The sequence below is a fragment of the Bacillus sp. CH140a_4T genome, from assembly GCF_008923725.1.
Classification (GTDB): domain Bacteria; phylum Bacillota; class Bacilli; order Bacillales; family Bacillaceae_G; genus Bacillus_A.
The window spans coordinates 1-56,821 of the sequence record NZ_WBPF01000012.1; the positions used below are offsets into that span (position 1 = coordinate 1).

Sequence of the window (56,821 nt, forward strand, 5' to 3'; positions counted from 1 at the left end):
AAAGTTAGTTTGTCTAGCATCTAAAAATAAAAATTGACGTTTCACGTTGTTTGTTTCGTTCAGTTTTCAAAGAACTACTTGGTCGCTCATTTGCGACTCCCTTATGTTAACATCTTCATTTTTCAATGTCAACTAAGTTTTTCATTTTCTTTTTTGTCGTTTTCTGCGTTTCCGCATTAGCGACGGTTATTAATTTATCATATAATAACTATTAACGTCAACACTTTTTAATAAAAAGTTCTTTTTCTTACATAACGAATACATTCCTCTGCATTAGCGACTCTTCGAAACAAACAAAAAATGATTTTATATCTCTCTTCCATCGCTTTTTTTACAACGTTATGAATACGTTCATCTTCAAAATCAAATAAAAGTTCTTCTAACTCTCTCTTCAATATGTATTCCATTTCTTTTTTCTCTTCTTTCGTTAACATAAACCCAAGCAACTCATCACCTCAATCATTTCTTACAGAGCAATTAACGTTCCGCTCATTTTATTCTATCATCCATTATATCCACTACTTACGATATTAATCCCTTGTTCTCTTTTTTATATTTACAGCATATATGTAACTGAAAAGGATTGGACAAAGGGGCGTAATATTATGTTTTTCTTTTTTATTACGAGTAAAAGAAACTTTAAACACATTAGCTTAATAGTGATACTTTCCTTATTTACAGCATGGCTACTCTTTTTGAAAACATATTCACACGAGTCTGCTTTTTCAACTGCTACAGGACCTAAAGTCATTTACAAAGGCGACACCTCTAAAAAACAAGTTGCATTCACGTTTGATATTAGTTGGGGAGACAAAAAAGCAATTCCAATCCTTGATACACTTAAAGAAAGAGATATTAAGAATGCTACTTTCTTCCTTTCTGCTGCATGGGCAGAAAGACACCCTGATGTTGTTGAACGCATCATAAAAGATGGACATGAAATCGGTAGTATGGGGTACAATTACACGTCCTACACTTCTCTAGAGACAAATGAAATACGAAGAGATCTTTTGCGAGCACAAGATGTGTTTACAAAACTCGGTGTGAAACAAATCAAACTATTACGTCCACCTAGTGGAGACTTTAACAAAGCAACACTTAAAATAGCAGAATCACTCGGATACACTGTCGTTCATTGGAGTAATAACTCAAACGACTGGAAAAACCCTGGCGTAAACAATATCGTTTCCACCGTCTCTAATAATTTAAAAGGTGGAGATATCGTCTTATTACATGCATCCGATTCTGCCCTTCAAACAAATAAAGCTTTACCACTGCTTCTGCAAAAATTAAAGAGTGACGGCTATGAGCAAATATCCGTATCACAACTTATTTCCAACACAAGTACGAAAAGTGAAGATGTACAATAATTCTTCACACATAAAAAGCTCTACTACCTTTCATTCAGGTAATAGAGCTTTTCCATTCATACAACTACCCTGCGTAAAACCTCTCTTAATTAGGCCGACTTACTCGTCTTTCCAATTAAACGATGTAATATAAGTAACTGATATGCATTACATAATAAAAGTGGTATCACCATTAAATATAACCAATCTGTATCGTTAATCCGAAGAGCTGGTACCCACTCAAGAATTGTTACAACAACCATAAAGAACAAAGCGGGCACGAATGCCTTTTTGTTCGTTTCTTTACTTTTTATATAAGCAACAATGGCCCCAAATACAAATAATACACCAGCAACAAGTATGTTATTCCCTAGTGAAACTTCCCCGTTTGCAATCAATACAGATCTTAAATACACGAAATCAAATAAAACGAATGCAATAAAAAAGAGCTGAACTGCATTCCATAAAGAAGGTGACCGGAACATCCCTAGTCCAAAACGATGGATTGTTAAATAGGCAAAGAACCCCATTTGACTTATAACACTAAAAATAAATCCTACGCCCATCAACCAGAAGGAAACTGCTAAAATCTCCTTTGCGTCGAAATTTTGAAAAAATTTAGCGTACTTGTCCCACTCTAAAAAAAACCCAATAATGACCGTACTAATCCCACCAAGAAACAACGTCGTAAAAAATAGTCGTACCCACTTGCGGCTATTCACAACACATCCCCCATTATCCTTATATTTCTAATCAAATTGTATCAATGACAATTTCAAAAAGCTAGCCATGTTCATGTATAAATTCCTTAAAGATATTTATATTAAAAAGAGAGAACTGTGCTGAAAGGAGTTCCAACTTATGAAACGGATTCTGCTCGTTTTGACTTCTTCTTTTCTATTTTTTGTACTTGTAGCATGTGCACAAGAAAAAGAAGCAAAGTCTGAACTTGATTATGATCAAACGAAGAAAATGATTGTTGATATTTTAAAAACCGATCAAGGTAAGAAAGCCATTCAAGATGTGTTAACTGATGAAAAGATGAAACAAGCACTCATACTAGATGAAACAGTAGTAAAGAAAACGATTGAAGATGCATTGGTATCCGACAAAGGGCAACAATTCTGGGAGAAGCTCTTTAAAGACCCTGAGTTCTCATCGAAATTCGCTAAAAGTATGGGGAAAGAACAAACAACCTTAATGAAAACATTATTAAAAGACCCTGAATATCAAGCAGGCGTTATAGAAATTATGAAAAACCCTGAAGTAGAAAAAATGATGTTACAAACAATGAAGAGCAAAGAATACCGCCAATATTTACAACAAGTACTAACAGAAACTGCTGAAAGCCCACTCTTCCAAGCTAAGATGATTGATATTATTAGTAAAGGTGTACAAAAGGCCGAAAAAAGTGGATCTGATAAAAAAGAAGCAGGCGATGAAAGTGGTTCCCAAGACAGTAAAAAGGAGCAGCAGTAAAAAAAATAATTATAATAATGAGCGGACAATATATGTATCGTCCACTCATTATTATTTTATTTTTGCGCGACAGCTATTTTATCAATTACTGTCTCAGCTATCGTACGATAAATAAGACCCGTCGTATGTGTATCTTCATATACTGACGGTGCAAAGTCTTCCTTATTCCAATCAGGTTGTTGAAGCGGGATTCGGCCAAGTACTTCTGTTTGAAGTTCTGTAGCTAATTTATCTCCTCCACCTCTTCCAAAAACATATTCTTTTTCACCAGTTGTTTTACTTTCAAAATACGCCATATTTTCAACAACACCAAGAATACTATGTTCTGTACGTAAAGCCATAGCTCCAGCACGCGCTGCTACAAATGCCGCTGTTGGATGCGGCGTTGTGACAATAATCTCTTTACAAGCCGGCAACATCGAATGTAAGTCTAGCGCAACATCACCTGTACCCGGTGGTAAATCTAAAACTAAATAGTCTAAATCTCCCCATTCTACTTCTGTAAAGAAATGATTTAACATTTTCCCAAGCATAGGCCCTCTCCAAATAACCGGTGCATTATCTTCTACAAAGAACCCCATTGAGATTACCTTTACACCTAGACGCTCCACTGGAATTATCTTATCCCCTCTTACAACAGGTCGTTTTTCTATCCCCATCATATCCGGTACGCTAAAACCATAAATATCAGCATCAATGATACCAACCTTTTTTCCTAACCGAGCTAGCGCAATGGCAAGGTTAACAGAAACTGTTGATTTCCCTACTCCACCTTTTCCACTCGCCACTGCTAAAAATGTTGTTTTTGAATTTGGTGACAATAAAGATTCAATTTGCTCTTCTTCTTGTTCCGGTGCAAACTGAGCTAATTCCTCTTCTGTAAATTCTGCAAAGCGAAGCCCTACTGTTGCTGCTCCTAATTCTTTCACTAACTTTACAATTCCAGATTGCAATTGCATTTGTTCCGCTGTACCAGTTTTTACGATTGCAATTTTAACACTTACATGTTCCTTCTCAGGCTTAACTGTTACCTCTTTAATTGCCCTTGTTTCTTTTAACGTTTTATGTAAAAACGGATCTACAACCCCTTCTAACGCTTCCACTACTTGCTCTTTCGTTACCATGATTAGCCCAGCCCCCTGTATGAAAAATAACGTAATGTTAATTAAATGTATCTCTCTTTATTTTTAAATAAATGCGTTTACATTTCCAGTATAACATATTTTCGGAAAACTTCGTTAACGAGAGAAACTCAAAAAATCCTCCTTATTCTGGAGGATTTCCTTTTTCCGTGAAATAGCGTAATATACCACGATACACTGCAGCCGCTACCTTTTGCTGATATTTCTCCGAATTTAACATATACCTTTCGTTTACATTCGATAAAAACCCAGCTTCAATTAAAGCACCTGGTGTTTTCGCATACTTTAATAAATACACATGAGAAATTGTTTTAGCAGAACGATTCGTATTCTCTAAACTCGTTCTCAATTCAGCTTGTATAAATTTGGCAGCACGTTCATTTTCAATCGAAGAACGGTAGTAGAACGTTTGTGCTCCTTTTGATCCACTACTAGTTAAAGCATTTAAATGAATACTCGCAAAAAAGTCTACATCAGGTTTATTAATAATCTCTACGCGCTTTTTTAAATCCTCTGCTTTACGTCTACTATATGATTTTGTATCTTTCTTCGCTAAATCATAATCTCCCTCACGTGTTAAAATAACTAGTGCACCTTGTTCTTGTAAATAATCTTGTACCTTCTTTGTAATCTCAAGCGTAATATCTTTTTCTATAATATCTTTTCCACCAACAGCCCCTCCGTCTGGTCCACCATGCCCAGCATCTAATACAATCACCTTCCCTGATAAGGGTAAATTCCAAGCTCGCCACGATTTTGTAATTTGAAATTCTTGTTTGACTAAAAAAAACAAAACAACCGCAGCGAGTGCAAAAGAGATAATTCGAATTCTCTTCATACCTTTCCTCCTCCAGCTAGTCCCTCTAATTACTTATATGGGACAAGAGGAAAGTTTATGCTTGTCTTAATGAAGCTTTAATCGATATCTTCTTTCACCTTTTTCATATCCTTCCTGCCACCATAAGCCAATAAACTGCTGACAAGATTCAAAAAGTAATTCCTCATCTTGTAACTTAATTTCCCTCATAGTCATGCTCGTTAAAAATTGAAATAGTGTTTCCGTTAATTGTTGCTCTTCTTCTAAGGCTCTATATTTCACATCAAAGAATGATTCACCATAATAACCAAACTTACTGTATCTCGCTCCTAATAAATACGATTCTATCCCTAATTCAATACAGTAATCTTCATACTGACGATGAAGTTCCTGCATCTGAAAGGCATCTCTAATATTTGAACGTAATGTTTTTAATGATAATTCTCGCAGCATCTTCCGTTCATATTTCAGCTGCTTTTCTTTTTGTTTTTCTTGTAAGCTGACAATGACATTCATAGCACTTATAAACCTCCCTAATACGTATTAGTCTAAACTTCTAAAGAAGAAGCATACGCGAGAGGATAGCACTAAAATATTCCAAACTACAAAAATTCCAAAAGAGGAATGAAACATAAAAAAACCCCAACCAAAATGGTTGGGGTTTGTAGTTCGCAAAAATTAACGTTTTGAGAACTGAGGTGCACGACGTGCGCCTTTAAGACCGTATTTTTTACGCTCTTTCATACGTGCGTCACGAGTTAATAGACCTGCACGTTTTAGTGTTAGACGGTATTCTGGATCAGCTTTTAATAAAGCGCGAGAAATACCGTGACGAATAGCACCAGCTTGACCAGTGTATCCACCACCATTTACGTTTACAAGTACATCGTAGTTACCTAAAGTTTCTGTTGCAACTAGAGGTTGTTTCACTACTTCACGTAATGCAGCAAATGGGATATAGTTTTCAAAATCACGACCGTTAATGATAACGCGTCCTTCGCCTGGAACTAGGCGTACGCGCGCTACTGAACTCTTACGACGTCCAGTGCCATAGTATTGAACCTGTGCCAAAGTAAGCCCTCCTTTAATTAATTATCCGCGAAGTTCGTAAACTTCTGGTTTTTGTGCTTGGTGTGGATGCTCTGCTCCAGCATACACGTTTAGTTTCTTAGAAACTTGACGGCCTAAGCGTCCTTTTGGAAGCATGCCTTTAATTGCAAGCTCTAACATTTGTACAGGGTAGTTTGTACGCATTTCTAGAGCTGTTCTTTGTTTAAGTCCACCTGGGTGGTTAGTGTGACGGTAGTAAATTTTATCGTTTAATTTATTACCTGTTAAATGAATTTTCTCAGCGTTAATAATAATTACATGATCACCCGTGTCAACGTGTGGTGTAAATGTAGGTTTGTTTTTACCGCGTAAAATAGATGCTACTTCAGTAGATAGGCGACCTAAAGTTTGACCTTCAGCATCAACCACATACCATTTACGCTCAACTTCGTTAGCTTTTGCCATAAAAGTCGTACGCATGTGTTTCCCTCCTCGTTATCTTTTCCATAGAAAAAATCTATTGTTTATCTTAAACACGATTTCCTTCCGGGGCTAATCGTGGTTTTAGAAACAATACCATATGTTATGATATACTTTTGAGTTTCTAATGTCAAGCAAATGTTACACCAGGATTAGTTGTTATAGTTTACCTGCCATAAGTAAAGACCATGACCTGGAGCCATCTTTCCAGCAAACTGACGATTTTGCTTCGCTAAAATCTCTGGAATGCTATCCGGATCAAGCTTTCCTTGTCCTACGCTAAGTAACGTACCAACAATAATTCTGACCATATTATATAAAAATCCATTACCTACAAAACGAAAAATTAATTCATCATCTTGCTCAATTAGCTCAATTTCATAAATTGTTCTCACTTTATCTTTTTTGTCAGTTTTTGCCGAACAAAAAGAAGTGAAATCATGCGTTCCGATAAAATAAGGGATCGCTTTGCTTATAGAGTTTATTTCGAGTGGATATGGATATTGATATACGTAATTTCTACGGAATACATCCGCAGTCTTTGATAATAATACACGATAACGATATTCTTTTCTCTCGACACCGTAACGCGCATGAAATTCTTCTGTTTTTTTCTCTACCTGTCTGATAACAATATCATCTGGCAACATTGTGTTTAATGCGTTACTCCATTGCCACTCTTCAAGAGACAACGGTGTATCAAAGTGTATGACTTGTCCTTTGGCGTGAACGGTAGAATCCGTTCTGCCCGATGCCTGAACACGAACAAGTTCTCCTTTATGCAATTTCTGCAAAGCTTTCTCAATCTCTTGTTGAACAGTACGACGCTGCGGCTGAATTTGATAACCACAAAAATGCATGCCATCATATGCAACCGTACATTTTATTCTATCCATTTCTCTATTCTCCATTACAATCGCACCCATGCCAAAATACAAGCTAAACAAAGTAAGCTTATAATCGTTACTGTATCGCTTGTTTTCCAGCGTAGTTGCCTAAATTTAGTACGTCCTTCGCCATTTTGATACCCACGTGCTTCCATAGCAATCGCTAAGTCCTCAGCACGCTTAAAAGCACTGATAAATAGAGGAACGAGTAGTGAGATAATAGCTTTCATCCTATCTTTTATCGGTCCTCCTGCGAAATCAATACCACGTGACGATTGTGCCTTCATTATTTTACTCGTTTCATCCATTAATGTTGGAATAAAACGAAGAGAGATTGACATCATTAATGCGATTTCATGAACAGGAACTTTTATACGCTTCAACGGCTTTAATAACGTCTCCAAACCATCTGTAATCTCAATAGGTGTCGTCGTTAACGTTAATAATGTCGTCATTAAAATAATAACGAAGAATCGTATAGAAATGTATATCCCTTGCTCTAATCCTTTTTCATGTATCGAAAACCAACCAAGCTGGAATAGTACTTCCCCTTCTTTATTTGTAAAAATATGCAGGAAAAATGTAAAAAGAAAAATCCATAGAATTGGTTTTAAGCCCGAAAGTACATAACGAATCGGCACTTTTGCAAAAAATAAAGCAATGAGTGCATATAAAAATAAAAATCCATATGAAATCGCATTATTTGCTAAGAAAACAACAAATACATATAAAAAGACAATCAGCAGCTTCGTACGTGGGTCAAGTTGATGAATAAGAGACTTCCCTGGAATATATCTTCCAATAATCAACTGCTGCATGATTCATGACCACCTTTTCGTAACACCTGCACAACTTCATGAGTAAGATCCTCTAAAGATAAGGTAGCCTTTGGGATTGAAATGCCAAACTTCTCTTCAATTGCACGTTTATACTTTAAAGACATAGGAAGATCCACGCCAATTTTCTCTAGTTCATCAGCATGTGAAAATACTTCCTCTGCACTTCCTTGCAAAAAGACCGTTCCTTTATGCATGACTACAATCTGCTCCGCATACTTAGCAGCATCCTCCATATTATGTGTTACTAGGATAACTGTAAGACCTTTTTCCTTATGCAGCTTATAAAACATCTCCATAAGTTCATTCTGCCCTTTTGGATCTAGTCCTGCTGTAGGTTCATCTAATACAAGCACTTCGGGTTCCATCGCCAATACACCCGCTATCGCAACACGCCTCATTTGCCCACCACTTAACTCAAACGGTGAACGTGTTAACAGTTCTGGCTCTAACCCTACAAGTTCAATTGCCTCTCTTGCCTTTTGCTTCGCTTCTTCTACAGATACCCCAAAATTAGTAGGGCCGAAACAAATATCCTTCTCCACAGTCTCTTCAAACAACTGATGTTCTGGGAATTGAAAGACAACCCCTACCTTCTTACGTAGTGGCTTTAGCTTTTTTTCTTTCTTTCCTGCCGAAATGAAATGTTCACCAATTTGAACTGTGCCATTCGTCGGCTGCAATAAACCATTTAAATGTTGAATCATCGTCGACTTACCTGAACCAGTATGACCGATAATGGCATAATAGCCCCCACTTGGAAACGACACGTCTACATCATAAAGTGCGCGTCTTTCAAATGGAGTTTTATATTGATAACGATGTTCTACTTTTTGGAATGTAATCTCCAAAGTTCGTTCACCAAGCTTTCCATTGTAAGATGCGTATTTTGCAAGAGAATTTCATTTCTTTTTAATAATTCTGCTATTTTCACTGAAAAGGGTACATCTAATCCAATTTCTTGGAGCATATGAGAGGACTTGAAGATTTGCTTTGGAGTCCCTTCCTCTAATATTTCTCCCTTATTTAAAATAATTACACGGTCTGATTGTGCCGCTTCTTCTAAATCGTGCGTAATTGATAATACGGTAATACCTTTTTGATTAACAAGTTGTCTAACCGTTTCTACTACTTCACGTCTCCCTTGAGGATCTAGCATTGACGTTGCTTCATCTAATATCAAAATAGATGGCTGAAGTGCTAAAACGCCTGCTATTGCCACTCGCTGCTTTTGCCCACCAGATAACGAATGAGGTTCATCATTAAGAAAATCTTCCATACGGACAAGTTTGAGGGCCTGATCTAATCTTTCTACCATTTTCTCTCTTGGCATTCCGATATTCTCTAAGCCAAAGACAACGTCGTCTTGCACTGTCGTTCCAACAAATTGATTATCTGGATTTTGAAATACCATCCCAATTTGTTTTCGAACATCCCATACCGTTTCCTCAGATAAAACCATTGTATCATTTACTATAATAGTCCCTGCTTCCGGCAAAAACAAACCATTCAATAATTTTGCAAGTGTAGACTTCCCTGAACCGTTTTGTCCAATAACAGATACCCATTCTCCCTCATACAAGGAAAATGAAACATCTTTTAATGCATAAGTGGCTGCCCCAGGATATTGAAATGATATATTTTCTGTCCGAAGTTTCTCTTTTTTCAATACAAGGCACCCTTTCCTTCGCCAAGTTAGCCTATTTTTATATTTAAAAAAAAGGGCCATGACCAGTTTCTTGAAAAGAACTGTCCTGCCCTTTTAATTATCATTATACTAACTCGATAATTACCATTGGTGCTGCGTCTCCGCGACGTGGACCAATTTTTGCAATACGAGTGTATCCGCCTTGGCGCTCAGCATAGCGTGGAGCTACATCAGCGAATAATTTTTGAAGTGCATCTTGACCAGTCTCAGCGTTAGCTACTTCATTGCGAATGAAAGCTGCTGCTTGACGACGAGCGTGAAGATCTCCGCGTTTACCTAAAGTGATCATTTTTTCCACTACAGAACGAAGTTCTTTTGCACGAGTTTCTGTCGTTTGGATGCGCTCGTTGATAATTAAATCAGTAGCTAAATCACGTAACATAGCTTTACGTTGCGCACTTGTACGGCCTAATTTTCTGTATGCCATTCGTAGTTCCCTCCTTTGTTGATGGGTTTAAATCCTCAGTCGTCTTTACGTAAACCTAAACCTAATTCCTCAAGTTTATGTTTAACTTCTTCTAAGGATTTACGTCCTAAGTTACGAACTTTCATCATATCTTCTTCTGTTTTGTTCGCAAGCTCTTGTACAGTATTAATTCCTGCACGTTTTAGGCAATTATAAGAACGAACAGAAAGATCTAGTTCTTCGATAGTCATCTCAAGAACTTTCTCTTTTTGATCTTCTTCCTTCTCGACCATAATCTCAGCATTTTGTGCTTCATCAGTTAAACCAACAAAGATATTTAAATGCTCAGTTAAGATTTTGGCACCTAAAGAGATAGCTTCTTTTGGCCCGATGCTTCCATCCGTCCATACATCAAGCGTAAGCTTATCATAATTAGCCACTTGTCCGACACGTGTCTTTTCCACTTGGTAAGTCACACGTGATACTGGAGTATAAATAGAATCAATAGGAATTACTCCTATTGGTTGATCTTCGCTTTTATTTGCATCAGCTGGCGTATACCCACGGCCACGCTTTGCAGTTAAACGCATGCGGAAATGCGCATTTTTTGCTAACGTTGCAATGTGTAAATCTGGATTTAAGATTTCTACATCACTATCATGAGTAATATCAGCAGCTGTGACAATACCTTCGCCCTGCACATCAATTTCCAACGTCTTCTCTTCTTCAGAGTAGATTTTAAGAGCTAACTTTTTCAAGTTTAAGATGATCGTCGTAACGTCTTCTACTACGCCCTCAACTGTTGAAAATTCATGTAATACGCCATCGATTTGGATAGCAGTAACAGCGGCACCAGGGAGTGAGGATAAAAGAATACGACGTAAGGAGTTACCCAAAGTAGTACCATATCCACGCTCAAGCGGTTCAATTACGAATTTACCATATTTAGCATCTTCGTTAAGTTCAACCGTTTCGATTTTCGGCTTTTCGATTTCAATCATTAACTAAACCCTCCTTCAAAACGTCGAAACCCCGGTTAAACAAAGGGATACCCCCTGTCTAACCGAAAGTCCCCCTTAGGCAGTTCCCGATTGTGCACAACAAGCGATGTTTCTGTACGAAATTTCTCGATAATGCATCATATCCATTATAGACAAAAGGGAAAATTCTATACAGAAAAATTACACACGACGACGTTTTGGTGGACGACATCCATTATGAGGAACTGGAGTAACATCTCTAATTGCTGTTACTTCTAGACCTGCAGCTTGAAGAGCACGAATTGCAGCTTCACGACCAGCACCAGGACCTTTAACAGTAACCTCTAAAGTTTTTAAACCGTGCTCCATTGCAACTTTAGCAGCAGCTTCAGCAGCCATTTGCGCAGCGAATGGAGTAGACTTACGAGATCCACGGAAACCAAGTGCACCAGCACTAGACCAAGAAAGTGCGTTACCATGAGTATCTGTAAGTGTTACGATTGTGTTGTTGAAAGTAGAACGAATATGAGCTATACCAGCTTCAATATTCTTTTTCACACGTTTTTTACGAGTGTTTGTTTTACGTGCCATTGTTAGTTCAACCTCCTTTACTTATTATTTCTTTTTATTTGCTACTGTACGACGTGGACCTTTACGTGTACGAGCATTGTTTTTAGAGTTTTGACCACGAACTGGTAAACCACGACGGTGACGAAGACCACGGTAAGAACCGATCTCCATTAGACGTTTAATGTTAAGAGATACTTCACGACGAAGGTCTCCCTCAACTTTAATACGATCGATGATATCACGGATACGTCCTAGTTCGTCTTCCGTTAAATCACGAACTCGTGTTTCTGAAGAAATACCAGCTTCAGTTAGAATTTTTTCAGCAGTTGTGCGACCAATGCCGAATACGTAAGTTAAAGAAATAACAACGCGTTTGTCTCGAGGAATATCTACACCTGCGATACGTGCCATTCTGAATGCACCTCCTTCTGATTAACCTTGTTTTTGTTTATGTTTAGGGTTTTCACAAATAACCATTACTTTTCCACGTCTACGAATAACTTTACATTTTTCGCAGATTGGTTTAACTGACGGTCTTACTTTCATGTCTCGAACCTCCTTAAAGATTACGGAGTGCTATATTATTTAAAACGGTACGTAATACGACCACGATTTAAATCGTACGGAGATAATTCTACCGTAACTTTGTCTCCTGGTAAAATACGAATGAAGTTCATACGGATTTTACCAGAAACGTGAGCCAATACGACATGCCCATTCTCTAATTCTACTTTGAACATAGCATTTGGCAACGTTTCAAGAACGGTACCTTCGACTTCAATTACATCATCTTTAGCCATTCAATAGTTCTCCCTTCTTCAAATCAGTAACATTTTACACTGCTCTGAAATCCCGGAGAGCCAGCTACTTATAAAGTGGTAAGGATTTCGTATCCTGCTTCTGTAAGAGCAATCGTGTGCTCAAAGTGTGCACACCATTTACCATCTACCGTTACCACTGTCCAGTCATCAGATAGTGTTTTTACATATCGTCTTCCTTGATTCACCATCGGCTCAACACAGATGACCATTCCCGGCTTTAATCTAGGGCCTCTATTTGGTGGACCATAGTGCGGGATTTGAGGGTCCTCATGTAAGTCTTGCCCGATTCCGTGACCAACATACTCCCTAACGATCGAGAACCCATTCTCTTCAGCATGGGTTTGAACCGCATGTGAGATATTTGATAATCTTTCGCCTGGTTTTACTTGTTCTAGACCAAGATACAACGATTTTTCTGTGACATCAAGTAGCTTTTGAACAGATTCAGAAATGTTTCCAACTGGATACGTCCATGCAGAATCTCCATGGTACCCATTGTATTTCGCACCAATATCGATACTGATGATATCGCCCTCTTCGAGCTTGCGCTTCCCTGGAATTCCGTGTACAAGCTCTTCATTTACAGAAGCACATATGCTCCCCGGAAATCCGTTGTATCCTTTAAAAGATGGCGTAGCACCATATTTTCGAATCGTCTTTTCCGCTATTTGATCGAGCTCTTTCGTTGTAATTCCTGGAGTAATATGCTGTTTCAACTCTTGATGAGTTAAAGCAACGATCCTGCCAGCTTCTCGCATGATTTCTATCTCGCGAGGAGTTTTGCAGATGATCATTACGCTAAGCCTCCGATGAGAACATCGATATCAGCAAATACTTTATTGATATCTTGCTCACCATTAATGCTTTGTAAGTAACCAAGCTCCTCGTAGAAATCAAGCAAAGGTTTTGTTTGCTTAATATTTACATCTAAACGATTTGCCACAGTTTCTTCATTGTCATCAGAGCGTTGATATAATTCGCCACCACATTTATCGCACACATCAGCTTTTGCTGGTGGATTGAATTCTAAGTGGTAAGTCGCACCGCACTCTTTACAAATGCGACGGCCTGTAAGGCGTGTTAATAACAACCCTGAATCCACATTAATGTTTAAAACATAGTCGATTTTTTTACCAAGATCTTTCATAATCTCTTCAAGAGCTGATGCTTGTGCAACAGTTCGTGGGAAACCGTCTAGTAAGAAACCTCTTACGCAGTCTTCTTGACTTAAACGTTCACGAACGATTCCGATTGTAACTTCATCTGGAACAAGTGCACCTTTATCAATAAAAGATTTTGCTTGTAGACCCATTTCAGTTTCAGCCTTCATAGCTGCACGGAACATATCTCCTGTTGAAATGTGAGGGATGTTATACTTGGCAACAATCTGTTCGGCTTGTGTACCTTTACCAGCACCAGGAAGCCCCATTAAAATTAAGTTCATCCTTGTTCCCCCTCAGAGTACATGAGCATGTAGGGAAGACGATTCTTCCCACTTACTCATTGCTTGATAAACCCTTTGTAATGGCGTTTTACCAGTTGGCTTTCTAGCTGCTTCATTGTTTCTAAAGCAACGCCGACAACGATTAACATACTCGTTCCACCAATCTGTGCAGATGGAGGAAGATTTCCCAATTTCGTAAAGATAACTGGTAAGATTGCAATCGCTGCTAGGAAAATTGATCCTACAAAGGTCAAACGATACAAGATTTTTGTTAGATATTGTTCCGTATTCTTACCCGGACGAATACCTGGAACATATCCACCTTGTTTGTTTAGGTTCTCTGACATTTGCTCTGGATTAACCTGAACAAACGCATAGAAATATGTGAAGGCTACAATGAGCGCAACATATATGATCATTCCCACTGGGTGAGAATAGTTAAAGTTTGCAATGATCCACTGCGATACATCATGATTCGGGAAGAACTGTGCAATAGTTGGAGGCGTAATTAAGAATGAAACAGCAAAAATGACTGGAATAACACCCGCACTATTTACCTTAAGCGGTAAATGAGTGTTTTGTGCTCCAGCATGATTCCCATTCCCTCCTGTTACACGCTTCGCATATTGAATTGGAATCTTTCTAACAGCCTGTTGAATGAAAATAACACCAACAATAACCGCTAGCACAGCTAGTAAGATCAATGCAACTTTAACGATACTCATGAACAATTGATCTCCGATATTTTGAAACTGTTGTTGATACACTTGAGATATAACACTTGGGATCGCTGCGGCAATACCGCCAAAGATAAGGATGGAAATACCATTACCTACACCTTTAGCTGTAATCTGTTCACCTAACCACATTAAAAATGCAGTACCAGCAGTCAGTACCGTAGCAATGTATAAATAAGTGCTCCAACCAGGATTCAAAATTAATTGCCCACCTACCATACCGTTAAAACCAATTGACATACCAAACCCCTGAATAAACGCAAGAACAATTGTAAAGTAACGCGTGAATTGCGTTAGTTTACGACGGCCCATTTCGCCTTGCTTCGACCATTCCGAAAATTTAGGAACAACATCCATCTGCAATAATTGCACGATGATGGATGCTGTAATATACGGCATGATTCCCATCGCGAAGATGGAGAAGTTTTTCAAGGCGCCACCGCCAAATGTATTTAGGATACCTAAGGCATTTAATTGATCTTGTGCTTTCAGTACGTCTCCATTTGTAAATGGCACTGGGATAAACGTGCCAATCCTGAATACGATTAACATCGCTAAAGTGAATAATATTTTACGTCTTATCTCAGCAACGCGCATAAAGTTGGAGATTGTACGAAACATTAGATCACCTCAACTGATCCGCCAGCTGCTTCAATTGCTTCTTTAGCACTTGAAGAGAACTTGTGCGCTTTAACAGTTAATTTTTTCTCTACTGCGCCGCTTGCAAGAATTTTAACACCGTCATTTAACTTGCTGATAACGCCAGTTTCCAGCAATAATTCAGGTGTTACTTCTGTACCATCTTCAAAACGATTTAACGTTGATAAGTTTACAATAGTAAACTCTTTACGGTTAATGTTTGTGAAGCCGCGTTTTGGTAAACGACGGAATAATGGAGTTTGACCACCTTCGAAGCCAAGACGAACACCGCCACCAGAACGTGCGTTTTGTCCTTTATGACCTTTACCAGCAGTTTTACCGTTACCAGAACCGATACCACGACCGACACGGTTACGTACTTTACGAGAACCTTCTGCAGGTTTTAATTCATGAAGTTTCATTCCCAGGCACCTCCTTATATTAATGAGTTATCCTTAAGCTTCTTTTACAGTTATAAGGTGAGAAACTTTGTTGATCATACCAAGAATAGCAGGAGTTTCTTCCTTAACTACAGTTGAATTCAACTTTTTAAGACCTAAAGCTTCTACCGTCGCACGTTGATCTTGTGGACGACCAATTACACTACGAGTGAGGGTAATTTCTAACTTTTTCGCCATTTGTTTTCCCTCCTTAACCTAGTAGCTCTTCTACAGATTTACCGCGTAATTTTGCAACATCTTCAGCGCGCTTAAGTTCGCTTAATCCGTTCACAGTAGCGCGAATCATGTTGATTGGTGTGTTAGAACCAAGAGATTTCGAAAGAATATCTTGTACACCAGCTAATTCAAGTACCGCACGAACAGGTCCACCAGCAATAACACCAGTACCTTCAGCAGCAGGTTTTAAGAATACTTCACCAGCTCCAAAGTGACCGTTGATTGTGTGTGGAATTGTTGTACCAACTAATGGTACAGCGATTAAGTTTTTCTTAGCGTCTTCGATAGCTTTGCGGATTGCGTCTGGTACCTCTTGTGCTTTACCAGTACCGAATCCAACATGACCGTTTTTATCGCCAACTACAACTAGTGCAGCAAAGCGGAAACGACGACCACCCTTAACAACTTTCGCGACACGATTTATCGTAACTACACGTTCTTCAAGTTCTAATTTACTTGGGTCAATGCGATGCATCAATTTTCCCTCCTTTGACCATTAAAATTGTAATCCAGCCTCACGAGCAGCCTCAGCTAGAGCTTTAACACGGCCATGGTATAAGTAACCACCGCGATCGAATACTACTTCTTTAACGCCTTTCTCTACAGCACGCTTAGCAACTGATTCTCCTACTTTCGTAGCAGCTTCAGTATTGCTAGTACCGTTAAGAGCAAGGTCTTTATCAAGAGTAGATGCACTTACTAACGTTACACCATTTACATCATCAATAACTTGAGCGTAAATATGTTGGTTAGAACGGAACACGTTTAAACGTGGACGTTCTGCAGTACCAGTAAGTTTAGCACGTACACGTGCATGTCTTTTCTTACGAGTCGCATTTTTATCAGCTTTAGTGATCATTCTTGTCACTCCTTTCTCTCACCTAACGGGTTTACTTAGCAGTTTTACCTTCTTTACGACGAACAACTTCGCCTTCGTAACGAATACCTTTACCTTTATAAGGCTCAGGAGCACGTACAGCACGGATGTTAGCAGCAAATTCGCCAACACGTTGCTTGTCGATACCTTTGATTACGATTTTAGTTGGTACAGGTACTTCAACTTCAAGACCTGCTTCCGGAGTCATTTCTACTGGATGAGAATAACCTACGCTTAATACAAGTTTATCTCCTTGTTTTTGAGCACGGTAACCTACACCGACTAATTCAAGTCCGCGTGCGAAACCTGTAGTTACACCTTCAACCATGTTTCCGATTAAAGCACGAGTTGTACCGTGTAATGCACGGTGTTCCTTCTGTTCAGATGGACGCTCAACTGTTAGTGTATTTTCTTCAATTTTGATAGACATATCAGCATTGAATTTACGAGTTAATTCACCTTTAGGGCCTTTTACTGTTACAGTATTGTCTTCTGCAATTGTAATAGTAACACCTGCAGGGATTTCAAGAATCTTTTTACCAATACGAGACATGTGGTCACACCTCCGTTCGTTTTAAATATATATTACCAAACGTATGCTACTACTTCTCCACCAGTTTGTAATTGACGAGCGTCTTTGTCTGTCATTACTCCCTTAGATGTAGAAACAAGAGCGATACCTAATCCGTTAAGTACACGTGGTACTTCATCAGCTTTAGCGTAAACGCGTAAGCCAGGTTTACTGATACGTTTTAATCCAGTGATTACACGTTCATTGTTTGCACCATATTTCAGGAAAATACGAAGGATACCTTGTTTGTTATCCTCGATGTATTCTACATCACGAATGAAACCTTCACGTTTTAAAAGTTCAGCGATCTCTTTTTTGATTTTAGAAGCAGGAACCTCTAATTTCTCATGACGTACCATGTTCGCATTACGGATGCGAGTAAGCATGTCTGCAATTGGATCTGTCATCACCATGTGTTTTACCTCCTTCCCATTTGTGGGTTTTACCAACTAGCTTTTTTAACACCAGGAATTTGACCTTTATATGCAAGTTCACGGAAACAAATACGGCAAAGCTTAAATTTGCGGTATACAGAATGCGGACGACCGCAGCGTTCGCAACGTGTATACTCTTGTACTTTAAACTTAGGAGTACGCTTTTGTTTCGCTATCATAGATTTTTTAGCCACGTTTTCGCCTCCTCTACTTAGCGTTGGCTTCCATTATTTTTGGAATGGCATACCGAATTGTGTTAACAGTTCACGAGCTTCTTCATCAGTTTTCGCTGTAGTAACGATTACGATGTCCATACCGCGGACTTTGCTTACTTTATCATAATCGATCTCAGGGAAGATAAGTTGCTCTTTAACACCTAATGTGTAGTTCCCACGACCATCGAATGATTTCTTAGAAACACCACGGAAATCACGTACACGTGGTAAAGAAACTGATACTAATTTGTCGAAGAACTCATACATTTGCTCGCCGCGTAAAGTTACTTTCGCACCGATTGGCATACCTTCACGAAGACGGAAACCAGCGATTGATTTTTTAGCACGAGTTACAACAGGTTTTTGACCTGCGATTTGTGTTAATTCTTCTACTGCATTGTCTAAAGCTTTTGAGTTAGATACCGCGTCACCAACACCAGTGTTGATTACGATCTTTTCGATTTTCGGTACTTCCATCACAGATTTATAGTTAAACTTGCTCACTAGAGCAGGAGTAATTTCCTTTTGGAACTTCTCTTTAAGGCGATTCAATGAAGTGACCTCCTTTCTTAAGAAAATTATTTATCTAATAATTCACCAGATTTTTTTGCAATACGAACTTTTTTACCATCTTCTACTTTGAAGCCTACACGAGTAGGTTCACCTGTTTTCGGATCTAAAACCATAACGTTAGAAACGTGAATAGGTGCTTCTTTAGTAATAATTCCACCTTGTGGATTTAATTGAGATGGCTTAGAGTGTTTTTTAACGATGTTAACACCCTCAACGATAACACGGTTTTGCTTTGGGAAAGCCACAAGGATAACGCCTTGTTTTCCTTTGTCTTTTCCAGTGATTACCTGTACTTTATCACCTTTTTTTACATGCATCTTAATTCTGCACCTCCTTAGCAAGGCAATACCTTAAATTATAGAACTTCTGGAGCTAAAGAAACGATCTTCATGAAGTTGCTATCACGTAATTCACGAGCTACTGGTCCGAAGATACGAGTACCACGTGGGCTCTTATCGTCTTTGATGATAACCGCTGCGTTTTCATCAAATTTGATATAAGAACCGTCCGGACGACGAGCTCCGCTCTTCGTACGTACCACTACTGCTTTAACAACGTCACCTTTTTTAACAACGCCACCTGGTGTTGCTTGTTTTACCGTAGCAACGATAATGTCACCAATGTTAGCATATTTACGACCAGAGCCGCCTAATACTTTAATTGTTAAAAGTTCACGTGCACCAGAGTTGTCAGCAACTTTCAAACGAGATTCTTGTTGGATCATGTTATGAAACCTCCCTTCGGACTAAAAATTCCGATTCGTCTATTTAGATAATAACCGCTTCTTCAACGATTTCAACTAAACGGAAACGCTTAGTAGCAGAAAGCGGGCGAGTTTCCATGATTTTAACGATATCGCCAAGTTTCGCTTGGTTTTGCTCATCATGGGCTTTGTACTTCTTAGAATACTTAACACGTTTTCCGTACAAGGAATGAGTTTTGTAAGTTTCAACTAAAACTGTAATCGTTTTGTCCATTTTGTCAGACACAACACGACCAGTATAAACTTTGCGTTGGTTACGTTCGCTCACTATGCAAACCTCCCCTCAATTTATCGATTAATTCCGATCTCTCTTTCACGAACTACAGTTTTCATACGAGCAATTGCTTTACGCACTTCACGAATGCGAGTTGGATTCTCTAATTGTCCTGTAGCAAGTTGGAAGCGAAGATTGAACAATTCTTCCTTTAAAGCTTTAACTTTTGTTTCGATTTCGGCAGTGGTTAATTCACGAATATCATTAGTTTTCATTAGATTCACCACCATTTTCTTCACGTTTTACGAATTTACATTTCACAGGTAACTTGTGAGCTGCAAGACGTAATGCTTCGCGTGCTACCTCTTCAGATACACCCGCGATTTCGAACATAATTTTCCCAGGTTTTACTACTGCTACCCAGCCTTCTGGTGCCCCTTTACCGGAACCCATACGTACTTCTAGAGGTTTTGCAGTGTAAGGTTTAGAAGGGAAAATTTTAATCCATACTTTACCGCCACGTTTCATGTAACGAGTCATTGCACGACGAGCAGCTTCGATTTGACGGTTTGTAATCCATGAAGCAGCTTGTGCTTGTAAACCGAATTCACCGAAAGCAATTTCAGTTCCACCTTTTGCACGACCACGCATTTTACCACGATGCTCTCTACGATATTTTACGCGTTTTGGCATTAACATATTATTTTCCTCCTTCCTCAGAAGCTTTCTTTTTTGTAGGAAGGACTTCTCCACGGTAGATCCATACTTTTACGCCTAATTTACCGTATGTTGTATCAGCTTCAACTGCTGCATAGTCAATATCAGCGCGAAGTGTATGAAGTGGAACAGTTCCTTCACTGTAAGATTCTGCACGAGCGATATCAGCTCCGCCAAGACGACCAGAAACCTGTGTTTTAATACCTTTAGCACCTGCACGCATAGCACGTTGAATAACTTGCTTTTGTGCACGACGGAATGATACACGGTTTTCTAATTGACGAGCGATGTTTTCGCCTACTAATTTAGCGTTAAGATCAGCTCTCTTAACTTCTAAAATGTTGATGTGTACACGCTTGCCTGTTAATTGGTTAAGTGCTTTACGAAGTGCTTCAACTTCAGTACCACCTTTACCAATTACCATACCAGGTTTTGCAGTGTGAATTGTAACATTTACACGATTTGCTGCACGTTCGATTTCTACTTTAGCAACAGCAGAATCTTTTAAGCGTACAGTAATGTACTCACGGATTTTGATGTCTTCATGTAATAATGTAGCGTAATCTTTCTCTGCGAACCAACGAGATTCCCAATCACGGATAACGCCGACACGAAGACCAATTGGATTAACCTTTTGACCCATCGATTATCCCTCCTTCTTTTCTGATACCACAACTGTGATGTGGCTTGTGCGTTTGTTAATTTGGCTTGCACGACCCATTGCACGTGGACGGAAACGTTTCAACGTTGGACCTTCGTCAACGAAAACTTTTTCAACAACTAGGTTGTTAATATCCATCTCATAATTGTGCTCTGCATTTGCGATTGCAGATTTTAAAACTTTCTCTACAACTGGAGAAGCAGTTTTTGGTGTGTGGTTAAGGATAGCAATCGCTTCACCCACTTGCTTACCTCGGATTAAGTCTACTACTAAACGAACTTTACGAGGAGCAATACGAACTGTTCTCGCTACTGCTTTAGCTTGCATTGAAGTGCCTCCTCTCATTATCTTCTAGTTTTCTTATCGTCAGCAAGGTGACCTTTATACGTACGAGTTGGTGCGAATTCACCTAACTTATGGCCAACCATATCCTCAGTGATGTACACAGGTACGTGTTTACGACCATCATATACAGCGATTGTGTGTCCGATGAACTGAGGGAAGATTGTTGAACGGCGAGACCAAGTTTTAACAACTTGTTTTTGCTCAGATGCAACTAATTTTTCCATTTTGCTCATTAAGTGATCATCGACAAATGGTCCTTTTTTTAAGCTACGAGCCATTTTGGTGCCTCCCTTCGTGATTGGCGTACGGTTCTAGAAATGAACCGTACTACAATCCCATTATTTTTTACGACGACGAACGATGAATTTGTCAGACGCTTTGTTTTTCTTACGAGTCTTGAATCCAAGAGTTGGTTTACCCCATGGAGACATTGGAGACTTACGTCCGATTGGAGAACGTCCTTCACCACCACCGTGTGGGTGATCAACCGGGTTCATTACAGAACCACGAACTGTTGGGCGTTTACCTAACCAGCGAGAGCGACCTGCTTTACCGATCTTGATAAGTTCGTGTTGTTCGTTACCTACTTGACCGATTGAAGCGCGACAAGCAGATAATACAAGACGTACTTCACCAGAAGTTAAACGTACAAGTACGTATTTACCTTCTTTACCAAGTACTTGAGCAGATGTACCAGCAGAACGAACTAATTGTCCGCCACGACCAGGCTTAAGCTCGATGTTATGAACAACAGTACCTACTGGAATGTTGATTAATGGTAATGCGTTACCGATTTTGATGTCAGCTTCTGGGCCAGACATAACTTCCATACCTACTTCTAAAGATTTAGGAGCAAGAATGTAACGTTTTTCACCGTCAACGTAGTTAATTAATGCGATATTCGCAGAGCGGTTTGGATCGTATTCGATCGTAGCAACGCGTCCTGGAATTCCATCTTTGTTACGCTTAAAGTCGATGATACGGTATTGACGCTTATGTCCGCCACCTTGATGACGTACAGTGATTTTACCTTGGTTATTACGACCAGCCTTCTTGCTTAAAGGAGCAAGTAATGACTTTTCGGGTCTGTCAGTCGTGATTTCAGCGAAATCATTCGTAGTCATATTACGACGACCGTTAGTAGTTGGATTATACTTTTTAATTCCCATCTCAATTTCCCTCCTTCTTTAGTAAGAATTAAACGCCTTGGAAGATTTCGATTTCTTTGCTGTCAGCAGTTAGCTTAACGATTGCTTTACGACGACGGCTAGTAAAACCAGCGTGACGACCAACGCGTTTTGCTTTCGGCTTGTAGTTCATGATGTTCACTTTTTCTACTTTAACACCAAAGATCGCTTCAAGAGCATCTTTAACTTCTGTTTTATTAGATTTAACGTCCACATCGAACGTGTATTTTTTTTCAGCCATCATTTCCATAGAACGTTCAGTGATAACTGGGCGCTTAATGATATCACGAGGATCTCTCATTATGCAAGCACCTCCTCTACTTTTTCCACTGCCGCTTTTGTCATGATTAGCTTATCATGATGAAGCACGTCTAAAACGTTTACGCCATCAGCAGTGATTACTGTTACTCCAGGGATATTGCGAGCAGATAACTCTACAGATTCGTTTGCATCAGCAGTTACGATAAGAGCTTTCTTCTCAACAGTTAATCCTTTAAGTACTGCTAGCATGTCTTTTGTTTTTGGTGCATTTAACACTAGGTCTTCAAGAACTACAATGTTGTTCTCAACTACTTTAGTAGCTAATGCAGATTTGATTGCTAAACGACGAACTTTCTTAGGAAGTTTGTACGCATAGCTTCTTGGTGTAGGTCCGAATACCGTACCACCACCACGCCATTGAGGAGAGCGGATAGACCCTTGACGAGCACGTCCAGTTCCTTTTTGACGCCATGGTTTACGACCACCACCACGAACTTCAGAACGAGTTTTTACTTTGTGTGTACCTTGACGTAAAGATGCACGTTGCATCATTACAGCTTCGAAAAGTACAGCTTCATTTGGTTCGATACCGAAAATAGCTTCAGCTAATTCGATTTCACCAACCTGTGAACCAGTTTGGTTATATACAGTAACTTTTGGCATTGGAATTCCTCCTTCCTATTGTGAATTATTTGCTAACCTTCACAGCGCCTTGAACAACTACAAGAGATTTCTTAGCACCTGGAACGTTACCTTTTACTAGTAATAAGTTGCGCTCAGTGTCAACTTGAACGATTTCTAAGTTTTGGATAGTAACTTGGTCTCCACCCATACGTCCAGCAAGTTTTTTGCCTTTGAATACACGGTTCGGAGCAACTGGGCCCATTGAACCTGGACGACGGTGATAGCGAGAACCATGAGACATAGGTCCGCGAGATTGTCCGTGGCGTTTGATAACACCTTGGAAACCTTTACCTTTAGAAATTCCTGTTACGTCAACGATTTCACCTGCAGCGAAAACTTCAACTTTTACCTCTTGACCAACCTCTAATCCGTCCACGTCTGCATCGCGGATTTCGCGAATGAAGCGCTTAGGAGTTGTAGATGCTTTAGCAGTGTGGCCTTGTTCAGGTTTGTTAGTTAACTTTTCACGTTTATCTTCAAATCCTAACTGGATTGCATTGTAGCCATCAGTTTCAGTTGTTTTCTTTTGAAGAACAACGTTTGGATTAGCAGCGATAACTGTTACTGGGATTAACTCACCGTTCTCAGCAAATACTTGAGTCATACCGATCTTTCTTCCTAAGATTCCTTTGGTCATGAGTTACACCTCCTACATTTTTAAGTTATATGAATTATAGTTTGATTTCGATATCTACACCAGACGGTAAGTCTAAACGCATTAATGAATCTACTGTTTGTGGAGTAGGACTCACGATATCGATTAAACGTTTGTGTGTGCGCATTTCGAATTGCTCACGAGAATCTTTGTACTTATGAACAGCACGAAGAATTGTGTAAATAGTCTTCTCAGTCGGTAATGGGATCGGACCAGAAACTGTTGCCCCAGAACGCTTAGCTGTTTCTACAATTTTCTCAGCTGATTGATCAAGAATACGGTGATCATAAGCTTTTAAACGGATACGAATTTTTTCTTTTGCCATTATTTTCCCTCCTTCGTTCGCCTATTTCTAAAATAGACCTTCTCCATGGAAATTTCCCCACACCATGCCATGGCAAAGCGGCCGGGTGTGTCAGCAACCTTCCACTTCATCGCAGTCAAAGACCAACATTGTCTATTATACAATGTTATTCGTCTAGATGCAAGCATCTTTTTGTTTGCATCTGCTTTTCTCTACTTTTGCTATTATACATGGCACTTTAAAGAATTTCAAGTTTTCATCCCACAGAATTCTTTTTACAGTTTCTGGATTTTAGTTTTATTGATTTTGTATTACTATAGAAGAAACTCGTCAAAATAAAAAAAATCATTTCATTCATTATACAACTACAAACAAAAACCCCAAGGGAAAATCCCTTGGGGTTTTTTATATCAGTTAAGATTACTCAACGATAGTAGCAACTACACCGTAACCTACTGTACGTCCACCTTCACGAATAGAGAATTTAGTTCCCTCTTCGATAGCGATTGGAGCGATAAGTTCGATAGTCATTTCGATGTTGTCACCAGGCATTACCATTTCAGTACCTTCTGGTAATTGGATGATACCAGTTACGTCAGTTGTACGGAAGTAGAACTGAGGACGGTAGTTAGCGAAGAATGGAGTGTGACGTCCACCTTCTTCTTTAGATAATACGAAAACTTCAGCTTTGAATTTAGCGTGAGCTTTTACAGAGCCAGTTTTAGCAAGAACTTGTCCACGTTGGATGTCTTCACGAGCAACCCCACGAAGTAAAGCACCGATGTTGTCTCCAGCTTGAGCTTGGTCAAGAAGTTTACGGAACATCTCTACACCAGTTACAGTTGTAGAAGCATTTTCTTCAGCAAGACCGATGATTTCTACTACGTCACCAACTTTAACGATTCCGCGCTCTACACGACCAGTTGCAACTGTACCACGACCTGTGATAGAGAATACATCCTCGATAGGCATTAAGAATGGTTTGTCAGTTTCACGTTCTGGAGTTGGGATGTAAGCATCAACTTCAGTCATTAATTCAATGATTTTTGCTTCCCAATCAGCTTCTCCTTGAAGAGCTTTAAGAGCAGAACCTTTGATTACAGGAATGTCGTCGCCTGGGAATCCGTATTCAGATAATAGGTCGCGAACTTCCATTTCTACTAATTCTAATAATTCTTCGTCATCTACCATGTCGCATTTGTTTAAGAATACAACGATGTAAGGAACACCTACTTGACGAGAAAGAAGAATGTGCTCACGTGTTTGAGGCATTGGGCCATCAGCAGCAGATACTACTAAGATACCGCCGTCCATTTGAGCAGCACCAGTGATCATGTTTTTAACATAGTCAGCGTGACCTGGGCAGTCAACGTGTGCATAGTGACGAGTTTCAGTTTCGTACTCAACGTGTGCAGTTGAGATTGTGATTCCGCGCTCTCTTTCTTCTGGAGCAGCGTCGATTTGATCGTATCCGCGTGCTTCAGCACCACCAGCTTTTGCAAGAACTGTAGTGATCGCAGCAGTTAATGTAGTTTTACCATGGTCAACGTGGCCGATTGTACCGATGTTAACATGGGGTTTAGAACGTTCGAATTTAGCTTTAGCCATTCTAAATTCCTCCTTAGTTTATATAGGTTATTTTATATTTAGACTAGAAAGTGAAACTTACGTCCCACTTTCTAAGCTTACATAAGTAGTTATACTTGAACAATCGATAAAAATCAATTATTCACCTTTATTTTTTTTAATAATTTCTTCAGAAACAGACTTCGGTACTTCTTCATAATGATCAAATGTCATTGAGAATGTTCCGCGTCCTTGAGTGTTAGAACGTAATGCCGTTGCATAACCGAACATTTCAGAAAGTGGAACCATAGCGCGAACAACTTGTGCGTTACCGCGAGCTTCCATACCTTCTACACGTCCACGACGAGATGTAACGTCACCCATAATGTCACCCATGTACTCTTCAGGAATTACAACTTCAACTTTCATCATTGGCTCAAGAATTACTGGGCTACATTTAGAAACCGCAGCTTTAAGTGCCATAGATGCAGCGATTTTGAACGCCATCTCAGATGAATCGACATCATGGTAAGATCCGTCAACTAACGCAGCTTTGATGTCAACTAGTGGATAACCAGCTAGTACACCATTTTTAAGTGAGTCTTCAAGACCCGCTCCAACAGCTGGGATGTATTCACGTGGAACTACACCGCCGACGATTTTGTTTTGGAATTCAAAACCTTTACCTTCTTCATTAGGTTCAAACTCAATCCAAACGTGACCGAATTGTCCACGACCACCAGATTGACGAGCGAACTTACCTTCAACTTTCGCAGCAGCGCGGAAAGTCTCACGGTATGCTACCTGAGGAGCACCAACGTTTGCTTCTACTTTGAATTCACGGCGCATACGGTCAACGATGATATCAAGGTGAAGTTCACCCATACCAGCGATGATTGTTTGGCCAGTTTCTTGGTCAGTGTGAGCACGGAATGTTGGATCTTCTTCAGAAAGCTTAGATAATGCTGTACCCATTTTATCTTGGTCAGCCTTAGATTTTGGTTCGATAGCTACAGAGATAACTGGCTCTGGGAATTCCATAGACTCAAGGATAACAAGACTCTTCTCATCACAAAGAGTATCACCAGTAGTAGTATCTTTTAAACCTACAGCAGCAGCGATATCACCAGCGTAAACTGTTGAAATCTCTTCACGGCTGTTAGCGTGCATTTGTAGGATACGACCTACACGCTCACGCTTACCTTTAGTTGAGTTTTTCACGTATGATCCAGAGTTTAACACACCAGAATACACACGGAAGAACGTTAACTTACCAACATAAGGGTCAGTCATGATTTTGAATGCTAAAGCTGCGAATGGTTCTTCATCGCTAGACTTACGTTCGATTTCTTCATCTGTATCCGGAAGGGTACCTTTAATAGCTGGTACATCTAATGGAGATGGTAGGTAGTCGATAACTGCGTCTAACAGAATTTGAACACCTTTATTTTTGAATGCAGAACCACAGATTACTGGGAAGAATTCTACAGAAGTTGTAGCCTTACGGATACCAGCTTTAAGCTCTTCTACAGTGATTTCTTCACCTTCTAGGTACTTCATCATCATTTCTTCATCAAGCTCAGCTACCGCTTCAATAAGCTTTCCACGGTATTCTGCAGCTAATTCTTTGTGCTCTTCAGGAATTTCAACACGCTCGATGTCTGTTCCTAAATCGTTACCGTACATGTAAGCACATTCTTCAACAAGGTCAATGATACCATTGAACTCATCTTCAGCACCGATTGGTAACTGAATTGGGTGTGCGTTTGCTTGTAAACGATCGTGGATTGTTCCTACAGAGTATAAGAAATCTGCACCAATCTTATCCATTTTGTTAACGAATACGATACGAGGTACACCGTAAGTAGTAGCCTGACGCCAAACAGTTTCTGTTTGTGGTTCTACACCAGATTGTGCATCAAGTACTGCTACCGCACCATCAAGTACGCGTAAAGAACGTTCTACTTCTACTGTGAAGTCTACGTGTCCTGGAGTGTCAATGATGTTTACACGGTGACCTTTCCATTGAGCTGTAGTTGCAGCAGAAGTAATTGTGATACCACGCTCTTGCTCTTGCTCCATCCAGTCCATCTGAGATGCACCTTCATGAGTTTCACCGATTTTATGAATACGTCCTGTATAATACAGAATACGCTCAGTTGCTGTTGTTTTACCAGCATCGATGTGAGCCATGATACCAATATTACGAGTGTTTTCTAAAGAGAACTCTCTTGTCATTTGGTGTCTTGCTCCTTCCATATATGGATTGGATTTTTTTATTTTAAGTAGCAAAAAAGCCACTTTATATTGTTACACATGTCAGTATGTCCAGTACCCTCATTATGTAAAACGAGCGCCCAACGAAAGGGAGAGGCATTCTCCCTCTCCACACTTCCATAAGCGACAAATAAAGCGGTTTATGCTTACATTTATTTTACGTTGAATCCTACCAACGGTAATGAGCAAATGCTTTGTTAGCTTCTGCCATTTTATGAGTGTCTTCACGTTTCTTAACAGATGCACCAGCGTTGTTAGCTGCATCTAAGATTTCGTAAGCTAGACGCTCTTCCATAGTTTTTTCACCACGAAGACGAGCATAGTTTACTAACCAGCGAAGACCTAAAGTTGTACGGCGTTCTGGACGAACCTCAACTGGAACTTGGTAGTTAGCACCACCAACACGACGAGCACGTACTTCAAGAACAGGCATGATGTTCTTAAGAGCTTGCTCGAATACTTCCATAGGGTCTTTATCTGAACGTTCACGAACGATATCGAAAGCGTTATAAAGAATTGTTTGAGATTTACCTTTTTTACCGTCAACCATCATTTTGTTGATAAGGCGTGTTACTAGCTTAGACTTGTACATTGGATCTGGTAACACGTCACGTTTCGCAACAGGTCCTTTACGAGGCATATTGAGTTCCTCCTTTCATTATAAGTTTATTATTTTTTAGCAGGTTTTGGTCGCTTAGTACCATATTTAGAACGTCCTTGCATACGTTTGTCAACACCAGCTGTATCAAGCGCACCACGAACGATGTGGTAACGTACCCCTGGTAAATCCTTTACTCGACCACCGCGAATTAATACTACGCTATGCTCTTGTAGGTTATGACCGATACCTGGGATGTAAGCTGTAACCTCGATACCGTTTGTTAAACGTACACGAGCGTATTTACGTAACGCTGAGTTAGGTTTCTTTGGAGTCATTGTACCAACACGAGTACATACACCACGTTTTTGAGGTGCAGAGATATCAGTTGATTTTTTCTTTAAAGAGTTGAACCCTTTGTTTAACGCAGGTGATTTAGATTTCCATACTTTATCAGTACGACCATTTCTCACTAATTGGTTAATAGTAGGCATTTGATTATCCTCCCTTCGCATGTTTGTATGACCACATATCCAGGTGGTTCATTATTAGTTGAAAACAAAGTTTTTGCAAGGGAGAGCAAATGCTCTCTCCTCACAAAAACAGTTTTAACTTATTATTCCTATTGCTGAAGCTCCCACTTGAATCCCCGAAACTTTTCCAAGCTTACGAACTGATTCAACTTTGGTTATGGGTATGTTATGTTGCAAGGCGGTACGAATAATCATATGGGTTAACCGCATATCAGCATCTTCCGCAATAACAACTTCTTTAACTATACCATTTTTGATTGCCTCCAATGTGCGTTTATGACCAACGACTACATTTTCAGCATTTGACACTTTTTGATAAGACATATAAATATCCTCCAAAGCATCGTTCAGGAGCAACCTTGATTATAGTAACATTTTGACTCATACAATGTCAACTAGGATTAACTGTTTTTATACAAAATTTACGACGGAAAATTTTACTGTTCCACATAAACTTCATCGTTTTCTACATTCATGTCACCTTGTGTTGTTTTTACAAGGTCCACTTTGCGATAACGATTCATACCTGTTCCAGCAGGAACAAGTTTACCGATAATAACATTTTCTTTCAATCCCAGAAGCTCATCGCGTTTACCCTTAATCGCTGCATCAGTTAAGACACGTGTCGTTTCTTGGAACGATGCTGCAGATAAGAATGAATCAGTTTCAAGTGAAGCTTTTGTAATACCGAGTAGAACAGGCCTAGCCGTTGCTGGTTGTTTACCTTTCAGTAACACCTTCGCATTCGCATCAGTAAACTGATGGATATCTAGTAGTGTTCCTGGTAATACATCTGTTTCACCCGCATCACTTACACGAACTTTACGTAACATTTGACGTACCATTACTTCTACGTGTTTGTCACCAATTTCTACCCCTTGCATACGGTATACTTTTTGAACTTCACGTAGTAAGTATTCTTGAACCGCCGTAATGTCCGTTACTTTTAGTAATTCTTTCGGATCAATAGAACCTTCTGTTAACTCTTTACCGTGGCTAATTGGCTGTCCTAGAGTTACTTTCAGACGCGCACCGTAAGGAATAGCATACGTACGAGCTTCAACTTCACCCTGTACAACTACTTCTTGGCGATCTTTAACATCGTTGATCGCTGCGATAACACCATCGATTTCACTGATAACTGCCTGACCTTTCGGGTTACGAGCTTCGAAGATCTCTTGGATACGAGGTAAACCTTGAGTGATATCATCTCCGGCAACCCCACCTGTATGGAACGTACGCATCGTTAACTGTGTACCTGGCTCACCGATAGATTGAGCTGCGATAATACCTACCGCTTCTCCTACTTCTACGTCTGTACCAGTTGCTAAGTTACGACCGTAACACTTCTTACATACACCGTGGCGAGTGTTACACGTGAACGCTGAACGAATGTTTACAGTTTCAACACCCGAATTTTCAACGATATGAGCGATATCTTCAGTAATTAGTTGGTTTTCACTAACTAATACTTCACCTGTTTCAGGATGTTTTACAGTTTTTCTTGCAAAACGTCCAACAAGACGATCATATAATGACTCAATTACTTCATTACCCTCTTTAATCGCACCAATTAATAGACCACGATCTGTTCCACAATCATCTTCACGGACAATTACATCTTGTGCAACGTCTACAAGACGACGTGTTAAGTAACCAGAATCGGCAGTTTTAAGTGCTGTATCGGCAAGACCTTTACGCGCACCATGCGTAGAGATGAAGTACTCAAGTACTGTTAAACCTTCACGGAAACTTGATTTAATTGGAAGTTCGATAATACGACCAGATGGATTGGCCATCAGACCACGCATACCAGCAAGCTGAGTAAAGTTCGATGCGTTACCACGGGCACCGGAATCACTCATCATGAAGATTGGGTTGCGTTTATTCAAGGATTTCATCAGTTTTCCTTGGATAACATCTTTTGCATTACTCCAAATAGAGATAACACGATCGTAACGTTCTTCTTCCGTGATTAAACCGCGACGGAATTGTTTAATTACATTATCTACTTTTGCTTGTGCTTCATGGAGAATTTCATCTTTTTCGCCTAATACAAGAATGTCAGATACCCCAACTGTAATACCAGCTTTTGTAGAGTACTTAAATCCTAAGTTTTTCATGCGGTCAAGCATGCGAGATGTTTCCGTAATTTGGAAACGTTTAAATACTTCCGCAATGATGTTACCAAGGATTTTCTTGCTAAATGGCGCCACTTCTTCGCGACTAGCAATAATTTCTTTAATGTTCGCACCTTTTTCAACGAAATACTCCGCTGGTGTTTCTTTTTCAAGGTTTGAGTTTGTCGGTTCATTAATATAAGGGAACGACTCTGGTAAGATTTCGTTAAATATTAATTTACCAACTGTTGTTAATAGAAGCTTACCTTTCTGCTCTTCAGTAAATGTTACATTATTTACTGAGCTTGCAGCAACTGCAACACGTGTGTGCAGATGTACATATCCATTTTGGTATGCAAGTATTGCTTCGTTTGCATCTTTGAAGACCATACCTTCACCGATTGCGCCTTCACGCTCAAGTGTTAAGTAGTAGTTACCTAATACCATATCCTGAGATGGAGTAACAACTGGTTTTCCGTCTTTTGGATTCAAGATGTTTTGTGCCGCTAACATAAGAATACGAGCTTCTGCTTGTGCCTCTGATGATAACGGTACGTGAACCGCCATTTGGTCACCGTCAAAGTCCGCGTTGTATGCAGTACATACAAGTGGGTGAAGACGAATTGCGCGACCTTCTACTAATGTAGGTTCAAACGCCTGGATACCAAGACGGTGAAGTGTTGGTGCGCGGTTTAGAAGTACTGGATGCTCTTTGATCACAGATTCTAAAACGTCCCAAACTTCAGGTTGTACACGCTCGATTTTACGTTTAGCACTCTTAATGTTGTGTGCTAAACCTTTTCCAACTAACTCTTTCATAACGAAAGGCTTAAACAATTCAAGCGCCATTTCTTTCGGTAATCCACATTGGTACATCTTTAAGTTCGGTCCTACAACGATTACTGAACGGCCAGAGTAGTCAACACGTTTACCTAATAAGTTTTGACGGAAACGTCCTTGTTTACCTTTAAGCATGTGAGATAGTGATTTTAATGGACGGTTACCTGGTCCAGTAACTGGACGGCCACGGCGACCATTATCGATTAATGCGTCTACAGCTTCTTGTAACATACGTTTTTCGTTTTGAACGATGATGCTTGGTGCACCTAAGTCCAATAGACGTTTTAAACGATTATTACGGTTAATTACACGACGGTATAAGTCATTTAAGTCAGAAGTAGCAAAACGTCCACCATCCAACTGTACCATTGGGCGTAGTTCTGGCGGGATAACTGGAAGAACATCTAGGATCATCCAAGATGGGTGATTTCCAGAGTTACGGAATGCTTCTAATACTTCTAGACGTTTAATAGCACGAGTACGGCGTTGTCCTTGTGCTGTTTTTAATTCTTCTTTTAAGAAGTCTACTTCTTTATCTAAATCGATGTCTTGTAGTAGCTTTTTAATCGCTTCTGCACCCATAGCAGCTTGGAATGTGCTACCATATCGATCACGATATGCACGGTATTCTTTTTCAGAAAGTAATTGCTTCTTATCAAGTGGTGTATCTCCACTTTCTGTTACAACATAAGAAGCGAAATAAATTACTTCTTCAAGCGCGCGAGGGGACATGTCTAAGACAAGTCCCATGCGGCTCGGGATACCTTTGAAATACCAAATATGAGATACAGGAGCAGCTAATTCGATATGACCCATACGTTCACGACGAACTTTTGCACGCGTTACTTCAACGCCACATCGATCACAAACTACACCTTTATAACGTACACGTTTGTATTTTCCGCAATGACATTCCCAGTCCTTTTGTGGTCCGAAAATACGCTCACAGAACAAGCCATCTTTTTCAGGCTTTAACGTACGATAGTTAATTGTTTCTGGTTTCTTAACTTCACCGTATGACCAAGAACGAATCTTGTCAGGTGAAGCAAGTCCAATCTTCATATATTCAAAGTTATTTACATCTATCAAGGGGCCTACCTCCCTTTTAGTCTACAGGTTATCCCAATTATTCTTTAGTTGTCTCAACTTCGACATTCAATTTATCTGCTGATTGATGATCATCGTCATCTTCTGTATCACGCATTTCGATTTCTTTATCGTCGCTAGACATCATTTTAACGTCCATACCTAAACTTTGCAGCTCTTTAATCAATACTTTGAATGATTCAGGAACGCCTGGTTCTGGAACATTTTCACCTTTAACAATTGCTTCATACGTCTTAACACGTCCAACAACATCATCAGACTTCACTGTTAAGATTTCTTGAAGAGTATAAGCAGCACCGTAAGCTTCAAGTGCCCAAACCTCCATCTCACCGAAACGCTGTCCACCGAACTGAGCTTTACCTCCAAGAGGCTGCTGCGTTACAAGTGAGTATGGTCCAGTAGAACGAGCATGAAGTTTATCGTCAACCATGTGCGCAAGTTTGATCATATACATGACACCAACAGATACGCGGTTATCGAATGGTTCACCAGTACGTCCGTCATACAGGATTGTTTTCGCGTCATTTGCCATACCAGCTTCTTCAATCGTGCCCCAAACATCTTCCTCACGAGCACCATCGAATACTGGTGTTGCAATGTGAATACCAAGGTATCTTGCTGCCATACCAAGATGAAGCTCTAATACCTGACCGATATTCATACGAGATGGTACCCCTAATGGGTTTAACATGATATCGATTGGCGTACCGTCTGGTAAGTAAGGCATATCTTCTTCCGGTAAAATACGAGAGATAACACCTTTGTTACCGTGACGTCCGGCCATCTTGTCACCTTCAGAGATTTTACGTTTTTGAACGATATATGCACGTACAAGTTGATTCACGCCTGGTGGCAATTCATCGCCATCTTCACGGTTGAATACTTTTACGTCTAAGATAATACCGCCACCACCGTGTGGTACACGTAGTGATGTATCACGTACTTCACGTGCTTTTTCTCCAAAGATAGCATGTAATAGACGTTCTTCAGCTGTTAATTCTGTTACACCTTTAGGTGTTACTTTACCAACAAGTAAATCTCCATCTTTTACTTCCGCACCAACGCGAATGATACCGCGCTCGTCAAGGTTGCGTAATGCATCTTCCCCAACGTTTGGAATGTCACGTGTAATTTCTTCTGGTCCAAGCTTCGTATCACGAGCTTCTGACTCATATTCTTCAATATGAATAGAAGTGTACACATCATCTTTTACAAGGCGCTCACTCATAATGATCGCATCCTCGTAGTTATAACCGTCCCAAGTCATGAAGCCAACAAGCACGTTACGTCCAAGTGCTAGTTCACCTAATTCCATAGAAGGACCATCCGCAAGAATCTCACCTTTTACAACTTCATTTCCAACACTTACGATCGGACGTTGGTTGTAGCAAGTTCCTTGGTTAGAACGAATGAATTTTTGCATTTTGTAGCGATCTAAGTCGCCTTTTACTGTTTGACCGTCAACTTCTACATAGCGACGTACCCAAACTTCACGTGCTTCTACGCGTTCAACAACACCAGGATGTTTACAGATTACTGCAGCACCTGAGTCTTTTGCTGATACGTACTCCATACCTGTACCTACAATCGGAGATTCCGGATTCATTAACGGAACCGCCTGACGTTGCATGTTCGCTCCCATAAGTGCGCGGTTAGAGTCATCGTTTTCTAAGAACGGAATACAAGCTGTCGCTGCCGACACTACTTGTTTTGGAGATACATCCATGTAGTCGATGCGTTCTTTATTTGTGACAATGTTTTCACCACGGAAACGAGCTACGATATCTTCGCTAAGGAATTCTCCTTCTTCAGATAATTTCATATTCGCTTGGGCTACAACATAATTATCTTCTTCATCTGCTGTTAAGTAATCAACCTGCCCTGTTACAAGACCAGATTCTGGATCAACACGACGGTATGGTGTTTCAATGAAACCAAACTCATTTACTTTCGCGAACGATGATAATGAGTTAATCAAACCGATGTTTGGTCCCTCTGGTGTTTCAATCGGACACATACGACCATAGTGAGAGTAGTGAACGTCACGTACTTCAAAGCCTGCGCGCTCACGCGTTAAACCACCGGGTCCTAATGCAGATAGTCTTCGTTTGTGAGTTAACTCTGCTAATGGGTTTGTTTGGTCCATGAACTGAGATAACTGAGAACTTCCGAAGAACTCTTTAATAGATGCAATAACCGGGCGAATGTTAATTAGCGCCTGTGGTGTAATTGCATTTGTATCTTGAATCGACATTCTCTCACGAACAACACGTTCCATACGAGAAAGACCGATACGGAATTGATTTTGTAATAGTTCTCCAACAGAACGCAGACGACGGTTTCCTAAATGGTCGATATCATCTGTATCCCCTACTTTGTATAGTAGGTTGAAGAAGTAACTGATAGAAGCAAGGATATCACCTGGTGTGATGTGTTTTACATCACGAGTAATATTTGCATTACCAATTACATTAATTACGCGTTCGCCTTCTGACTCAGGAGCATAAATCTTAATAGATTGCAGCTCAACATCGCCTTCTACCACTCCACCCATTGGTTTCGCTGTTTTGAATCCAATGTTTTTCTCTAAGTAAGGTAAAATGCGATCAAGTGTACGACGATCTAAGATTGTTCCTTCCGCCGCTAAAATTTCACCAGTTTCTGGATCCACTAATGTTTCAGCTAAACGTTGATTAAACAATCTGTTTTTAATGTGTAACTTCTTGTTGATCTTATAGCGACCTACATTTGCTAAATCGTAGCGCTTTGGATCGAAGAAACGAGACACAAGTAAGCTCTTAGCATTTTCTACTGTTGGTGGTTCACCAGGGCGTAGACGCTCATAAATTTCAAGCAATGCTTTCTCTGTGCTATCTGTGTTGTCTTTTTCTAATGTGTTGCTTAAGTATTCGTTATCACCTAAAAGCTCGGTGATTTCTTGATCAGAGCCAAACCCTAATGCGCGTAACAAAACAGTTACAGGAAGTTTACGCGTACGGTCAATACGCACATATACAACATCCTTAGCATCTGTTTCATACTCTAACCAAGCTCCGCGGTTTGGAATTACAGTAGCAGTAAAACCACGTTTTCCGTTTTTATCCACTTTGCCACTATAGTATACGCTTGGAGAGCGAACTAACTGGGAAACGATAACACGTTCTGCACCGTTAATTACGAATGTTCCAGTCTCTGTCATGAGTGGGAAATCTCCCATGAACACATCTTGTTCTTTTACTTCACCAGTTTCCTTGTTGATTAGACGCACTTTTACACGAAGTGGTGCTGCATACGTCACATCACGCTCTTTGCATTCGTCTACAGAGTATTTAGGTTCACCTAAGCTGTAGTCGATAAATTCAAGCGATAGATTTCCCGTAAAGTCTTCGATCGGAGAAATGTCCTGGAACATTTCTCGCAAACCCTCATCAAGAAACCACTGATAAGAAGAGGTTTGAATTTCGATAAGATTTGGTAACTCTAATACTTCACTAATACGGGCATAACTTCTTCGTTGGCGGTGGCGTCCGTATTGAACTAGTTGACCTGTCAACTGCTTCACCCCTCAAATCATGAGTATTATAAATGCACAAAAAAATTTGTGCAAAATCACAAATAAATACAACTACTGCTGTTAGCGTAGTTTTTTTCTCTTAAAGATAAATACGTTGAGTCTTTCTACCTGCTCAAAAAAGAAAAATGGCTTCTATAAGAAAACCATCATTCTGTTTCATAATCTGCTGATTTTACTATCTTTTCCAAGAGAAACAAAAATATACATCTTTCTCAACGCAGAAAATCATATATTGGCATTGTATAATGTTAACATAGCCAAAAATAACCGTCAACGTTTTTTTGATTTTATGATATAATATCCTTTTTTCTTTTCTACAACTTCGACTTCAGAAAATACTTCCTCTAGTTTCTTCAGTGCAGATGGTGCGCCTTGCTTCTTTTGAATAACAATCCACAACTCTCCACCTGGAACTAAATACTCTACAGCCTTTTCTAAAATCTCATGCACGATATCTTTACCTGCACGAATTGGAGGATTAGATAGAATAGCAGCATACATACCATCTACATTTTCATAGACGCTACTTTGAAAAATGTGTACATTTCCAATTCTATTGTTAGCGGCATTTTCTTTCGCAAGCTCAAGCGCCCTTTCATTCACATCCACCATGTGAACTTTACGGTCTTGAAACTCTTTCGCCAACGATAAACCAATTGGTCCATATCCACAACCTACGTCTAATATATCACCTTTAATATCTGGCACTTGAAACGCTTCAATTAAAAGACGAGAACCAAAGTCCACTTCGTTTTTCGAGAACACCCCACGGTCAGATAAGAAAGTAAATTGAGATCCACGAAGTGTAAATTCCCATCGCTTACGATCACTTTTACTAGAAGGGTCGTTAGAAAAATAATGGTCTGCCATATGGCCACCTCTTTTCTTTACAGTTAAAAAAAAAGCTCGCATGAGAGCGAGCTTTTTTTAAAGCATCAAAAGTTAATTACTTAACTTCTACAGCAGCGCCAACTTCTTCAAGTTTAGCTTTCATTTCTTCAGCTTCCTCTTTAGAAACGCCTTCTTTGATTGCTTTTGGAGTGTTGTCAACTAATTCTTTAGCTTCTTTTAAGCCAAGACCAGTGATTTCACGTACAGCTTTGATAACTTTGATTTTTTGAGCGCCAGCACTTGCAAGTACTACGTCAAATTCAGTTTTCTCAGCAGCAGCTTCACCAGCGCCACCAGCTACAGCTACAGGAGCAGCAGCAGTTACGCCGAATTCTTCCTCGATAGCTTTTACTAAGTCGTTAAGTTCTAATACAGTCATAGATTTAACTGCTTCAATGATTTGTTCTTTAGTCATTGTAAATATCCTCCCTTAAATAGGTTTGTATTGTTTTATAGATAACAAGTAATTATCTTTTAAAAAATTAAGCGCCTTGCTCTTCCTTTTGTTCTGCAACTGCTTTAGTAGCAAGTGCAAGGTTACGGATTGGAGCTTGAAGAACGCTAAGAAGCATAGAAAGTAAGCCTTCACGTGATGGAAGAGTAGCGATAGCTTTAACCTCATCAAGTGTTACAAGTTTACCTTCGATTACACCAGCTTTAATTTCTAAAGCTTCATGTTTTGTAGCGAAGTCGTTTAATACTTTCGCAGGAGCAACTACATCCTCGTTACTGAACGCGATTGCGTTTGGTCCTGTTAAGAATTCGTTTAACTCAGCCATTTCAGCAGACTCTGCAGCACGACGAGTTAAAGAGTTTTTGTAAACTTTGAACTCAACGCCAGCTTCACGTAAGTTTTTACGTAATTCTGTTACTTCAGAAACTGTTAAACCACGGTAGTCAACAACGATTGTAGATTTACTTTCGCGAAGTTTGTCCGCGATTTCAGTTACAACTTGTTGTTTAGTTTCGATTACTTTGCTCATGTTATTACACCTCCTGTAGATTATATAGAAGATGTACCGAAAGTGCACTAAAAACCTCCATGCCCAACTTGTAGACATGGAGGCATATAGTCACAGAAAAAAAATTCCGTTTCGTATATTAACACCTAGGTAGGAAATTAAGTCTATTGACACCTACTGTCTACGGTACACTAATTAAATTCACAACATAAATGATTATATAAAAACTTCTTTATGAAGTCAACTTCCAAAATTTACGCTAATGTAGAAACGTCTACACGTACGCCAGGTCCCATTGTAGAAGCAACTGTTACGTTCTTCATGTAAGTACCTTTTGCAGCAGCTGGCTTAACTTTTTGTAAAGTGTCAGCAATTGTTCTGAAGTTTTCTACTAATTTAGCATCTTCGAAAGATACTTTACCGATTGGAACGTGGATGTTACCAGCTTTATCAACGCGGTATTCAACTTTACCAGCTTTGATTTCGTTAACAGCTTTAGTTACATCGAAAGTAACTGTTCCAGTTTTAGGGTTTGGCATTAAACCTTTAGGTCCTAATACGCGACCAAGTTTACCAACTTCACCCATCATGTCAGGAGTTGCTACTACTACATCAAAATCGAACCAACCTTGTTGGATTTTACCGATGTAATCAGCATCGCCTACGAAGTCAGCTCCAGCAGCTTCAGCTTCTTTAGCTTTTTCACCTTTAGCGAACACTAAAACACGTTGTACTTTACCAGTACCGTGCGGAAGAACAACTGCACCACGGATTTGTTGGTCAGCTTTCTTAGGGTCAACACCTAAACGGAATGCAGCTTCTACAGTTGCATCAAATTTAGCTGTGTTTGTTTTCTTTACTAATTCTACTGCTTCTGTTGCAGAGTAAGCAGCAGCACGATCAACAAGCTTTGCAGCTTCTACGTACTTTTTACCTCTTTTAGCCATTTTTATTTCCTCCTCGAATGTGGTTTTAGCGGAATAACCTCCCACGTTTACGCTTATTTCCAGGTATAACCTGAGGATGCGCGCCACCCATTTATTTAAAAACGATAATCATTTACGATAATAAAGGTTGCGAATTGGAATTCCAGACCCGCAACCTTTTTTAAAAACAAATCGAATTAGTCTTCGATAACGATGCCCATACTGCGTGCAGTACCTTCAACCATACGCATTGCAGCTTCTACGCTAGCAGCGTTTAGGTCAGGCATTTTAGTTTCAGCGATTTCGCGTACTTTATCACGCTTAACAGTTGCCACTTTATTACGGTTTGGTTCACCAGAACCAGACTCAATACCAGCTACTTTCTTAAGAAGAACAGCAGCAGGAGGAGTTTTAGTAATGAAAGTGAATGAACGGTCCTCAAATACCGTAATTTCAACAGGGATGATAAGACCAGCTTGATCAGCTGTACGAGCGTTAAACTCTTTACAGAAGCCCATGATGTTAACACCTGCTTGTCCTAATGCTGGACCAACTGGTGGAGCTGGGTTAGCTTTACCTGCAGGAATTTGAAGTTTTACCATTTTAATTACCTTTTTAGCCACGAGACACACCTCCTTAAGTCCGTGATGTGGTCAATTGGACAGTGATTTGCCCTCCCACGTCATATTTTATCTGTAAGGATAAAATCTTTCAAAAAACGTCTCCGATAACGAAGACGTACTGACTTAAAAGATATTATCACTTTTTACAATTCATTTCAAGTTTCATTTTATAATTTTTCAATTTGATGGAAGTCAAGCTCAACTGGAGTCTCGCGACCAAACATGTCCACAAGCACGCTAACCTTTTTCTTCTCCACATCAATTTCTTCAATAGCACCTGTATAATCTGCGAATGGCCCCTCATTTACACGCACTGTCTCATGAAGTTCAAAGTCGAAATCAACCACTTCGTTATCCATTCCCATATGCTTCATAATGGTAACAACTTCCTCTTCTAATAGAGGTGATGGTTTAGATCCAGAACCAGAAGAACCAACGAACCCAGTTACACCTGGCGTGTTACGTACAACATACCAAGAGTCATCAGTCATGATTAATTCTACTAATACATAACCTGGGAACACTTTTCTTTTCATTAATTTTTCTTTACCGTTTTTCATTTCTACTTCTACTTCTTCCGGGACAACAACACGGAAAATTTTATCTTGCATACCCATTGATTCTACACGTTTCTCTAGGTTTGCTTTTACTTTATTTTCATATCCAGAATAAGTATGGACAACATACCAACTTTTTTCCATTCATTTAGGACGAGCGTCCTTCCCTCCCTGACGTACATTTTTTTGCGCAAATGAAAAAACCCGTTCACCGGGCTTTTACACAGTTCTTATAAATAACATTATATCATGGATAAGTGCTTCTTATTCAAGAATTAACCAAGAATTAACCGAATTAAAGAAGAAATGCCCATATCAACCACTGCGAAGAAAATCGCAAAGAAGACAACTGTAGCGATAACAGTCGCTGTTGAACGGAGTAATTCATCTTTTTTAGGCCAACTTACTTTTTTCATTTCGCGACCTACATCGCCGAAAAAGTTCGTTAAACGCATCTACGGGACCTCCAGTGTATTATTTCAATTATTTATTTTGTTTCCTTGTGAACTGTATGCTGATTGCATGTTTTACAAAACTTCTTTATTTCAAGTCGCTCTACTGAGCTCGTATCTTTCATCGTAGAGTAGTTTCGATTTTTACACTCTTCACATGAGAGTACAACTTTTTTCCTCATTAGTTACACCAACCTTGTAACATTATGTCCCTAAAAATGTATCATACAACAAAAGACAATGTCAATGACATGCCTTTTGCACTCTCTACAAAAAGAAAACAGGTGATTTTTTACACCTGTAGTATTTGTTATGAATTTAAAGTGGTACTCTCTCTCATTTCCATATAACGTTCCAATTTCCGCTTCACCCTCTGTAAAGCGTTATCAATAGATTTCACATGTCTATTTAACTGTTCCGAAATCTCTTGATAAGAACGACCATCTAGATATAAAGAAAGTACTTTTCTTTCTAAATCGCTTAATAATTCAGATATTTTAGATTCTATGTCTGTATATTCTTCCTGGCTTATAATCATTTCTTCAGGATCCGTTACCTTCGCTTCCGAAATAACATCTAATAATGTCCGATCAGATTCCTCATCATAAATCGGTTTATCTAGAGACACATACGAATTTAACGGAATATGTTTTTGCCTTGTTGCTGTTTTAATAGCGGTAATAATTTGCCGAGTGATACACAGTTCAGCAAATGCTTTGAATGAAGAAAGCTTGTCCTCTTTATAATCACGAATCGCTTTAAACAATCCAATCATACCTTCTTGAACAATATCTTCTCGATCGGCACCCACTAAGAAATAAGATCTTGATTTCGCGCGAACAAAGTTCTTATATTTGTGAATCAAATATTCTAGAGCGTCAGTATTACCTTTTCGAACTAACTCAACGATTGCCTCATCCTCTAAATCACGAAATGTAACGTCGCCTACACTTACGAAGCCTGCTTCCACCTTGATCCCTCCGACCGCTATTTATTTAGCAATATTATACAGTAAAAAGATAAAGAGCGTCAATGCCTCAACGCTCTCCTCTTCTTAATTTTTCTAATTTTTCTGTAATATCTTTACTGAATATCTTTCGCATGGCGGGTTGTTTTTCTTTTGTGTCTTGTGTACGCCTTCTTACTTGTTGCTCCATCGATTGTACTTCCAACTCTAATTCACGTGCAGATTTCCGAAGAGCACCTTGCGCAAATATAACCCATTGTTCCGTATAATCAGAAGTCGCAACATATATTTGTGTATTTATATTTCTAAGCTCAATCGCTAGTTGCTCTATCTTTTCATCTGCAGTTTGATTCTTCCTCGTGAATATGACTTCCACACGCGATTGTTTCATCTTTTTTTCAATACCTTGGACCGTATAAGCATCAAAGACTATCATTACCTTTGTACCTGTGTAACCTTGGTAATCCGCCATCTTATCAATCAGTGCATCTCTTGATGATTGCAAATCTACATCCCGTAGTTTCTTCAAGTCTCCCCAAGCTCCGATAATGTTGTAACCGTCAACGATTAAAATATCGTTCATTTTTTATTTACCAATTTCGTGACGCTTACGATATACCTCATACATTAACAGACTTGCGGCTACTGAAGCATTTAAGGATGTAACTTTACCGACCATCGGTAAAGTAATTAGGAAATCACATTTTTCACCAATAATACGACTCATACCTTTTCCTTCACTTCCAATTACTAATCCGATTGGCATTTTACCATCTAAATTACGGTAATCCGTTTTCCCTTTTGCATCTGTACCAGCAATCCAAAGTCCACGTTCTTTTAATTCATCGATTGTACGAGATAAATTCGTTACACGTGCAACAGGAATATATTCAATTGCTCCAGTCGATGCTTTCGCAACTGATGCAGTAAGTCCCACAGCTCTTCTTTTCGGAATAATAATCCCATGAGCTCCTGTTGCATCCGCAGTACGCATAATAGAACCTAGGTTATGCGGGTCTTCAATTTCATCTAAAATCAAGAAGAACGGATCCTCGTTACGCTTCTCTGCTACTTTAAATAGATCTTCTAGCTCAGCATATTGATATGCAGCCACTTGAGCAATTACACCTTGATGGTTCCCCTCAACTAATTGATCTAACTTCTTCTTTGGTGCATGTTGTAAAATAATCTTATTTTCTTTCGCTAGCGCTAGTACAATTTGTATTTGTCCTTTGGCAGCACCTTCCGCGATCCAAATTTTATTAATATCTCTTCCTGAGCGTAACGCTTCAATTACAGGGTTACGTCCGATAATATATTCACTACTCATGATGATGTGCCCCCTTCCTTTTCTTCTAAAACAGCAATTGCCTTATATACAATTTCGTCTAATCTTTCACGATTATTTAATAAGTGATGATAGCCAATTAGCGCTTCAAAGGCTGTACTATATCGATATGTTTGTACATCAGTATTTTTCGGGACAGTACCTGAATTTGCATTACGCCCTCTTCTTAGTACCGCCTCTTCTTCCTCTGTTAAAAATGCTGTCTCTAATAAATGATAAACAACTTTCGCCTGTGCTTTTGCCGAAACAAAGCTTGTCCCTAATCGATGTAATTGATTAGGACGAACTTTCCCTTTTTGAAGTAGGTGATAGCGGATATATTGTTCATATACCGCATCACCCATGTATGCTAACGCTAAGCTGTTTAATTGCTTTGCATCAATCATTCTTATCCTCTTTTCCATCTTGTACCTTGAGCGGTATCTTCTAAAATAATATTACGGTCTTTTAAATCATCGCGAATTTGATCTGATAATGCAAAATCACGATTTTTACGAGCTTCAATGCGTTTTTGAATAAGCACCTCAATTTCTTCATCAAGCAACTCTTCTTGCGCTAATTCTAACCCTAAAATATCAAATAATGTTTCAAGTTGTTTTACGTATGCTTCAATTACAACTGTAGACGTATGTTCTTCCAGTAAATATTGATTTGCATGATTTGCTACATTATATAACTCAGTGATTGCATTAGCAGTGTTGAAGTCATCATTCATCGCTTCTTCAAATGCAGTCTGGAATTTTCCCAGTTCCGCTAACCATTTCTCATTATGATCTGTTAACTCAGTACTACTTTCCATACGGTGTTTTAAGTTACCGTAAGCCGTTTTAATTCTTTCCAGTCCGTTATTTGTGCTTTGTAATAAATCTTCACTGAAATTAATTGGGTGACGGTAATGTACCGATAGCATAAAGAATCTAATTAACTGTGGATCATATTGCTTAATGATATCGTGAACTAAAATGAAGTTCCCCAGTGACTTAGACATCTTCTCATTATTAATATTAATATATCCATTGTGCATCCAATAACGTGCAAATGTTTTTCCTGTTAACGCCTCAGACTGCGCAATTTCATTCTCATGATGAGGAAATGCCAAGTCTTGACCACCAGCATGAATATCGATTGTATCTCCTAAGTATTTACGCGCCATTGCCGAGCATTCAATATGCCAGCCTGGACGACCTTTCCCCCAAGGGCTTTCCCAGAAGATTTCTCCTTCTTTCGCAGCTTTCCATAAAGCAAAATCAAGAGGGTCTTGTTTCTTTTCTCCTACTTCAATGCGCGCACCATGACGTAAGTCTGCGATTGGTTGATGCGATAATTTACCGTATCCTTCAAACTCCTTCGTTCTAAAGTACACATCACCTTCTGATTCATATGCATATCCTTTATTCACAAGTTCTTGAATAAATTCAATAATGATATCCATATTTTCCGTTACACGCGGATGAACTGTTGCATGTTTGCAACCTAGTGCCGTTACATCTTCAAAATACGCTTCGACGAAACGGTCCGCAATTGTCGGCACATCTTCACCTAATTCATTTGCTGCTTTAATTAATTTATCATCTACGTCAGTAAAGTTAGATACATACTGCACATCATACCCTTTATATTCTAAATAACGGCGTACTGTATCAAATACCATGGGTGGTCTTGCATTCCCAATGTGAATATAGTTATAAACTGTAGGTCCACACACATACATCTTTACCTTATTTTCTTCTAATGGAGTAAACTCTTCCTTTTGACGCGTTAACGTATTATAAATGTGAATAGTCATTTTTATCCTTCCTTTCTACCTTTACTTCAAGTTGTTTTTTCAATTTATCAAGTTCTACTTCCATGATCTTTAACTTATCAAAAATTGGGTCTGGAAGGTCAGAATGATTTAATTCTTGACCGATCTTCACTCCATTTTGAATAACGACTCGGCCAGGTATACCTACAACTGTAGAATGTGCAGGGACTTCTTTTAATACGACAGACCCTGCTCCAATTTTAGAATTCTCTCCGACTGTAATAGAACCTAGTACTTTAGCACCTGTTGCAATTAATACATTATCCTGAATTGTAGGGTGCCTCTTCCCCTTTTCTTTACCCGTACCACCTAATGTAACACCTTGATAGATCGTTACATTATCACCAATTTCGCACGTCTCTCCAATTACAACTCCCATTCCATGGTCTATGAAAAAACGACGACCAATTGTTGCTCCTGGATGAATCTCAATACCAGTAAAGAAACGACTAACTTGTGAGATCCAACGTGCAATAAAGAAGAAATTCTTTTTATAAAAAGCATGTGCAATTCGATGGGCCCAAACTGCATGTAATCCAGAGTAAGTCAAAATGACTTCGAAATAACTTCTTGCCGCTGGATCCTGTTCAAAAACGACTTCAATATCTTCCCGAAGCCTCCTAAACATCGACGTTCCCTCCCCTTTATGGGCTGCTTTTTCGAGTGAACTAACTCCCTTAACTCCCTACTTATCCCCCTAAATCTTTATACACAGAGATAAAACTTATACTCATACCCATTTTTACGGTATAAAAAAGACGCCTCTGTCATATTGACAGAGACGCCTTATAAGCGCGGTTCCACTCTGTTTAGGCTAAAAAAGCCTCAAACTCATCTCTGATAACGGTGTACACCGCTTCTGCTTACTTTACGCCCTAAGACGTTTCACAAAACAATTCGCTGTTCAGCAGAAGACTCGAAGGGGCATTTCAAAAATCCGCTTATAAACCACTTCCAGCCTAAAGGTGGTTCTCTCTGTAAAAAGCCTGATTTTCTACTTCTCCTTCTCGTCGCTTTTCCTTATTAGGTTTTAAGTATACTTATTATATTTCTAAACCTAGAAAATGTTAACCAATTACTTTTTGAAGACGATTTAAAACTTTTTCTTTTCCAAGAAGTGCAATAGCATTAGGAAGCTCTGGGCCATGTGTTTGACCAGTAGTTGCAACACGGATTGGCATAAATAAGTTTTTACCTTTATGACCTGTTTCCTTTTGGACTGCTTTAATAGCCGCCTTAATCGCTGCTGGCTCCATCGCTTCTAGTGCTTCTATTTGACCAGCAAACGCACGAAGTACTTCTGGTACTTGTTCACCTTTTAATACTTCTTGTCCCTCTTCTTCATGATCAACATGATCTTTGAAGAACATTTCAGAAAGCTCTACAATTTCAGCTCCAAAACTCATTTGTTCATGATATAACGCAATTACATCACGAATCCAAGCTTGCTCTTTCTCGCTTAAAGTTTCACCTATACGTCCAGCTTTCACTAGATGCGGTAAGCTTAATTCTACCACCGTATCTAAATCTTGCTTTTTCATATATTGGTTGTTCATCCATTTTAATTTTTGAGAATCAAATAATGCAGGTGATTTTGATAAACGAGCTGCATCGAACATTTTGATAAACTCTTCTTGAGAGAAGATTTCTTCTTCTCCTACTGGCGACCAACCTAGTAGTGCAATAAAGTTAAAGATTGCTTCTGGAAGATATCCAAGCTCTTTATATTGCTCAATAAATTGAATAATAGATTCATCACGCTTACTTAACTTTTTACGGCTTTCGTTTACAATTAAAGTCATATGACCAAATTGCGGAATATCCCAACCGAAAGCTTCGTAAATCATCATTTGTTTTGGCGTATTTGAAATATGATCATCACCACGAAGTACATGTGTAATCTCCATTAAGTGATCATCTACTGCTACCGCAAAGTTATAAGTTGGAATTCCATCTTTTTTCACGATAACGAAATCACCGAAATCATTTGAATGGAATGCAACCTCATCTTTTACGATATCTTTAAACGTGTAATCGCGATCAACCGGTACACGGAAACGAATACTCGGAATGCGGCCTTCAGCCTCAAATCCCTTCATTTGCTCCTCAGTTAAATCACGGTGGTTTCCAGCATAACGCGGTGTTTCACCACGAGTGATTTGACCTTCACGCTCTGCTTCTAGCTCTTCTTCTGTCATATAACATTTGTAAGCTAAACCACGCTCTAATAAATCTACATATAATTTTTTATAAATATCTAAACGCTCTGTTTGACGATATGGTCCAAATTCACCACCAACATCAACACCTTCATCCCAGTCCATACCGAGCCATTTCAAGTATTTTAATTGGCTTTCTTCTCCACCAGCAACATTACGTTTCACATCAGTATCTTCAATACGAATAATAAACTTACCATCTTGATGACGAGCAAATAAATAATTAAATAATGCCGTACGCGCATTTCCGATATGTAAGTGTCCTGTTGGACTTGGCGCATAGCGCACTCTCACTTGCTTTTCCATAATTGGTACACCTTCCATTCTTAATGTCAACACATTCTATAATTGTACACCAAAAAAATGTGATTATCCATCTTACGAATTAAAAACCATTATTTTTTCTGTAATAAAACAACTGCTTGAGAAGCAATTCCTTCTTCTCTACCTGTAAATCCTAATTTTTCTGTTGTTGTTGCCTTTACATTGATAGTATCAATAGACGTTTCTAATAGTTCACTAATACGTTTACGCATACTTTCAATATGTGGTGCCATCTTTGGCTTTTGAGCAATAATTGTACAATCTAGATTTCCTAACTCGTAACCTTGTTCACGTACAAATTCCCAAACCTTTTGCAGCAATACAGCTGAATCAGCATCTTTAAAGGCAGGATCTGTATCAGGGAAATGCTTTCCAATATCCCCAGCTGCAATTGCACCTAAACATGCGTCCGCAATCGTATGTAACAATACGTCTGCATCTGAATGACCAATTAATCCTTTCTCATGAGGAATTGTAATTCCACCAATAATTAACGGTCTACCTTCCGCAAATTCATGCACATCAAAACCTTGTCCAATTCGAAACATTTTTTACATCCTCCTCAGGCTAAACTACAGAGCTTTATGATTCTATATTATATCGCTATCCTTATAAAGAAAAGCCCGGCTGTTGCCGAGCTTTTCTTCGCTATAATCATCACTGTCATTTCTTTTGAACATGAAGGAAACTTTCAGCAATTAACAAATCCTCTGGAGTCGTCACTTTAATATTATAGTAACTCCCCTCTACTACACCTACTTGCTTCCCGATACGTTCTACGAGGCTTGCATCATCTGTACCAAGGAAACAACCCTGTTTTGCACTTCTGTGAGCTTCTAACAAAAGAGAAACAGCGAACCCTTGTGGTGTTTGTACAGCTTTAAGCTGAGATCTTTCTACCGTTTCGACAACGATACCCTGCTCTATTTTCTTAACTGTATCTTTCACTGGTACCGCACAAATGGACGCTCCATATTTTTCCGCTGCAGTTAATACATCTTGAATCACTTTATTCGTTACAAATGGACGCGCGCCGTCATGTACAAGAACATACTCAACATCACTAGTATACTGAATGGCGTTATATACACTATCTTGTCTTTCGGCTCCGCCCTGAATAAATCGTACTGGCTTTTCAATCGGATACTTCTGCATTAATTCTTCAAAATACGGACGTTCTTCTTCGTTAATTGCCATAATAATACTTTTGCATGCTTTATCTTTTTCAAAAGCACGTAACGTATGCACAATAATCGGTACTTCATTAATAAGTAAGAACAACTTGTTTTTACCAGCACCCATCCGCTTACCTTGACCAGCTGCTGGAATAATTAATGTATACATATTAATAATCCTCTACTTATAATGCTTTTTCTAATAATTTACGTTTGGCGAAAATCATACGCCCAGCCGATGTTTGTAACACACTCGTAACAAGCACATTGAGTTGTGAACCTACATATTCTCTACCATCTTCTACTACAATCATCGTGCCATCATCTAAATATGCAACACCTTGATTTTGTTCTTTTCCATCTTTGACAACATAAACACTCAGTTCTTCACCTGGGAGTACAACAGGTTTAATTGCATTAGCTAAATCGTTAATATTTAACACCGTTACCCCTTGTAATTCAGAAACTTTGTTTAAGTTGAAATCATTCGTTACTACCGTTCCACCAGTGATTTTCGCCAACTTTACAAGTTTGCTATCCACTTCTTGAATATCATCGAAATCGCCTTCATAAATTTCTACCGGAATCGGCATCTCTTTTTGAATACGATTTAAAATATCTAATCCTCTGCGACCACGATTACGCTTTAAAGCATCAGAAGAATCGGCAATGTGCTGAAGTTCTTCTAACACGAATTGTGGAATCACAATTGTTCCTTCTAAAAACTTTGTTTGGCAAATATCAGCAATACGCCCATCGATAATTACACTCGTATCGAGAATTTTCCAATGAGTTGTAGATTCTTCTACCTCAGTTTCTTCATTCTCACTATTATTATTTTTCTTCTTCCCACGTTGTGGTAATGTAAATAATCCTAGCAATTCATTCCTCTTTTTAAACCCTACTTGGAATCCTAAATATCCAAGTAAAAGAGTAAAGAACACTTGCAACACTGTACTAATAACTGGAATTGTAAATTCACGAATTGGTATTAAAATTAAATATGCAACAATAAGACCCGAGATTAACCCTAATGTACCAAACAAAACATCCGCTACAGGCGCCTTTACAAGAGCCTCTTCAATATGCTTAATAAGTTGAACAATATAATCTACAAGCCAAAATGTTGTTAAAAATAAAATAATTGCACCAATAATTGCACGAACATACGATCCTTCCAATAAAGGAACAGCACCCATGTCTAATACATTAATAACTTTTGGGATTAAGTAAATCCCTAACGCTCCGCCAATTACTAGAAAGAAGAGCTGTACAATCCGTTTTAACATCCAACCACCTCCTACTCATTATTAACCATTGTTTCGCTAATCAAAACGCCGAATGCAAAAGCGGACGTGTTTTTTTATAAATAGTTTTATTTACCAATATACCATATCATATACCAAAAATGTTCTAGTGTCGTTATATTATAGAATCAATGTAATATTCTTAATTGTGTCTACTCATATAGAGATGCTCTTGGATTCTTTTTAGGCCTTCTCGTATTTTCTTCGCCCTGACTTCTCCAATTCCTTCCACATCATCCAATTCATTAATAGTTGCTCGACAAACACCTTGCAAGGTCTTAAATCGATTAATTAAATTTTCAATGATAAGTGGCGGAACGCGCGAAATTTTGCTTGTAATTCGGTATCCTCTCGGCGTCACACTTTCTTCTAAACTCATTTGTCCTGGGTAGCCAAGCAATTTAACTAAATCGCTATCCTCTAGAAGTTGTGTATTCGCAAGATCTTGTAACTTTTTCAAAATTTGATGATGGTCTTGTGTTTTTTCTTGATAATAATCTTTAATTAATAACGCTGCCTCTGCCTCTAAATCAGCTAGTAGTTCTGTAAGTTGTAAACGAATTAACCTACCTTCTGTTCCTAGCTCATGAATATAGCTCAATATTTCATTTTTTATACGCAGTACCATTTCAACACTATGTAACACATGAACCACCTCGGACATTGTAACGACTTCTTCAAATTCTAGAATGCCCAAATTCGTAATACCATCATTCCATACAGCCTTATATTTTTCTAACGTTTGAATAGCTTGGTTTGCCTTTGTTAAAATAACACCTATATCCTTTAGTGTATAACGTAAATTCCCTTGATATAGTGTAATTACGTTACGTCTTTGTGAAATAGCCACAACAAGACTACCTGTCTGCTTTGCTACACGCTCTGCCGTCCGGTGGCGCATACCTGTTTCAATAGAATCAATAGATGCCTCTGGAACTAACTGTGCATTTGCAATTAAAATTTTACTTCCAGTTTCATTTAAAATAAGTGCCCCATCCATTTTTGCTAATTCGTATAAACTAGCAGGAGAGAATGCACAATTAATGTGAAATCCCCCATCAACAATACTTTTAATTTGTTCATTATACCCAAGAACAATTAGTCCCCCTGTTTGTGCGCGAAGCACATTATCTATCCCTTCGCGCAGTGGTGTTCCTGGGGCCACAAGCTGTAAAATATTAATCATACTTTTGACACGTTGCTTGTTTTCTTCCATAGCCTAGCCTCCTAATGTCAAACGAAGCGCTTCCCCTAAATTAGATACACCTACTACCTCAATCCCATCCGGAATTGTCCATCCCCCCAAATTTTTTCTAGGAATAATAGCACGTTGAAATCCTAATTTAGCTGCTTCTTGTACACGTTGTTCAATTCTTGATACTCTTCTTATTTCTCCAGTTAATCCTACTTCTCCTATTACTGCATCAGTTGGTGTCGTAGGTTTATCTCTAAAACTTGAAGCAATACTTAAAGCCACAGCTAAATCAATTGCTGGTTCATCTAATTTCAAACCACCTGCTACTTTTAAATATGCGTCTTGGTTTTGCAATAATAAACCTGTTCTTTTTTCTAGCACTGCCATAATAAGCGATACACGGTTATGATCAATTCCCGTCGCCATTCTTCGAGGGTTTCCAAAACTAGTAGGGGAGATTAATGCTTGTATTTCTACTAAAACCGGTCTTGTTCCTTCCATTGAGGCAACTACTGTTGATCCTGCGACTCCAACGGGTCTTTCCTCAAGAAAAATTTCAGAAGGGTTTAAGACTTCCGCAAGACCAAGCTCTTTCATTTCAAAAATACCCATTTCATTCGTGGAACCAAAACGATTCTTCACAGCTCGTAAAATACGATATGTATGATGACGATCTCCTTCAAAGTAAAGAACTGCATCGACCATATGTTCTAACATACGAGGTCCTGCAATTGCCCCCTCTTTTGTTACATGTCCGACGATAAAAATAGGAATTCCTTTCGTTTTTGCAAGTTTCATTAATTCCGCTGTACATTCACGTACTTGCGCTACACTTCCTGGGGCTGACGTCACTTCAGGTAAATGTATCGTTTGAATAGAGTCAATAACAACAAAAGCTGGATTCATCTCTTCAATGTGCGCTGCAATTCGCTGTAGATCAGTTTCTGCTACAACAAATAGATTACTACCCTTTACATGCAAACGATCTGCACGAAGTTTAATCTGCTTTGCTGACTCCTCACCTGATATGTATAGTACATCATATGAAGAATCTGCTAATTGCGATGAAATTTGTAATAACAATGTTGATTTCCCAATCCCAGGGTCTCCACCAATAAGTACTAAGGATCCATCTACAATCCCACCACCAAGTACACGGTTAAACTCTTGGAATTTCGTTTCAATACGTGCCTCAGATTTTGTTTCTACTTCTGTTAGGCGTCTTGGTTTTGTTACTTCCGATTGAATTGCATTGGCATAATTAAGGCGTCTTGATGATACAACCGGTTCCATCTCTTCAACAAGCGTATTCCATTGACCACAACCAGGGCATTTTCCCATATATTTTGGTGACTGATAACCACACTCTTGACATGTGAATTTTGTTTTCTTTTTAGCCATATCGTTTTATATTTCACTTCACTTTCATCTATAAACAGTTTATCCTTCTCGTACAAGAAAGAGGGCTATCTCGTAGCCCTCTTAGTTTGTCTATACTTATTTTACCTTTTCAGCACTATGAATGACAAATGATTCCCCTTCAACATCAAAGATAACTTTTTGTCCTTTCTCAATAGCACCTTTTAAAAGTTCTTCCGATAGTCTATCTTCTACATGTTTCTGAATTGCTCTACGAAGCGGACGAGCACCGTATTCTCGGTCAAATCCTTTATCAGCAATGGCTGAAATCGCTCCTTCTGTTAAATGCAATTCAATCTCTTGCTCTTTTAAGCGCTTCACTAACTGATTCACCATAAGTGTTACAATCTCTTGAATATGTTTTTTCTCAAGCATATGGAACACGATAATTTCATCAATACGGTTTAAGAATTCTGGACGAAATGCCTTTTTCAGTTCATCCATTACTTTACCTTTCATATCTGAATAATCGCGGCTCTCATCTTGTACGTTAAATCCAAGATGTTTATTACGTTTTAACGCATCTGCACCAACGTTAGATGTCATAATAACAATTGTATTACGGAAATCAACTGTACGCCCTTTAGAATCCGTTAAGCGACCATCTTCTAATACTTGTAGTAAAATGTTAAACACATCAGGATGAGCTTTCTCTACTTCATCTAATAGGACAACTGAATATGGCTTACGGCGAACCTTTTCTGTTAATTGTCCACCTTCTTCATACCCAACATATCCTGGAGGAGATCCAACTAAACGAGAAGTAGAATGCTTCTCCATGTACTCAGACATATCGATGCGAATCATTGCATCCTCATCACCGAACATAGATTCTGCTAATGCTCTTGCTAGTTCCGTTTTACCTACACCTGTTGGTCCTAAGAAAATAAATGAACCAATCGGACGTTTCGGATCTTTCAATCCCGCTCTAGCACGACGAACAGCTTTTGCTACAGCTACTACCGCTTCATCTTGACCAATAACACGGTTGTGAAGAATGGATTCTAAGTTTAATAATTTATCAGTCTCTGTTTGTGCAAGTTTAGAAACCGGTATACGAGTCCACGTAGAAACGACATTTGCAATATCTTCTACTGTCACTTCTGAGTTTTCTTTTCCTTGTTGCTCTTTCCATTGACGCTTCGTATCTTCTAATTTCTCACGTAAGCGCTGTTCCATATCACGTAAGGAAGCAGCTTTTTCAAATTCTTGACTTTGCACAGCTGCATCTTTTTCTTTTCTAATTTCCTCAAGCTTTACCTCAAGCTCTTTTAGATTTGGTGGTGTTGTATAAGAGCGTAAGCGAACCTTTGAAGCAGCTTCATCAATTAAATCAATTGCTTTATCTGGTAAGAAACGATCTGTAATATAACGGTCTGAAAGCTTTACAGCCGCATCAATTGCATCATCTGTAATAGATACACGGTGATGTGCCTCGTAACGATCACGTAAACCTTTCAAGATTTGAGTTGATTCGTCTAAACTTGGCTCATCAACGTGAATTGGTTGGAAACGTCTTTCTAAAGCCGCGTCTTTTTCAATATATTTACGATATTCATCTAAAGTTGTCGCCCCAATACATTGTAACTCTCCGCGTGCTAAAGATGGTTTTAAAATGTTCGATGCATCAATTGCACCTTCTGCTCCACCTGCACCAATTAATGTATGAAGTTCATCAATAAATAGAATAATGTTTCCAGCTTGACGGATTTCATCCATAACTTTCTTTAAACGATCTTCAAATTCACCACGATATTTCGTTCCAGCTACCACTGTACCCATATCTAGTGTCATAACACGCTTATCTCTTAATGTTTCAGGAACTTCATTATTTACAATTTGTTGTGCTAATCCTTCTGCAATTGCCGTTTTACCCACACCAGGCTCTCCAATTAATACAGGATTATTTTTTGTTCTACGGCTTAAAACTTCAATTACACGTTGAATTTCCTTGCCACGCCCTATAACAGGATCTAGACGATTTTCACGTGCAACAACTGTTAAATCGCGTGCTAAGCTATCCAGTGTCGGTGTATTGGCATTTGTTGAAGAACCACCTTGGTGACCTGAACTTGCTTCATTACTTCCAAGAAGTTGCAATACTTGTTGTCTTGCCTTATTTAGGCTAACACCTAAGTTATTTAAAACACGTGCTGCTACCCCTTCACCTTCACGGATTAAACCAAGTAAGATATGTTCTGTTCCAACGTAAGAATGACCTAATTTACGAGCTTCATCCATAGACAATTCAATAACCTTTTTAGCACGCGGTGTATAATGTACAGTTTGAGAAGCTTCTGTTCCGCGTCCAATTAACGCTTCTACCTCTTTTTGAACTTTCTCTGGACTTAATCCAAGAGCAATTAACGCTTTTGCTGCAATTCCTTCCCCTTCGCGTACCAGCCCAAGTAAAATGTGTTCTGTTCCAATATTATTATGTCCAATACGAATTGCTTCCTCTTGAGATAAAGCTAATACTTTCTGTGCTCTTTCTGTAAATCTTCCAAACATCATAGAAATCGCCTCCTACTTGCGCTTAGTTTTTTCAATACGTAATCGCTCACGGATTAAGGTTGCTCTTCGATAATCTCTTTCTTCTGGTCCTAAAGGTCCGCCTGCATATTGTTGTAAAATGCCTGGTTGTGTAAGAACCATTAGCTCAGTCAAAATATTTCTCGATACACCTTTTATATATCCTAAATCAATACCAAGTCGTACATCTGATAAGCAAGTGGCCGCTTCCGCAGATTGAATTAACCGACTGTTTGCTAGTATGCCATAAGAGCGATAAACTTTATCTTCAAGCTCAATACTTGAATTTTGTACAATTAATTCTCTAGCCATTTTTTCTTGCTGTATAATTTGTTGAATCACACTCTTTAAATCTGCAATAATATCTTCTTCAGATTTTCCTAGCGTCATTTGATTTGACACTTGAAATATATTACCTAACGCTTCGCTACCTTCACCGTATATTCCTCTTACTACTAACCCTAATTTTTGAATTACTTGTATAATACGGCTAATTCTTTTCGTTAAAACGAGTCCCGGTAAGTGAATCATTACGGAAGCCCTCAATCCTGTACCAACGTTAGTAGGGCAGCTCGTTATATATCCAAGTGATTCATCAAAAGCATATTCAACCTCTTCCTCTATCCAATTATCTATTTGATTGGCACTTTGAAGGGCCTCTGATAACTGCAACCCTGAAAATAAGCACTGTATCCTAATGTGGTCTTCTTCATTAAGCATAACACTAATATGTTCGCTTTCTGACAATAGGCATGCTCCACATTCTGTGCCTGCAAGGTTAGGACTAATTAAATGCTTTTCAACTAATACTCTCCTTTGAAGAGGCGTTAATTCATTCATTTTTAATAGTTCAAACTCTCCAAAAGGTTCTACCGTTTTATTTATAAATTCCTTTTTAAATAATTCATGAATCTGTCTAGCTTCTTCTTCGTTTTGCATTGTAGAGAATTGATATTTTTTAAAATTACGAGCCAAACGAATTCGACTACTTAAAACAATATCAGAATCAGGGCCATCCCCCT

At 39.1% G+C, this 56,821-nt stretch carries 72 protein-coding genes and 2 other annotated features (1 of these 74 cut by a window edge); of the genes, 2 read left to right on the forward strand and 70 right to left on the reverse strand.

Features of this window, described 5'->3' with window-relative positions; genetic code table 11:
* Positions 1–227 precede the first annotated feature (227 nt).
* Positions 228–446: a hypothetical protein gene (locus F8162_RS08245; protein WP_151630233.1), complete on the reverse strand. Its 219-nt coding sequence runs from the start codon at positions 444–446 to the stop codon at positions 228–230.
* Between the two features lie 159 nt (positions 447–605).
* Here F8162_RS08245 and pdaB point away from each other — a divergent pair, with 159 nt between their 5' ends.
* Positions 606–1,370 (forward strand): polysaccharide deacetylase family sporulation protein PdaB, encoded by a 765-nt coding sequence (gene pdaB, locus F8162_RS08250; protein ID WP_098346203.1) that lies wholly within the window; start codon positions 606–608, stop codon positions 1,368–1,370.
* Positions 1,371–1,459: 89 nt separating this feature from the next.
* Here the strand turns inward: pdaB and kbaA are convergent, their stop codons facing one another.
* Positions 1,460–2,071: a KinB signaling pathway activation protein KbaA gene (gene kbaA, locus F8162_RS08255; RefSeq protein ID WP_151630232.1), complete on the reverse strand. Its 612-nt coding sequence runs from the start codon at positions 2,069–2,071 to the stop codon at positions 1,460–1,462.
* A 139-nt stretch (positions 2,072–2,210) separates the two neighbouring features.
* On the opposite strand from kbaA, the gene gerD reads away from it, so the two are divergent.
* Positions 2,211–2,828, forward strand: a complete 618-nt coding sequence (gerD, locus tag F8162_RS08260) for a spore germination protein GerD (RefSeq protein ID WP_151630231.1) — start codon at positions 2,211–2,213, stop codon at positions 2,826–2,828.
* A 56-nt stretch (positions 2,829–2,884) separates the two neighbouring features.
* Here gerD and F8162_RS08265 read toward each other — a convergent pair whose 3' ends face one another.
* The 68 genes from F8162_RS08265 to F8162_RS08605 all read right to left on the reverse strand — a co-directional run.
* Entirely contained in the window at positions 2,885–3,952 is a 1,068-nt protein-coding gene (locus F8162_RS08265; RefSeq protein ID WP_151630230.1) for an Mrp/NBP35 family ATP-binding protein, read from the reverse strand.
* 142 nt (positions 3,953–4,094) lie between these two features.
* Positions 4,095–4,808 (reverse strand): N-acetylmuramoyl-L-alanine amidase CwlD, encoded by a 714-nt coding sequence (cwlD, locus tag F8162_RS08270; protein ID WP_151630229.1) that lies wholly within the window; start codon positions 4,806–4,808, stop codon positions 4,095–4,097.
* A gap of 66 nt (positions 4,809–4,874) precedes the next feature.
* Positions 4,875–5,303: a YbaK family protein gene (locus tag F8162_RS08275; protein ID WP_001101006.1), complete on the reverse strand. Its 429-nt coding sequence runs from the start codon at positions 5,301–5,303 to the stop codon at positions 4,875–4,877.
* Positions 5,304–5,465: 162 nt separating this feature from the next.
* Complete coding sequence (gene rpsI, locus F8162_RS08280) at positions 5,466–5,858, reverse strand: 30S ribosomal protein S9 (protein WP_000079986.1); 393 nt, start codon at positions 5,856–5,858, stop codon at positions 5,466–5,468.
* A 21-nt stretch (positions 5,859–5,879) separates the two neighbouring features.
* Positions 5,880–6,317: a 50S ribosomal protein L13 gene (gene rplM, locus F8162_RS08285; protein ID WP_001260795.1), complete on the reverse strand. Its 438-nt coding sequence runs from the start codon at positions 6,315–6,317 to the stop codon at positions 5,880–5,882.
* 152 nt (positions 6,318–6,469) lie between these two features.
* Positions 6,470–7,213: a tRNA pseudouridine(38-40) synthase TruA gene (gene truA / locus F8162_RS08290; protein ID WP_151630228.1), complete on the reverse strand. Its 744-nt coding sequence runs from the start codon at positions 7,211–7,213 to the stop codon at positions 6,470–6,472.
* 14 nt (positions 7,214–7,227) lie between these two features.
* Positions 7,228–8,022 carry an energy-coupling factor transporter transmembrane component T family protein gene (locus F8162_RS08295; protein ID WP_151630227.1) on the reverse strand — a complete coding sequence of 265 codons (795 nt, stop codon included), beginning with the start codon at positions 8,020–8,022 and terminating at the stop codon, positions 7,228–7,230.
* Positions 8,010–8,891, reverse strand: coding sequence for an energy-coupling factor ABC transporter ATP-binding protein (locus tag F8162_RS08300; RefSeq protein WP_000406519.1), 882 nt, complete (start codon positions 8,889–8,891; stop codon positions 8,010–8,012). Before F8162_RS08300 ends, F8162_RS08295 begins: the two co-directional genes overlap by 13 nt.
* A complete protein-coding gene (locus F8162_RS08305; protein ID WP_046958114.1) occupies positions 8,867–9,709 on the reverse strand; it encodes an energy-coupling factor ABC transporter ATP-binding protein in 843 nt (280 codons plus the stop codon). The genes F8162_RS08300 and F8162_RS08305 overlap by 25 nt, the downstream gene beginning before the upstream one ends.
* Positions 9,710–9,812: 103 nt before the next feature.
* Positions 9,813–10,175, reverse strand: coding sequence for a 50S ribosomal protein L17 (gene rplQ / locus F8162_RS08310; RefSeq protein WP_000331490.1), 363 nt, complete (start codon positions 10,173–10,175; stop codon positions 9,813–9,815).
* Positions 10,176–10,210: 35 nt separating this feature from the next.
* Positions 10,211–11,155 carry a DNA-directed RNA polymerase subunit alpha gene (locus tag F8162_RS08315; RefSeq protein ID WP_000569644.1) on the reverse strand — a complete coding sequence of 315 codons (945 nt, stop codon included), beginning with the start codon at positions 11,153–11,155 and terminating at the stop codon, positions 10,211–10,213.
* Between the two features lie 180 nt (positions 11,156–11,335).
* Positions 11,336–11,725: a 30S ribosomal protein S11 gene (gene rpsK, locus F8162_RS08320; protein ID WP_000101797.1), complete on the reverse strand. Its 390-nt coding sequence runs from the start codon at positions 11,723–11,725 to the stop codon at positions 11,336–11,338.
* A 24-nt stretch (positions 11,726–11,749) separates the two neighbouring features.
* Positions 11,750–12,115: a 30S ribosomal protein S13 gene (gene rpsM / locus F8162_RS08325; RefSeq protein ID WP_000090790.1), complete on the reverse strand. Its 366-nt coding sequence runs from the start codon at positions 12,113–12,115 to the stop codon at positions 11,750–11,752.
* Between the two features lie 21 nt (positions 12,116–12,136).
* The gene (gene rpmJ / locus F8162_RS08330) at positions 12,137–12,250 is read right to left on the reverse strand and encodes a 50S ribosomal protein L36 (RefSeq protein ID WP_000868344.1); all 114 of its coding nucleotides are present in this window, start codon (positions 12,248–12,250) and stop codon (positions 12,137–12,139) included.
* A 35-nt stretch (positions 12,251–12,285) separates the two neighbouring features.
* Positions 12,286–12,504, reverse strand: a complete 219-nt coding sequence (gene infA, locus F8162_RS08335) for a translation initiation factor IF-1 (RefSeq protein WP_001029884.1) — start codon at positions 12,502–12,504, stop codon at positions 12,286–12,288.
* 68 nt (positions 12,505–12,572) lie between these two features.
* Positions 12,573–13,319 (reverse strand): type I methionyl aminopeptidase, encoded by a 747-nt coding sequence (gene map / locus F8162_RS08340; RefSeq protein WP_000582542.1) that lies wholly within the window; start codon positions 13,317–13,319, stop codon positions 12,573–12,575.
* On the reverse strand, positions 13,319–13,969 hold the full coding sequence (locus F8162_RS08345) for an adenylate kinase (RefSeq protein WP_001048998.1): 651 nt from the start codon (positions 13,967–13,969) through the stop codon (positions 13,319–13,321). Before F8162_RS08345 ends, map begins: the two co-directional genes overlap by 1 nt.
* A gap of 56 nt (positions 13,970–14,025) precedes the next feature.
* Positions 14,026–15,327 carry a preprotein translocase subunit SecY gene (secY, locus tag F8162_RS08350; RefSeq protein WP_000490119.1) on the reverse strand — a complete coding sequence of 434 codons (1,302 nt, stop codon included), beginning with the start codon at positions 15,325–15,327 and terminating at the stop codon, positions 14,026–14,028.
* A complete protein-coding gene (gene rplO, locus F8162_RS08355; protein ID WP_000766083.1) occupies positions 15,327–15,767 on the reverse strand; it encodes a 50S ribosomal protein L15 in 441 nt (146 codons plus the stop codon). The genes secY and rplO overlap by 1 nt, the downstream gene beginning before the upstream one ends.
* 33 nt (positions 15,768–15,800) lie before the next feature.
* Positions 15,801–15,983 carry a 50S ribosomal protein L30 gene (gene rpmD, locus F8162_RS08360; protein ID WP_001085231.1) on the reverse strand — a complete coding sequence of 61 codons (183 nt, stop codon included), beginning with the start codon at positions 15,981–15,983 and terminating at the stop codon, positions 15,801–15,803.
* Positions 15,984–15,996: 13 nt separating this feature from the next.
* Entirely contained in the window at positions 15,997–16,497 is a 501-nt protein-coding gene (rpsE, locus tag F8162_RS08365; RefSeq protein WP_000554646.1) for a 30S ribosomal protein S5, read from the reverse strand.
* A gap of 21 nt (positions 16,498–16,518) precedes the next feature.
* Entirely contained in the window at positions 16,519–16,881 is a 363-nt protein-coding gene (rplR, locus tag F8162_RS08370; protein ID WP_000628818.1) for a 50S ribosomal protein L18, read from the reverse strand.
* Between the two features lie 31 nt (positions 16,882–16,912).
* Positions 16,913–17,452: a 50S ribosomal protein L6 gene (gene rplF / locus F8162_RS08375; RefSeq protein ID WP_000086553.1), complete on the reverse strand. Its 540-nt coding sequence runs from the start codon at positions 17,450–17,452 to the stop codon at positions 16,913–16,915.
* A 32-nt stretch (positions 17,453–17,484) separates the two neighbouring features.
* Positions 17,485–17,883, reverse strand: coding sequence for a 30S ribosomal protein S8 (gene rpsH / locus F8162_RS08380; protein ID WP_000245511.1), 399 nt, complete (start codon positions 17,881–17,883; stop codon positions 17,485–17,487).
* 29 nt (positions 17,884–17,912) lie between these two features.
* Positions 17,913–18,098: a 30S ribosomal protein S14 gene (rpsN, locus tag F8162_RS08385; RefSeq protein WP_001085700.1), complete on the reverse strand. Its 186-nt coding sequence runs from the start codon at positions 18,096–18,098 to the stop codon at positions 17,913–17,915.
* 33 nt (positions 18,099–18,131) lie between these two features.
* Positions 18,132–18,671, reverse strand: coding sequence for a 50S ribosomal protein L5 (rplE, locus tag F8162_RS08390; RefSeq protein WP_001080829.1), 540 nt, complete (start codon positions 18,669–18,671; stop codon positions 18,132–18,134).
* 26 nt (positions 18,672–18,697) lie between these two features.
* Positions 18,698–19,009: a 50S ribosomal protein L24 gene (gene rplX, locus F8162_RS08395; RefSeq protein ID WP_000558201.1), complete on the reverse strand. Its 312-nt coding sequence runs from the start codon at positions 19,007–19,009 to the stop codon at positions 18,698–18,700.
* Positions 19,010–19,047: 38 nt separating this feature from the next.
* Positions 19,048–19,416, reverse strand: coding sequence for a 50S ribosomal protein L14 (gene rplN, locus F8162_RS08400; protein ID WP_000615912.1), 369 nt, complete (start codon positions 19,414–19,416; stop codon positions 19,048–19,050).
* Between the two features lie 43 nt (positions 19,417–19,459).
* Positions 19,460–19,723 carry a 30S ribosomal protein S17 gene (gene rpsQ, locus F8162_RS08405; RefSeq protein ID WP_000004106.1) on the reverse strand — a complete coding sequence of 88 codons (264 nt, stop codon included), beginning with the start codon at positions 19,721–19,723 and terminating at the stop codon, positions 19,460–19,462.
* Between the two features lie 20 nt (positions 19,724–19,743).
* Positions 19,744–19,944, reverse strand: coding sequence for a 50S ribosomal protein L29 (gene rpmC, locus F8162_RS08410; RefSeq protein WP_000855718.1), 201 nt, complete (start codon positions 19,942–19,944; stop codon positions 19,744–19,746).
* Positions 19,934–20,368, reverse strand: coding sequence for a 50S ribosomal protein L16 (gene rplP / locus F8162_RS08415; RefSeq protein WP_000928969.1), 435 nt, complete (start codon positions 20,366–20,368; stop codon positions 19,934–19,936). Before rplP ends, rpmC begins: the two co-directional genes overlap by 11 nt.
* Position 20,369: 1 nt before the next feature.
* The gene (gene rpsC, locus F8162_RS08420) at positions 20,370–21,029 is read right to left on the reverse strand and encodes a 30S ribosomal protein S3 (RefSeq protein ID WP_000529958.1); all 660 of its coding nucleotides are present in this window, start codon (positions 21,027–21,029) and stop codon (positions 20,370–20,372) included.
* A 3-nt stretch (positions 21,030–21,032) separates the two neighbouring features.
* Positions 21,033–21,374 (reverse strand): 50S ribosomal protein L22, encoded by a 342-nt coding sequence (gene rplV, locus F8162_RS08425; protein WP_001148024.1) that lies wholly within the window; start codon positions 21,372–21,374, stop codon positions 21,033–21,035.
* Between the two features lie 17 nt (positions 21,375–21,391).
* The gene (rpsS, locus tag F8162_RS08430; RefSeq protein ID WP_000124454.1) at positions 21,392–21,670 is read right to left on the reverse strand and encodes a 30S ribosomal protein S19; all 279 of its coding nucleotides are present in this window, start codon (positions 21,668–21,670) and stop codon (positions 21,392–21,394) included.
* A gap of 60 nt (positions 21,671–21,730) precedes the next feature.
* A complete protein-coding gene (gene rplB, locus F8162_RS08435; protein ID WP_000511583.1) occupies positions 21,731–22,561 on the reverse strand; it encodes a 50S ribosomal protein L2 in 831 nt (276 codons plus the stop codon).
* 28 nt (positions 22,562–22,589) lie between these two features.
* Positions 22,590–22,880: a 50S ribosomal protein L23 gene (gene rplW, locus F8162_RS08440; protein WP_001205558.1), complete on the reverse strand. Its 291-nt coding sequence runs from the start codon at positions 22,878–22,880 to the stop codon at positions 22,590–22,592.
* Positions 22,880–23,503 (reverse strand): 50S ribosomal protein L4, encoded by a 624-nt coding sequence (rplD, locus tag F8162_RS08445; protein ID WP_001127258.1) that lies wholly within the window; start codon positions 23,501–23,503, stop codon positions 22,880–22,882. The genes rplW and rplD overlap by 1 nt, the downstream gene beginning before the upstream one ends.
* Before the next feature lie 25 nt (positions 23,504–23,528).
* Positions 23,529–24,161, reverse strand: a complete 633-nt coding sequence (gene rplC, locus F8162_RS08450) for a 50S ribosomal protein L3 (RefSeq protein ID WP_000160209.1) — start codon at positions 24,159–24,161, stop codon at positions 23,529–23,531.
* A 34-nt stretch (positions 24,162–24,195) separates the two neighbouring features.
* Positions 24,196–24,504: a 30S ribosomal protein S10 gene (gene rpsJ, locus F8162_RS08455; RefSeq protein ID WP_001040595.1), complete on the reverse strand. Its 309-nt coding sequence runs from the start codon at positions 24,502–24,504 to the stop codon at positions 24,196–24,198.
* 399 nt (positions 24,505–24,903) lie between these two features.
* Entirely contained in the window at positions 24,904–26,091 is a 1,188-nt protein-coding gene (gene tuf / locus F8162_RS08465) for an elongation factor Tu (RefSeq protein ID WP_001029617.1), read from the reverse strand.
* Between the two features lie 117 nt (positions 26,092–26,208).
* Positions 26,209–28,287 carry an elongation factor G gene (gene fusA, locus F8162_RS08470; protein ID WP_000196381.1) on the reverse strand — a complete coding sequence of 693 codons (2,079 nt, stop codon included), beginning with the start codon at positions 28,285–28,287 and terminating at the stop codon, positions 26,209–26,211.
* 208 nt (positions 28,288–28,495) lie between these two features.
* Positions 28,496–28,966 carry a 30S ribosomal protein S7 gene (gene rpsG, locus F8162_RS08475; protein ID WP_001137489.1) on the reverse strand — a complete coding sequence of 157 codons (471 nt, stop codon included), beginning with the start codon at positions 28,964–28,966 and terminating at the stop codon, positions 28,496–28,498.
* Between the two features lie 29 nt (positions 28,967–28,995).
* A complete protein-coding gene (gene rpsL, locus F8162_RS08480; RefSeq protein WP_001142341.1) occupies positions 28,996–29,418 on the reverse strand; it encodes a 30S ribosomal protein S12 in 423 nt (140 codons plus the stop codon).
* Positions 29,419–29,532: 114 nt separating this feature from the next.
* Positions 29,533–29,781: a 50S ribosomal protein L7ae-like protein gene (locus F8162_RS08485; protein WP_000121828.1), complete on the reverse strand. Its 249-nt coding sequence runs from the start codon at positions 29,779–29,781 to the stop codon at positions 29,533–29,535.
* Positions 29,782–29,894: 113 nt separating this feature from the next.
* Entirely contained in the window at positions 29,895–33,506 is a 3,612-nt protein-coding gene (rpoC, locus tag F8162_RS08490) for a DNA-directed RNA polymerase subunit beta' (RefSeq protein ID WP_000567948.1), read from the reverse strand.
* A 37-nt stretch (positions 33,507–33,543) separates the two neighbouring features.
* A complete protein-coding gene (rpoB, locus tag F8162_RS08495; RefSeq protein ID WP_000147550.1) occupies positions 33,544–37,077 on the reverse strand; it encodes a DNA-directed RNA polymerase subunit beta in 3,534 nt (1,177 codons plus the stop codon).
* Between the two features lie 291 nt (positions 37,078–37,368).
* A complete protein-coding gene (locus F8162_RS08500) occupies positions 37,369–37,968 on the reverse strand; it encodes a class I SAM-dependent methyltransferase (protein WP_000763283.1) in 600 nt (199 codons plus the stop codon).
* Between the two features lie 76 nt (positions 37,969–38,044).
* Positions 38,045–38,404, reverse strand: a complete 360-nt coding sequence (gene rplL / locus F8162_RS08505; protein WP_000159737.1) for a 50S ribosomal protein L7/L12 — start codon at positions 38,402–38,404, stop codon at positions 38,045–38,047.
* A gap of 67 nt (positions 38,405–38,471) precedes the next feature.
* Complete coding sequence (rplJ, locus tag F8162_RS08510) at positions 38,472–38,972, reverse strand: 50S ribosomal protein L10 (RefSeq protein WP_000048721.1); 501 nt, start codon at positions 38,970–38,972, stop codon at positions 38,472–38,474.
* 39 nt (positions 38,973–39,011) lie between these two features.
* Positions 39,012–39,156, reverse strand: a sequence feature (ribosomal protein L10 leader region).
* A 49-nt stretch (positions 39,157–39,205) separates the two neighbouring features.
* Complete coding sequence (rplA, locus tag F8162_RS08515) at positions 39,206–39,898, reverse strand: 50S ribosomal protein L1 (protein ID WP_002020168.1); 693 nt, start codon at positions 39,896–39,898, stop codon at positions 39,206–39,208.
* Between the two features lie 176 nt (positions 39,899–40,074).
* Positions 40,075–40,500 (reverse strand): 50S ribosomal protein L11, encoded by a 426-nt coding sequence (gene rplK / locus F8162_RS08520; RefSeq protein WP_001085872.1) that lies wholly within the window; start codon positions 40,498–40,500, stop codon positions 40,075–40,077.
* A 167-nt stretch (positions 40,501–40,667) separates the two neighbouring features.
* A complete protein-coding gene (gene nusG, locus F8162_RS08525) occupies positions 40,668–41,201 on the reverse strand; it encodes a transcription termination/antitermination protein NusG (protein ID WP_000415794.1) in 534 nt (177 codons plus the stop codon).
* 131 nt (positions 41,202–41,332) lie between these two features.
* The gene (secE, locus tag F8162_RS08530) at positions 41,333–41,512 is read right to left on the reverse strand and encodes a preprotein translocase subunit SecE (RefSeq protein ID WP_001241321.1); all 180 of its coding nucleotides are present in this window, start codon (positions 41,510–41,512) and stop codon (positions 41,333–41,335) included.
* A 32-nt stretch (positions 41,513–41,544) separates the two neighbouring features.
* Positions 41,545–41,691: a 50S ribosomal protein L33 gene (rpmG, locus tag F8162_RS08535; RefSeq protein ID WP_002070160.1), complete on the reverse strand. Its 147-nt coding sequence runs from the start codon at positions 41,689–41,691 to the stop codon at positions 41,545–41,547.
* 128 nt (positions 41,692–41,819) lie between these two features.
* Positions 41,820–42,479 (reverse strand): RNA polymerase sporulation sigma factor SigH, encoded by a 660-nt coding sequence (locus tag F8162_RS08540; RefSeq protein ID WP_000387198.1) that lies wholly within the window; start codon positions 42,477–42,479, stop codon positions 41,820–41,822.
* 67 nt (positions 42,480–42,546) lie between these two features.
* Positions 42,547–43,059 carry an NYN domain-containing protein gene (locus tag F8162_RS08545; protein WP_151630226.1) on the reverse strand — a complete coding sequence of 171 codons (513 nt, stop codon included), beginning with the start codon at positions 43,057–43,059 and terminating at the stop codon, positions 42,547–42,549.
* Positions 43,060–43,062: 3 nt separating this feature from the next.
* Positions 43,063–43,806 (reverse strand): 23S rRNA (guanosine(2251)-2'-O)-methyltransferase RlmB, encoded by a 744-nt coding sequence (gene rlmB, locus F8162_RS08550; protein ID WP_000093757.1) that lies wholly within the window; start codon positions 43,804–43,806, stop codon positions 43,063–43,065.
* A complete protein-coding gene (locus tag F8162_RS08555) occupies positions 43,803–44,210 on the reverse strand; it encodes a Mini-ribonuclease 3 (RefSeq protein WP_000564263.1) in 408 nt (135 codons plus the stop codon). The genes rlmB and F8162_RS08555 overlap by 4 nt, the downstream gene beginning before the upstream one ends.
* Positions 44,211–44,212: 2 nt before the next feature.
* Positions 44,213–45,610 (reverse strand): cysteine--tRNA ligase, encoded by a 1,398-nt coding sequence (gene cysS, locus F8162_RS08560; protein WP_151630225.1) that lies wholly within the window; start codon positions 45,608–45,610, stop codon positions 44,213–44,215.
* Positions 45,591–46,256: a serine O-acetyltransferase gene (cysE, locus tag F8162_RS08565; RefSeq protein WP_151630224.1), complete on the reverse strand. Its 666-nt coding sequence runs from the start codon at positions 46,254–46,256 to the stop codon at positions 45,591–45,593. The genes cysS and cysE overlap by 20 nt, the downstream gene beginning before the upstream one ends.
* A 146-nt stretch (positions 46,257–46,402) precedes the next feature.
* Positions 46,403–46,648: a binding site (T-box leader), on the reverse strand.
* A 47-nt stretch (positions 46,649–46,695) separates the two neighbouring features.
* Complete coding sequence (gltX, locus tag F8162_RS08570) at positions 46,696–48,153, reverse strand: glutamate--tRNA ligase (protein WP_151630223.1); 1,458 nt, start codon at positions 48,151–48,153, stop codon at positions 46,696–46,698.
* 89 nt (positions 48,154–48,242) lie between these two features.
* Complete coding sequence (ispF, locus tag F8162_RS08575) at positions 48,243–48,719, reverse strand: 2-C-methyl-D-erythritol 2,4-cyclodiphosphate synthase (protein WP_151630222.1); 477 nt, start codon at positions 48,717–48,719, stop codon at positions 48,243–48,245.
* A 115-nt stretch (positions 48,720–48,834) separates the two neighbouring features.
* Positions 48,835–49,515, reverse strand: coding sequence for a 2-C-methyl-D-erythritol 4-phosphate cytidylyltransferase (ispD, locus tag F8162_RS08580; RefSeq protein WP_151630221.1), 681 nt, complete (start codon positions 49,513–49,515; stop codon positions 48,835–48,837).
* A 16-nt stretch (positions 49,516–49,531) separates the two neighbouring features.
* Complete coding sequence (locus F8162_RS08585) at positions 49,532–50,635, reverse strand: PIN/TRAM domain-containing protein (protein ID WP_000919687.1); 1,104 nt, start codon at positions 50,633–50,635, stop codon at positions 49,532–49,534.
* Between the two features lie 160 nt (positions 50,636–50,795).
* Complete coding sequence (gene disA, locus F8162_RS08590) at positions 50,796–51,869, reverse strand: DNA integrity scanning diadenylate cyclase DisA (protein WP_000392165.1); 1,074 nt, start codon at positions 51,867–51,869, stop codon at positions 50,796–50,798.
* Positions 51,870–51,872: 3 nt separating this feature from the next.
* Positions 51,873–53,249: a DNA repair protein RadA gene (gene radA, locus F8162_RS08595; protein ID WP_001085204.1), complete on the reverse strand. Its 1,377-nt coding sequence runs from the start codon at positions 53,247–53,249 to the stop codon at positions 51,873–51,875.
* 96 nt (positions 53,250–53,345) lie between these two features.
* The gene (gene clpC / locus F8162_RS08600) at positions 53,346–55,781 is read right to left on the reverse strand and encodes an ATP-dependent protease ATP-binding subunit ClpC (RefSeq protein WP_000971181.1); all 2,436 of its coding nucleotides are present in this window, start codon (positions 55,779–55,781) and stop codon (positions 53,346–53,348) included.
* 12 nt (positions 55,782–55,793) lie between these two features.
* Positions 55,794–56,821 carry the 3' portion of a protein arginine kinase gene (locus F8162_RS08605; RefSeq protein ID WP_151630220.1) on the reverse strand. Its footprint extends 46 nt past the window's final position, so the window shows 1,028 of its 1,074 coding nt (coding positions 47–1,074); its start codon lies beyond the right edge, outside the window — the gene reads right to left on this strand; its stop codon occupies positions 55,794–55,796.

Bases quoted from the DNA above. Each gene is read 5' to 3' on its own strand.
- pdaB (WP_098346203.1), top strand. From the start codon at position 606: ATGTTTTTCTTTTTTATTACGAGTAAAAGAAACTTTAAACACATTAGC.
- gerD (WP_151630231.1), top strand. From the start codon at position 2,211: ATGAAACGGATTCTGCTCGTTTTGACTTCTTCTTTTCTATTTTTTGTA.
- F8162_RS08265 (WP_151630230.1), bottom strand. From the start codon at position 3,952: ATGGTAACGAAAGAGCAAGTAGTGGAAGCGTTAGAAGGGGTTGTAGAT.
- cwlD (WP_151630229.1), bottom strand. From the start codon at position 4,808: ATGAAGAGAATTCGAATTATCTCTTTTGCACTCGCTGCGGTTGTTTTG.
- F8162_RS08275 (WP_001101006.1), bottom strand. From the start codon at position 5,303: ATGAATGTCATTGTCAGCTTACAAGAAAAACAAAAAGAAAAGCAGCTG.
- rplM (WP_001260795.1), bottom strand. From the start codon at position 6,317: ATGCGTACGACTTTTATGGCAAAAGCTAACGAAGTTGAGCGTAAATGG.
- truA (WP_151630228.1), bottom strand. From the start codon at position 7,213: ATGGATAGAATAAAATGTACGGTTGCATATGATGGCATGCATTTTTGT.
- F8162_RS08295 (WP_151630227.1), bottom strand. From the start codon at position 8,022: ATGCAGCAGTTGATTATTGGAAGATATATTCCAGGGAAGTCTCTTATT.
- rplQ (WP_000331490.1), bottom strand. From the start codon at position 10,175: ATGGCATACAGAAAATTAGGCCGTACAAGTGCGCAACGTAAAGCTATG.
- F8162_RS08315 (WP_000569644.1), bottom strand. From the start codon at position 11,155: ATGATTGAAATCGAAAAGCCGAAAATCGAAACGGTTGAACTTAACGAA.
- rpsK (WP_000101797.1), bottom strand. From the start codon at position 11,725: ATGGCACGTAAAACAAACACTCGTAAAAAACGTGTGAAAAAGAATATT.
- rpsM (WP_000090790.1), bottom strand. From the start codon at position 12,115: ATGGCACGTATCGCAGGTGTAGATATTCCTCGAGACAAACGCGTTGTT.
- rpmJ (WP_000868344.1), bottom strand. From the start codon at position 12,250: ATGAAAGTAAGACCGTCAGTTAAACCAATCTGCGAAAAATGTAAAGTT.
- infA (WP_001029884.1), bottom strand. From the start codon at position 12,504: ATGGCTAAAGATGATGTAATTGAAGTCGAAGGTACCGTTCTTGAAACG.
- map (WP_000582542.1), bottom strand. From the start codon at position 13,319: ATGATCATCTGCAAAACTCCTCGCGAGATAGAAATCATGCGAGAAGCT.
- F8162_RS08345 (WP_001048998.1), bottom strand. From the start codon at position 13,969: ATGAACTTAATTTTAATGGGGCTTCCTGGTGCTGGTAAAGGTACACAA.
- secY (WP_000490119.1), bottom strand. From the start codon at position 15,327: ATGTTTCGTACAATCTCCAACTTTATGCGCGTTGCTGAGATAAGACGT.
- rplO (WP_000766083.1), bottom strand. From the start codon at position 15,767: ATGAAACTTCATGAATTAAAACCTGCAGAAGGTTCTCGTAAAGTACGT.
- rpmD (WP_001085231.1), bottom strand. From the start codon at position 15,983: ATGGCGAAAAAGTTAGAAATTACCCTCACTCGTAGTGTAATTGGTCGT.
- rpsE (WP_000554646.1), bottom strand. From the start codon at position 16,497: ATGCATCGCATTGACCCAAGTAAATTAGAACTTGAAGAACGTGTAGTT.
- rplR (WP_000628818.1), bottom strand. From the start codon at position 16,881: ATGATCACTAAAGCTGATAAAAATGCGACTCGTAAGAAAAGACATGCA.
- rplF (WP_000086553.1), bottom strand. From the start codon at position 17,452: ATGTCTCGTATTGGTAAAAAGATTCTTGAAATCCCTGCAGGTGTTACT.
- rpsH (WP_000245511.1), bottom strand. From the start codon at position 17,883: ATGGTGATGACAGATCCAATTGCAGACATGCTTACTCGCATCCGTAAT.
- rplX (WP_000558201.1), bottom strand. From the start codon at position 19,009: ATGCATGTAAAAAAAGGTGATAAAGTACAGGTAATCACTGGAAAAGAC.
- rplN (WP_000615912.1), bottom strand. From the start codon at position 19,416: ATGATCCAACAAGAATCTCGTTTGAAAGTTGCTGACAACTCTGGTGCA.
- rpmC (WP_000855718.1), bottom strand. From the start codon at position 19,944: ATGAAAACTAATGATATTCGTGAATTAACCACTGCCGAAATCGAAACA.
- rplP (WP_000928969.1), bottom strand. From the start codon at position 20,368: ATGTTAATGCCAAAACGCGTAAAATATCGTAGAGAGCATCGTGGTAAA.
- rpsC (WP_000529958.1), bottom strand. From the start codon at position 21,029: ATGGGTCAAAAGGTTAATCCAATTGGTCTTCGTGTCGGCGTTATCCGT.
- rplV (WP_001148024.1), bottom strand. From the start codon at position 21,374: ATGCAAGCTAAAGCAGTAGCGAGAACAGTTCGTATTGCTCCTCGTAAA.
- rpsS (WP_000124454.1), bottom strand. From the start codon at position 21,670: ATGGCTCGTAGCTTAAAAAAAGGACCATTTGTCGATGATCACTTAATG.
- rplB (WP_000511583.1), bottom strand. From the start codon at position 22,561: ATGGGAATTAAAAAGTATAATCCAACTACTAACGGTCGTCGTAATATG.
- rplW (WP_001205558.1), bottom strand. From the start codon at position 22,880: ATGAGAGATCCTCGTGATATCATTAAGCGCCCAGTTATCACTGAACGT.
- rplD (WP_001127258.1), bottom strand. From the start codon at position 23,503: ATGCCAAAAGTTACTGTATATAACCAAACTGGTTCACAGGTTGGTGAA.
- rplC (WP_000160209.1), bottom strand. From the start codon at position 24,161: ATGACCAAAGGAATCTTAGGAAGAAAGATCGGTATGACTCAAGTATTT.
- rpsJ (WP_001040595.1), bottom strand. From the start codon at position 24,504: ATGGCAAAAGAAAAAATTCGTATCCGTTTAAAAGCTTATGATCACCGT.
- tuf (WP_001029617.1), bottom strand. From the start codon at position 26,091: ATGGCTAAAGCTAAATTCGAACGTTCTAAACCCCATGTTAACATCGGT.
- fusA (WP_000196381.1), bottom strand. From the start codon at position 28,287: ATGACAAGAGAGTTCTCTTTAGAAAACACTCGTAATATTGGTATCATG.
- rpsG (WP_001137489.1), bottom strand. From the start codon at position 28,966: ATGCCTCGTAAAGGACCTGTTGCGAAACGTGACGTGTTACCAGATCCA.
- rpsL (WP_001142341.1), bottom strand. From the start codon at position 29,418: ATGCCTACTATTAACCAATTAGTGAGAAATGGTCGTACTGATAAAGTA.
- F8162_RS08485 (WP_000121828.1), bottom strand. From the start codon at position 29,781: ATGTCTTATCAAAAAGTGTCAAATGCTGAAAATGTAGTCGTTGGTCAT.
- F8162_RS08500 (WP_000763283.1), bottom strand. From the start codon at position 37,968: ATGGCAGACCATTATTTTTCTAACGACCCTTCTAGTAAAAGTGATCGT.
- rplL (WP_000159737.1), bottom strand. From the start codon at position 38,404: ATGACTAAAGAACAAATCATTGAAGCAGTTAAATCTATGACTGTATTA.
- rplJ (WP_000048721.1), bottom strand. From the start codon at position 38,972: ATGAGCAAAGTAATCGAAACTAAACAACAAGTTGTAACTGAAATCGCG.
- rplA (WP_002020168.1), bottom strand. From the start codon at position 39,898: ATGGCTAAAAGAGGTAAAAAGTACGTAGAAGCTGCAAAGCTTGTTGAT.
- nusG (WP_000415794.1), bottom strand. From the start codon at position 41,201: ATGGAAAAAAGTTGGTATGTTGTCCATACTTATTCTGGATATGAAAAT.
- secE (WP_001241321.1), bottom strand. From the start codon at position 41,512: ATGCGTTTAACGAACTTTTTCGGCGATGTAGGTCGCGAAATGAAAAAA.
- rpmG (WP_002070160.1), bottom strand. From the start codon at position 41,691: ATGAGGAAAAAAGTTGTACTCTCATGTGAAGAGTGTAAAAATCGAAAC.
- F8162_RS08545 (WP_151630226.1), bottom strand. From the start codon at position 43,059: ATGAACGATATTTTAATCGTTGACGGTTACAACATTATCGGAGCTTGG.
- rlmB (WP_000093757.1), bottom strand. From the start codon at position 43,806: ATGAGTAGTGAATATATTATCGGACGTAACCCTGTAATTGAAGCGTTA.
- F8162_RS08555 (WP_000564263.1), bottom strand. From the start codon at position 44,210: ATGATTGATGCAAAGCAATTAAACAGCTTAGCGTTAGCATACATGGGT.
- cysS (WP_151630225.1), bottom strand. From the start codon at position 45,610: ATGACTATTCACATTTATAATACGTTAACGCGTCAAAAGGAAGAGTTT.
- cysE (WP_151630224.1), bottom strand. From the start codon at position 46,256: ATGTTTAGGAGGCTTCGGGAAGATATTGAAGTCGTTTTTGAACAGGAT.
- gltX (WP_151630223.1), bottom strand. From the start codon at position 48,153: ATGGAAAAGCAAGTGAGAGTGCGCTATGCGCCAAGTCCAACAGGACAC.
- ispF (WP_151630222.1), bottom strand. From the start codon at position 48,719: ATGTTTCGAATTGGACAAGGTTTTGATGTGCATGAATTTGCGGAAGGT.
- ispD (WP_151630221.1), bottom strand. From the start codon at position 49,515: ATGTATACATTAATTATTCCAGCAGCTGGTCAAGGTAAGCGGATGGGT.
- F8162_RS08585 (WP_000919687.1), bottom strand. From the start codon at position 50,635: ATGTTAAAACGGATTGTACAGCTCTTCTTTCTAGTAATTGGCGGAGCG.
- disA (WP_000392165.1), bottom strand. From the start codon at position 51,869: ATGGAAGAAAACAAGCAACGTGTCAAAAGTATGATTAATATTTTACAG.
- radA (WP_001085204.1), bottom strand. From the start codon at position 53,249: ATGGCTAAAAAGAAAACAAAATTCACATGTCAAGAGTGTGGTTATCAG.
- clpC (WP_000971181.1), bottom strand. From the start codon at position 55,781: ATGATGTTTGGAAGATTTACAGAAAGAGCACAGAAAGTATTAGCTTTA.